This is a genomic window from Streptomyces sp. NPDC043853 (assembly GCF_056436025.1).
In genome coordinates, this window is record NZ_JBWKDJ010000005.1 from 115,343 (window position 1) to 173,013 (window position 57,671).

At 71.3% G+C, this 57,671-nt stretch carries 37 protein-coding genes and 1 pseudogene (2 of these 38 running past the window's edge); 23 read left to right on the top strand and 15 right to left on the bottom strand.

Features of this window, described 5'->3' with window-relative positions; translation table 11 throughout:
* The 3 genes from AC067U_RS15525 to AC067U_RS15535 all read left to right on the top strand — a co-directional run.
* Positions 1–7,915, top strand: the 3' portion of a protein-coding gene (locus AC067U_RS15525) for an amino acid adenylation domain-containing protein (RefSeq protein ID WP_478830206.1). 1,490 nt of this gene lie to the left of the window's left edge; 7,915 of the gene's 9,405 nt are visible here — the last part of the coding sequence; the start codon falls outside the window, past its left edge; the stop codon is at positions 7,913–7,915.
* Between the two features lie 45 nt (positions 7,916–7,960).
* On the top strand, positions 7,961–8,173 hold the full coding sequence (locus AC067U_RS15530) for an MbtH family protein (RefSeq protein ID WP_478830207.1): 213 nt from the start codon (positions 7,961–7,963) through the stop codon (positions 8,171–8,173).
* Positions 8,174–8,241: 68 nt separating this feature from the next.
* The gene (locus tag AC067U_RS15535; protein WP_478830208.1) at positions 8,242–8,865 is read left to right on the top strand and encodes a helix-turn-helix domain-containing protein; all 624 of its coding nucleotides are present in this window, start codon (positions 8,242–8,244) and stop codon (positions 8,863–8,865) included.
* A 219-nt stretch (positions 8,866–9,084) separates the two neighbouring features.
* Here AC067U_RS15535 and AC067U_RS15540 read toward each other — a convergent pair whose 3' ends face one another.
* The gene (locus AC067U_RS15540; protein ID WP_478830209.1) at positions 9,085–9,780 is read right to left on the bottom strand and encodes a tryptophan 2,3-dioxygenase family protein; all 696 of its coding nucleotides are present in this window, start codon (positions 9,778–9,780) and stop codon (positions 9,085–9,087) included.
* Positions 9,781–9,967: 187 nt separating this feature from the next.
* Between AC067U_RS15540 and AC067U_RS15545 the strand changes: the two genes are divergently transcribed.
* Positions 9,968–11,155, top strand: coding sequence for a cytochrome P450 (locus tag AC067U_RS15545; RefSeq protein ID WP_478830210.1), 1,188 nt, complete (start codon positions 9,968–9,970; stop codon positions 11,153–11,155).
* A 6-nt stretch (positions 11,156–11,161) separates the two neighbouring features.
* On the opposite strand, the gene AC067U_RS15550 is transcribed toward AC067U_RS15545, so the two are convergent.
* The 3 genes from AC067U_RS15550 to AC067U_RS15560 all read right to left on the bottom strand — a co-directional run bounded on the left by AC067U_RS15550 (position 11,162) and on the right by AC067U_RS15560 (position 15,083).
* On the bottom strand, positions 11,162–12,922 hold the full coding sequence (locus tag AC067U_RS15550) for a non-ribosomal peptide synthetase (RefSeq protein WP_478830211.1): 1,761 nt from the start codon (positions 12,920–12,922) through the stop codon (positions 11,162–11,164).
* A gap of 89 nt (positions 12,923–13,011) precedes the next feature.
* On the bottom strand, positions 13,012–14,202 hold the full coding sequence (locus AC067U_RS15555) for an erythromycin esterase family protein (protein ID WP_478830589.1): 1,191 nt from the start codon (positions 14,200–14,202) through the stop codon (positions 13,012–13,014).
* A gap of 86 nt (positions 14,203–14,288) precedes the next feature.
* Positions 14,289–15,083, bottom strand: coding sequence for a TioE family transcriptional regulator (locus tag AC067U_RS15560; protein ID WP_478830212.1), 795 nt, complete (start codon positions 15,081–15,083; stop codon positions 14,289–14,291).
* Between the two features lie 80 nt (positions 15,084–15,163).
* Between AC067U_RS15560 and AC067U_RS15565 the strand changes: the two genes are divergently transcribed.
* The 9 genes from AC067U_RS15565 (at position 15,164) to AC067U_RS15605 (ending at position 29,643) form a co-directional block, all read left to right on the top strand.
* Positions 15,164–17,620 carry an ATP-binding cassette domain-containing protein gene (locus tag AC067U_RS15565; protein ID WP_478830213.1) on the top strand — a complete coding sequence of 819 codons (2,457 nt, stop codon included), beginning with the start codon at positions 15,164–15,166 and terminating at the stop codon, positions 17,618–17,620.
* Between the two features lie 253 nt (positions 17,621–17,873).
* Positions 17,874–18,812, top strand: a complete 939-nt coding sequence (locus AC067U_RS15570; RefSeq protein ID WP_478830214.1) for an NAD(P)/FAD-dependent oxidoreductase — start codon at positions 17,874–17,876, stop codon at positions 18,810–18,812.
* Positions 18,813–18,874: 62 nt separating this feature from the next.
* Positions 18,875–19,858, top strand: coding sequence for an ATP-binding cassette domain-containing protein (locus AC067U_RS15575; protein WP_478830215.1), 984 nt, complete (start codon positions 18,875–18,877; stop codon positions 19,856–19,858).
* A complete protein-coding gene (locus AC067U_RS15580; protein WP_478830216.1) occupies positions 19,855–20,673 on the top strand; it encodes an ABC transporter permease in 819 nt (272 codons plus the stop codon). The genes AC067U_RS15575 and AC067U_RS15580 overlap by 4 nt, the downstream gene beginning before the upstream one ends.
* Positions 20,674–20,750: 77 nt before the next feature.
* On the top strand, positions 20,751–21,464 hold the full coding sequence (locus AC067U_RS15585) for a class I SAM-dependent methyltransferase (RefSeq protein WP_478830217.1): 714 nt from the start codon (positions 20,751–20,753) through the stop codon (positions 21,462–21,464).
* 40 nt (positions 21,465–21,504) lie between these two features.
* Positions 21,505–22,887, top strand: coding sequence for a hypothetical protein (locus tag AC067U_RS15590; protein WP_478830218.1), 1,383 nt, complete (start codon positions 21,505–21,507; stop codon positions 22,885–22,887).
* A 66-nt stretch (positions 22,888–22,953) separates the two neighbouring features.
* Entirely contained in the window at positions 22,954–24,336 is a 1,383-nt protein-coding gene (locus AC067U_RS15595; RefSeq protein WP_478830219.1) for an FAD-binding oxidoreductase, read from the top strand.
* A 95-nt stretch (positions 24,337–24,431) separates the two neighbouring features.
* On the top strand, positions 24,432–25,607 hold the full coding sequence (locus tag AC067U_RS15600; protein WP_478830220.1) for an AMP-binding protein: 1,176 nt from the start codon (positions 24,432–24,434) through the stop codon (positions 25,605–25,607).
* Entirely contained in the window at positions 25,576–29,643 is a 4,068-nt protein-coding gene (locus AC067U_RS15605; RefSeq protein ID WP_478830221.1) for a non-ribosomal peptide synthetase, read from the top strand. The genes AC067U_RS15600 and AC067U_RS15605 overlap by 32 nt, the downstream gene beginning before the upstream one ends.
* 102 nt (positions 29,644–29,745) lie before the next feature.
* Here the strand turns inward: AC067U_RS15605 and AC067U_RS15610 are convergent, their stop codons facing one another.
* The 4 genes from AC067U_RS15610 to kdpF (AC067U_RS15625) form a co-directional block, all read right to left on the bottom strand.
* The gene (locus AC067U_RS15610; protein ID WP_478830222.1) at positions 29,746–30,252 is read right to left on the bottom strand and encodes a hypothetical protein; all 507 of its coding nucleotides are present in this window, start codon (positions 30,250–30,252) and stop codon (positions 29,746–29,748) included.
* Positions 30,253–30,362: 110 nt separating this feature from the next.
* Complete coding sequence (locus AC067U_RS15615; protein WP_478830223.1) at positions 30,363–30,638, bottom strand: hypothetical protein; 276 nt, start codon at positions 30,636–30,638, stop codon at positions 30,363–30,365.
* A gap of 415 nt (positions 30,639–31,053) precedes the next feature.
* Positions 31,054–33,603: a sensor histidine kinase gene (locus tag AC067U_RS15620; protein ID WP_478830224.1), complete on the bottom strand. Its 2,550-nt coding sequence runs from the start codon at positions 33,601–33,603 to the stop codon at positions 31,054–31,056.
* Position 33,604: 1 nt separating this feature from the next.
* A complete protein-coding gene (gene kdpF / locus AC067U_RS15625; RefSeq protein WP_478830225.1) occupies positions 33,605–33,694 on the bottom strand; it encodes a K(+)-transporting ATPase subunit F in 90 nt (29 codons plus the stop codon).
* 212 nt (positions 33,695–33,906) lie between these two features.
* Between kdpF (AC067U_RS15625) and AC067U_RS15630 the strand changes: the two genes are divergently transcribed.
* On the top strand, positions 33,907–35,469 hold the full coding sequence (locus tag AC067U_RS15630; RefSeq protein ID WP_478830590.1) for a Na+/H+ antiporter: 1,563 nt from the start codon (positions 33,907–33,909) through the stop codon (positions 35,467–35,469).
* 471 nt (positions 35,470–35,940) lie between these two features.
* Here AC067U_RS15630 and AC067U_RS15635 read toward each other — a convergent pair whose 3' ends face one another.
* The 7 genes from AC067U_RS15635 to kdpF (AC067U_RS15665) form a co-directional block, all read right to left on the bottom strand.
* Positions 35,941–38,484, bottom strand: a complete 2,544-nt coding sequence (locus AC067U_RS15635; RefSeq protein ID WP_478830226.1) for a DUF4118 domain-containing protein — start codon at positions 38,482–38,484, stop codon at positions 35,941–35,943.
* 39 nt (positions 38,485–38,523) lie between these two features.
* Positions 38,524–39,213, bottom strand: a complete 690-nt coding sequence (locus AC067U_RS15640; RefSeq protein WP_478830227.1) for a response regulator — start codon at positions 39,211–39,213, stop codon at positions 38,524–38,526.
* Between the two features lie 122 nt (positions 39,214–39,335).
* Positions 39,336–40,052 (bottom strand): potassium-transporting ATPase subunit C, encoded by a 717-nt coding sequence (locus tag AC067U_RS15645; RefSeq protein WP_478830228.1) that lies wholly within the window; start codon positions 40,050–40,052, stop codon positions 39,336–39,338.
* Between the two features lie 4 nt (positions 40,053–40,056).
* Positions 40,057–42,162 carry a potassium-transporting ATPase subunit KdpB gene (kdpB, locus tag AC067U_RS15650; RefSeq protein ID WP_478830229.1) on the bottom strand — a complete coding sequence of 702 codons (2,106 nt, stop codon included), beginning with the start codon at positions 42,160–42,162 and terminating at the stop codon, positions 40,057–40,059.
* Positions 42,159–43,823 (bottom strand): potassium-transporting ATPase subunit KdpA, encoded by a 1,665-nt coding sequence (gene kdpA / locus AC067U_RS15655; protein ID WP_478830230.1) that lies wholly within the window; start codon positions 43,821–43,823, stop codon positions 42,159–42,161. The genes kdpB and kdpA overlap by 4 nt, the downstream gene beginning before the upstream one ends.
* 8 nt (positions 43,824–43,831) lie before the next feature.
* Positions 43,832–43,921, bottom strand: a complete 90-nt coding sequence (gene kdpF / locus AC067U_RS15660) for a K(+)-transporting ATPase subunit F (protein ID WP_125594429.1) — start codon at positions 43,919–43,921, stop codon at positions 43,832–43,834.
* A 296-nt stretch (positions 43,922–44,217) separates the two neighbouring features.
* A complete protein-coding gene (gene kdpF, locus AC067U_RS15665; RefSeq protein ID WP_478830231.1) occupies positions 44,218–44,307 on the bottom strand; it encodes a K(+)-transporting ATPase subunit F in 90 nt (29 codons plus the stop codon).
* Positions 44,308–44,555: 248 nt separating this feature from the next.
* Here kdpF (AC067U_RS15665) and AC067U_RS15670 point away from each other — a divergent pair, with 248 nt between their 5' ends.
* From AC067U_RS15670 to AC067U_RS15710, 9 genes and pseudogenes are all read left to right on the top strand, one after another.
* Positions 44,556–46,445, top strand: a complete 1,890-nt coding sequence (locus AC067U_RS15670) for an APC family permease (RefSeq protein ID WP_478830232.1) — start codon at positions 44,556–44,558, stop codon at positions 46,443–46,445.
* Between the two features lie 283 nt (positions 46,446–46,728).
* Positions 46,729–47,238 carry a universal stress protein gene (locus tag AC067U_RS15675; RefSeq protein WP_478830233.1) on the top strand — a complete coding sequence of 170 codons (510 nt, stop codon included), beginning with the start codon at positions 46,729–46,731 and terminating at the stop codon, positions 47,236–47,238.
* Positions 47,239–47,258: 20 nt separating this feature from the next.
* A pseudogene (locus AC067U_RS15680) lies at positions 47,259–47,390 on the top strand (3-hydroxyacyl-CoA dehydrogenase family protein); the annotation flags it as partial.
* Between the two features lie 811 nt (positions 47,391–48,201).
* Positions 48,202–50,097, top strand: coding sequence for an ATP-binding protein (locus tag AC067U_RS15685; protein ID WP_478830234.1), 1,896 nt, complete (start codon positions 48,202–48,204; stop codon positions 50,095–50,097).
* Positions 50,098–50,204: 107 nt separating this feature from the next.
* The gene (locus AC067U_RS15690) at positions 50,205–51,374 is read left to right on the top strand and encodes an exonuclease SbcCD subunit D (protein ID WP_478830235.1); all 1,170 of its coding nucleotides are present in this window, start codon (positions 50,205–50,207) and stop codon (positions 51,372–51,374) included.
* A gap of 107 nt (positions 51,375–51,481) precedes the next feature.
* Positions 51,482–54,934, top strand: coding sequence for an AAA family ATPase (locus tag AC067U_RS15695; RefSeq protein WP_478830236.1), 3,453 nt, complete (start codon positions 51,482–51,484; stop codon positions 54,932–54,934).
* Entirely contained in the window at positions 54,931–55,992 is a 1,062-nt protein-coding gene (locus AC067U_RS15700) for a hypothetical protein (protein ID WP_478830237.1), read from the top strand. Before AC067U_RS15695 ends, AC067U_RS15700 begins: the two co-directional genes overlap by 4 nt.
* Positions 55,993–56,305: 313 nt before the next feature.
* Complete coding sequence (locus AC067U_RS15705; RefSeq protein ID WP_478830238.1) at positions 56,306–56,968, top strand: deoxynucleoside kinase; 663 nt, start codon at positions 56,306–56,308, stop codon at positions 56,966–56,968.
* A gap of 548 nt (positions 56,969–57,516) precedes the next feature.
* Positions 57,517–57,671: the 5' end (the start) of a DUF1648 domain-containing protein gene (locus tag AC067U_RS15710; RefSeq protein WP_478830239.1), read on the top strand. 322 nt of this gene lie beyond the right edge of the window; 155 of the gene's 477 nt are visible here — the first part of the coding sequence; it begins with the start codon at positions 57,517–57,519; the stop codon falls past the right edge of the window.

Genomic DNA, 57,671 nt, shown 5'->3' on the forward strand with positions numbered 1-57,671 from the left:
CATGAGCTATGGCGTGCTGAACCGGTGGGCGAACCGCGTCGCCTGGGACCTCAAGCAACGCGGGGTCGGCCCGGAGACCGTCGTCGGCGTCGGAGTCCCCCGCGGCCCGGCCATGATCGCCGCCGTCCTGGGCGTGCTCAAGGCGGGCGGAGCCTATCTGCCGCTCGAACCGGCGCTGCCCACCGACCGGGTGGCCGGCATGCTCGCCGACGCCGGGTGCTCCCTCGTGCTGTCCACGCCGGACACCGAACGCTGGGCCCTGCCGGACGGCGCCCGACTCGTGGAACTCGCCGACGTCCACTCGTCCGGCCCCGACCACGATCCGGAACCCGCCGCGGGTCCGGACAACACCGCGTACATCATCTTCACCTCCGGCAGCACCGGGAAGCCGAAGGGCGTCGCGGTGACCCACCGCCCGGTGCACAACCTGCTCGACTGGTGCTACCGCACCTTCGCGTTCGGCCCGGACGACGTCGTCCTGTGTGTCACCTCGCTGGGCTTCGACCTCTCCGTCTTCGACGTCTTCGGCCTGCTCGGCTGCGGCGGCGGCGTCTACATCGCGGACGCCGTCCAGCAGCGCGACCCGCAGCTGCTCCTGGACGTCCTGCTGACGGAACCGATCACCTTCTGGGACTCGGTGCCCACCACCCTCAACCAGGTCGCCTCGCTGCTCACGGATGACGGCGGGTACGGGGGAACCGACGACCTGCGCCTGGTGTTCCTCTCCGGCGACTACACCCCGCTGTCGCTGCCCGACGAGGTCCGCCGGGTGTTCACCGGCGCGGAGATCGTCAGCCTCGGCGGTGCCACCGAGGCCACGGTGTGGTCCAACTACTTCCGGGTCCGGGAGATCGACCCGGCCTGGCGCAGCATCCCCTACGGCCGGCCCATCGACAACGCCCGCTACTACGTGCTCGACGAAGACATGGAGCCGTGCCCCGTCGGCGTCGAGGGCGATCTCTACATCGGCGGGGACTGCCTCTGCGTCGGCTACGTCAACCGGCCCGAGCTGACCGCGGAGCGATTCGTCCGCGACCCGTTCAGCGCGCGCGAGGGCGACAGGCTGTACCGCACCGGCGACCGTGCCAGTTTCTTCCCGGACGGCAACATCTGCTTCCTCGGCCGCGCCGACCATCAGCTCAAGCTGCGCGGGTTCCGCGTCGAGCCCGGCGAGATCGAGCACACCCTGGTCCGGCACCCGGCCGTCCGCCAGGCCATCGTCACCGCCCGCGAGGACCGGCCCGGCGACGTGCGGTTGGTCGCCTACGTCGTCCCGGACGCCGGCGCCCTGCGTCGCGCCGACGGCACCGACGAACGGGTGGGGGAGTGGCAGGAGGTCTACGACCAGGCCTACTCCCACGACGGCGGACACGGATTCGGTGAGGACTTCACCGGCTGGACCAGCTCCGCCACGGGTGAGCCGATCCCGCTCGACGAGATGCGGGCCTGGCGCGACGCCGCCGTGGAACGCGTCCTGTGCTGGTCGCCCGAACGCGTCCTCGAACTCGGCGTCGGCACCGGACTCCTGCTCGCGCACATCGCGGGCCGGGTGGAGGAGTACTGGGCCACCGACTTCTCCCAGGCGGTGATCGACCGGCTCACCGACCAGGTGACCCGGGCCGGCCTGGCCGACCGGGTCCGGTTGCACCGCCAGGCCGCCGACGATCCCGCCGGACTGCCCCGGGGCGGATTCGACACCGTGGTGCTCAACTCGGTCGTGCAGTACTTCCCCGACGAGCGCTACCTCGCCCGGGTCCTGGAGGGCGCCTGGGACCTGCTCGCGCCGGGCGGCCGCATCGTCCTCGGCGACATCCGGCGGGCCTCCTCCCTGCGCACGCTCCAGACGGGAGTGCAGCGGGTGAAGCACCCCGACGCGTCACCGGCCGTCCTGCGCACCACCATCGACCAGGCCGTCCTGCTGGAGAAGGAACTGGTGCTCGACCCCGAGTGGTTCCTGCACTGGGCACAGCAGGCCGGGGCGGCCGGCACCGACATCCGCGCCAAGGACGGCACCCACCACAACGAGCTGACCCGGCACCGCTACGAGGTCGTGCTGCACAAGCCGGGCACGGCACCGCAGGGCGCCCCGCGGCAGCTCGCCGGCGTCCCCGCCCTGACCTGGGAAGGCGATCTCGGCCGGCTCGCCGACCGCGTACGCGACCGGTCCGAACCGGCGGTGCGGATCACCGGAATCCCCAACGCCCGCCTCACCGAGGAGGCTGCGGCGGCCCGCGCCCTGGGCATCGACGGCTCGCCCGCCCCCGAGCTGCCGCCGCTCGACCCCGCCGAGATCCGCGTCTGGGCCGCCCGGCACGGCTGGGAAGCGGTGCCGACCTGGTCGGCCGACGCGGTCGACCTGCTCGACGTCGTCCTCCTCCGCGACGGCCCGGTCGCCGGCACCCCCCTCACCGGCACGTACCTGCCGGCCACCGACGAACGCACCCCGGCGAACGACCCCGCGGCCGCCGCCGCGGTCGCGGCGCTGCTGCCCGCCCTGCGCGGCGACCTGCGGGGCACTCTGCCCGAGTACATGATCCCGGCCGCCATCGTGCCGATCGCCGCCGTGCCGCTGACCGACAACGGCAAGCCCGACCGGCGCGCCCTGCCCGCCCCCGACTACACCGCCGGAGGCGGCCGGGCCCCCTCCACCCCGGAGGAGGAGTCGCTGTGCGCGCTGTTCGCCTCGGTGCTCGGACTCGACCGGGTCGGCGTGGACGACAACTTCTTCACCGTCGGCGGCCACTCGCTCATGGCCACCCGGCTGGTCAGCCGCATCCGGGCCGAGCACGGCGTGGAGATCCCCATCCGGGTCGTCTTCCAGTCGCCCACCGTCGCCGAACTGGCCGCCCACCTGACCACCCTGAACCACGTCCGTCCGCCGCTGCGGCCCCAGGACCGGCCCGAACGGCTGCCGCTCTCGTACGCCCAGCAGCGGCTGTGGTTCATCCACCGCTTCGAGGGACCCTCGGCGACCTACAACGTCGCACTCGCCCTGCGGATGCGCGGCACACTCGATGCGGCTGCCCTGCGCCGCGCCGTGCACGACGTCGTCGTGCGGCACGAATCGCTGCGCACCGTCTTCGGCGAGGCGGACGGACAGCCGTACCAGCGGATCCTGGAGCCGGCCGCGGTCGAGGTCCCCTGGGAGGAACGCGAGGTGACCGAGGCCGAACTGCCCGGCGTCCTGCGGGCGGCGGCACGGCTCCCGTTCGATCTGGCCGCCGAGATCCCGTTCCGCTCCCGGCTGCTGCGGACCGGCGAGCGCGAGGCGGTGTTCCTCATCAGCGCGCACCACATCGCCGCCGACGGCTGGTCCGCCCTCCCGCTCGCCCAGGACCTCACCACCGCCTACCAGGCCCGCCGGGCGGGCCGGGCGCCCACGTGGGAACCGCTTCCCGTGCAGTACGCCGACTACACGCTCTGGCAGCGGGAGCTGCTGGGCGACAGCGACGCCCCGGGCAGCCTCTACCGGAGGCAGCTGGACTACTGGACGACCCAGCTGGCCGGCCTGCCCGAGACCGTCACGCCCCCCGCCGACCGGCGCCGGCCCGCCGTCGCCTCGTACGAGGGCGATCTGGTGCCGCTCGCACTCGACCCCCAGCTGACCGAGGGGGTGCGCCGGATGGCCCGGGAGGCGGGCGCCACGGTGTCGATGGTGCTCCAGGCCGCCCTCGCCGCGCTGCTCACCCGGCTCGGCGCGGGCACGGACGTGCCGATCGGCTCGCCCATCGCCGGCCGCACCGACGAGGCGCTCAACCGCCTGGTCGGCTTCTTCGTCAACACGTGGGTGCTGCGTGCGGACACCTCCGGCGATCCTTCCTTCGCCGAACTCGTCGACCGGGTCCGCGAGAGCAGCCTTGCCGCCTACGACCACCAGGACGTCCCGTTCGAGCACCTGGTCGAGGTGCTCAACCCGGTACGCTCGCCCGCCCACCACCCGCTCTTCCAGGTGTGCCTGGCGCTCCAGAACAACACGAGGCCAGCGTTCCACCTGGCCGGCCTGACCGTGACCGAGGAGCCGTTCTCACTGGGCACCGCGCGCTTCGACCTGTTCATCAGCGTGACCGAACGGGACGAGGAAGACGCACCGGCCCATATCGAGGGCTTCGCGGAGTACGCCACCGAACTCTTCGACGCGGGGACGATCAGGACGCTGCTCGACCGCTGGCTGCACCTCCTGCGCCAGGCGGTGGCCGCGCCCGACATGCCCATCGGATCCGCAAGCGTCCTGGCGGAGCACGAGCGCGCGGCGCTGAGCACCTGGGGCGGCCGCGCCCGCGCCGGGTTCGAGGCCGGCACCCTTCCCGAGCGGTTCGCCGCCGCGGCCGCCGCGACCCCGGACGCGACCGCGCTGGTCTCCGCGGACGGCACCCTCACCTGGACGTACGCCGAACTGGACCGATGGGCCAACCGGCTCGCGCACCACTTCCGGGCCCGGGGCGCCCGCCCGAACACGCGCGTCGCGCTCGTGCTGGAACGCTCGCCGCTGCTGGTCGCCGCCGTCCTCGGTGTCCTCAAAGCCGGTGCCGCCTACGCGCCGGTCGACCCGACCCACCCGCCCGAGCGCATCGACTTCCTGCTCGCGGACCTCGATCCGGCGGTCACCGTGGACCAGGGGCTCGCCGAGGAGGATCTCGACGGGCTGCCCGACTCGCAGCCCGAGGTGGGGAGCGTCGGCGAACACGCCGTCGCCTACGTGATGTACACCTCGGGTTCCACCGGCCGCCCCAAGGGCGTGGAAGTGACCCACCGGAACGTCGTCGACCTCGCACTCGACGGCTGTTTCGGCACCGGCGCCCATCGCCGCGTCCTCGTCCACTCGCCGCACACCTTCGACGCGTCGACCTACGAGATGTGGGTGCCGTTGCTCGGCGGCGGCACGGCAGTGGTGGCCCGCGCCGGCCGGCCGGACACCGCGGAGCTCGCCCGGGTGATCACGGAGCGTGAGGTGACGGCGGTGTGGCTGACCGCCGGACTGTTCGCCGTGATGGCCGAACAGCACGCCGCGTGCTTCGGTGCCGTCGAGGAGGTGTGGGCCGGTGGGGACGTGCTGTCGCCGACCGCCGTTCGCGCGGTCCTCGACGCCTGTCCCGGCCTCACCGTGGTCAACGGCTACGGCCCGACCGAAAGCACCACCTTCGCCTCCCGGCACCGGATGGCCTCAGCGGCGGAGTGCACCGACCCCCTGCCCATCGGCACCCCGATGGACGGCAGCCGCCTCCTCGTCCTGGACGACCGGCTGCGGCCGGTGCCGGCCGGAGTGGTGGGCGAGCTGTACATCGGGGGCGACGGCGTGGCGCGCGGCTACGCGGGCCGTCCCGGCCTGACCGCCGCCCGGTTCGTGCCCGACCCGTCCGGACGGCCCGGAGCGCGCGTGTACCGTACCGGCGACCTGGTGCGCTGGGACACCGCCGGCCGCCTTCAGTACGTCAGCCGCAGCGACGACCAGATCAAGCTGCGCGGCTTCCGCGTCGAGCCGGGCGAGCTCGAGGCGGTGCTGCGCGAACAGGAAGGCGTGGCGAACGCGGTGGTCGCCGTGCGCCGGGACCGGCAGGGCGAACGCCGCATGGTCGCCTACGTGGTGCCGGACGGCTCCGCGTCCACCAGCCGTGACGCCGTCGAACAGGTCGGCGAGTGGCGCGAGATCTACGACAGCATGTACGGCGGGACGGAGGTCGGCACCGACACGGTCGGCGAGGACTTCACCGGCTGGAACAGCTCCTACACCGGTCGCCCCATTCCGCTGCCGGAGATGCGGTCCTGGCGCGAGGCGGTGTTGCGGCGGGTGCGGTCCCTGCGCCCGCGCCGGGTGCTGGAGATCGGCGTCGGCTCCGGCCTGCTGCTCGGCCCGCTCGCACCGGAGGCCGAGGAGTACTGGGGCACCGACTTCTCGGCGCCCGTCATCGAACGTCTGCGCGCCCAGGCCGGCGCCGACCGGCGGCTGTCGGACAAGGTGACCCTGCGCTGCCAGGCCGCCGACGACACCGACGGCCTGCCCACCGGGTACTTCGACACGGTGATCCTCAACTCGGTCGTGCAGTACTTCCCGGACGCCGACTACCTCACCCGGGTGCTCGATCTCGCGATGGACCGGCTGGCACCAGGCGGACGCGTCGTGCTCGGCGACGTCCGCAACCACCGCACCCTGCGCACGTTCGCCGCCGCGGTGCACCGCTGCCGACAGCCCGCCGACAGCCCGGCCGCCGTGCAGGCCGCCGTCGAGCGCGCGGTCCTCGCCGAGAAGGAACTCGTCGTCGACCCGGGCTTCTTCACCCGCTGGGCCGAGGCCAGGCCGGACGCCGTAGCCGTCGACATCCGCCTCAAGGAGGGCACCCACCACAACGAGTTGACCCGCCACCGGTACGAGGTCGTGCTGCACAAGGCGCCGGTGAAGCCGCTGGACCTCGGCGACCTTCCCGAGGTGGTCTGGGCGGCGGAGGTCCGCGAACCGGCCGACCTGGAGGCCGCTCTGGCCCGGCACGGCGGCCGCATCCGCCTGACCCGCGTTCCCAACGCCCGCCTGGCCGACGAGGCCGCCGAGTGGGGCGCCCCCGCCGAACTGGGCGGCACCCTCGACCCTGCCGAACTGGAGGCATGGGGCGCCCGGCGCGGGCTCGCGGTGTACTGCACCTGGTCGGCCCAGCTGGGTGACTGCTTCGAGGCGGCTGTCCTGCCCGACGTCGACGCCGTCTGCTGCGACGGCCTCTACCAGCCCGTCGGCGCCTCCTCGGCCCGGCTGTCGAACGTCCCCGCGGTCTCCCGCCGCGCCTCCCGGCTGCCCTCGCTGCTGCGCGAGCGGCTCGTCGGCCGGCTCCCGGAGTTCATGATGCCCGCCGAGATCGTCGTCCTGGACCGGCTGCCGCTCACCGAGAACGGCAAGGTGGACCGGGCCGCGCTCCCCGAGCCGGACCCGGTCGGCGGGGAACACCGGGCCCCGCGCACCCCGCGCGAGGAGGAACTCGCCCTGCTCTTCGCCGAGGTGCTGGGCCTGGACCGGATCGGCATCGACGACGACTTCTTCGCCTCCGGTGGCCACTCCCTGCGGCTGACCCGCCTCGTCTGGCGGATCCACGAAAAACTGGGAGTGGACGTTCCGATCCGCACGGTGTTCCAGTACCCGACCGTGGCCGAGCTGGCGGCACAGCTGTCCGCCGATACCGAGGCCGACTTCGAGGACCCGTTCGCCGTCCTGCTGCCGATCCGCACCGAGGGTCACCGGCCCCCGCTGTGGTGGCTGCACCCGGGCGGCGGCCTGAGCTGGCCCTACCTGGGATTCGCCCGCCACATCGACCCCTCCTGGCCGCTGTACGGCATCCAGGCACGCGGCTTCGACGGGACCACTCCGTCGGCCGGCTCCATCGAGGAGATGGTCGAGGACTATCTCGAGCAGGTGCTCCAGGCCCAGCCGAGCGGTCCCTACCACCTGCTGGGCTGGTCCTTCGGCGGCACCCTCGCGCACGCCATGGCGGCCGAACTCCAGCGCCGCGGAAAGGAGGTGGCCCTCCTGGCACTGCTGGACGCCGCGCCCTCCAGCCACTTCGCGGACATGGAAGCCCTGGACGAAGCCATGGTCCGCCGCTTCCTCGCCAACTACATGGGACACCTGGCCGGGATGGAGGAGTACCCGTCGCTGGTTGCCACCGCCTCCTCCATCTTCATCAAGCAGATGGACCAGATGCGGCGGTTCACCTCACCGCGGTACCGCGGTGACATCGTCTTCTTCAACGCACTCCTGGACCCGGAGACCCACGACAAGCGGGAACTGGACGAGGAGCTGGACGTGCTCTGGCAGGGGCACGTCGACGGCCGAGTACAGCGCATCGACATCGCCTGCGCTCACAACGAGATGTACTGGCCGCGGAACGCGGCGGAGATCAGCCGCGCGCTCAACCGGATTCTGCGGACAGCGCAGTGACCCCATTCGACCCCCCACTGCTGGAACGAGATCTGGAGGACACAGGTGAGCACCAATCCGTTCGACGACGACAACGGTCAATTCCACGTGCTGGTCAACGACGAGGAACAGCACTCCCTCTGGCCGGCCTTCGCCGAGGTGCCCGCCGGATGGCGCAGCGTTTTCGGACCTGCCGGAAGGGCGGAGGGCCTCGCCTACGTTGAGGAGCACTGGACCGACATGCGGCCGCGCAGTCTCCGCGAGGCGATGGACCGCTGAGGCCATGTCGTGAAGCGTGGTGCGCCGTGCTGACCTGAGGAAGTGCGGCGTCACCGCGGGCCGAGTCCGTGGCAGCCGACGCACACAGCGACGACCTGCGGACCTTCACGCGCTCGGCCGACGGGAGAACCCCGTCGGCCGGCGATGACAGTAACCATCTATGCGTCGACGGGGAGGCGCGTACTGTGGGAAGCACGACCAGTGATGTCATGTTCGTCCGATGGCCGGCCCAAATAGACCTTCGGAACCGATGCAAAAGAGACGGCGTACCCCGTCTCCTCGTGGTAGAGGCGGGTGTCCGTCCACCGGTCTGCAATGACCCCTTCGAGGACTGGGTCCGAGCGCCCATCTCCCGGGATGATCTCGACGCCCGGGTCAGGGCTCTCCAGAACCGACTCGACGACCGGCAGATACCAACCCTCGACTCAGCCGGAACACTCAGCTTCGGCCCGCATTCGATCACCATCTCGAATGTTCAAACGGAATTGATGGAGCTGCTCATCGAGCACTTCGGGGAGGTGGTGTACCGGCATGAACTCTCACAGAGGCTTGCGGAACATGTGCAGAGGCCGACGAGGAATTCGCTCGACCTCCACATCATGCGCCTTCGCCGTCGCCTGTCACCGACCGATCTGGTCATCCGCACCGCCTGGGGCCGTGGTTATGCGCTGGAGACCGAGGCCGGCCAGTGAGCCGGTCCTGAGATCTCGTTCCGCGACGTGAGCCGTCACGGCGGTGGCCGCGCGGCTGGACACCGACCGGGGGGCCGCGGCCCGGCGGCGGAGCAGTGTCCTGCGGCACCGGCTTGCGGGACTGCCCGACGAAAAGCGCACAGGGGTGCAGCGCACCATCACCGATGCCCGGGTGGAGGAGGTGATGGTGCGCACCCTTGAGAAGGCCCCGAAGGGAGGCTATGCGTGGTGCACTCTGCCGCGCAGCCGGCGAAGTTCGGGGAAGGGACGGGTGGTTCGGCGGGCAAGGAAGTCGACACCGCTCGACCCGCCGGTTCCGTCCTCCTGCCCGACCATCTTCGACACCAGCGCCAGGTGCGCCACTTTCCAGTGCCAGTACCCGTTCCCCAGGTCCACCAGCGCTTCGGCGAGACGGTGCAGCACGCCGGCCTCCACGCCACGCCGGCAGATGTCGTGCACGGACTGCCCGTGGTATTCGACCGCCGCCGCGAAGGCCTCGTAGAGACTGCCCTGGTGGTCGCTGTTGCCCAGCAGTGTGGTCAAACGACGGAACTGCGCCGACTGCGCGCCGCTCGCCGTGTCCAGATAGGTCCGGAACTCGGCGAAGTAACGCAGTGGCAGCCTCTCCAGTACCAGCATCTGCTGCTGCAGCACCCGTATCAACTCGACGGCCCGCAGCAGGAATTCCAGCCCGAGCTCCAGATCGAGCGTCTCACAGGGCGGTAGGAGCGCGTCGGCAGCGGCGTCCAGATCGGCCCCGAGCTGCTTCAGCCACAGCTCGCAGGACTGGTGGGTGATGATGAAGAACTGCTCGGCCAGGACGACCGCACGACCGGCCTCGCGTGGGGCCCGCGGCTCCTGGAGTGAAAGGAGAGTCTCCATGTGGAGATAGTCCGCATACTTCAAAGTGCTCAAGACGCCGCCTCCTCGTCATAAGTGATCCGCCGGCCGCAGCCGGACGATCCGGCACGTTCCACGACCCACGCGCCCGAGCGTGACACGGAATTGACCGGCTGATCAGCAATCTTTCGTCTCTCATTCAAGAAGAAAGAACTGCGCAAGAGATTCCCGGCGCAGGCGGAGCCGTTGACAGGCTGTTGGCATGACCACCCCGACCGAGCTGGACCTGACCGACGCGACCACCTTCGTACGGCACGACGCGTACGAGTTCTGGCGCGACGTGCGGAAGTCCCGGCCCGTGTACTGGCACCAGGGGGATCCCGGCTTCTGGGTCGTCGCCCGCCACGCCGATGTGCTGTCCTGCTACGCCGACGTGCGATCCCTGAGCTCCGCTCGCGGGACCGTGCTGGACGTCCTGCTGAGCGGCGGTGACTCGGCAGGTGGCAAGATGCTCGCGGTAACGGACCGGCCACGCCACCGCGAACTGCGCAACCTGATGCTGCGCGCCTTCTCCCCGCGCGTCCTCAGCGCGGTCGAAGAAAAGACCAGGCGACGGGCTTCACAGCTCATCAAGACCGTCACCCGGCAGGGCGAGTTCGACTTCGCCGCGGAGGTCGCCGAGCACATTCCGATGAACACGATCTGCGATCTGCTCTCCATTCCGGAGGCGGATCGCGAGAAACTGCTGCGCTGGAACAAGCAGGCCCTTTCCTCGGACGCCGCCGAGTTCGACCGGCTGGACTCCCTGGAGGCCCGGAACGAAATCATCGGCTACTTCATGGACCTCGCCCGGCACCGCCGCGGGTCCCCCGGAGACGATGTCATCAGCATGATCGCGACTGCGGAGGTGGGAGACCGCCCGCTGACGCTCGAGGAGGTCGCGCTCAACTGCTACAGCCTCGTGCTCGGCGGCGACGAGTCCTCCCGTGTGTCCGCGATCTGCGCGGTGAAGACCTTCGCCGAGCACCCCGAACAGTGGCGGGCGCTGCGCGAAGGGTCGGCCGCGATCCACACGGCGGTCGAGGAGGTGCTGCGCTGGGCCACGCCGGCCATGCATTTCGCCCGCACCGCGACCCGGGACATGGAGATAGGCGGCCGGCGGGTGCGCGCGGGCGACATCGTGACGCTGTGGAACACCTCCGCCAACAACGACGAGGCGGTGTTCGACCAGCCGCGCCGGTTCGACCCGGCCCGCTCGCCCAACAAGCACCTCTCCTTCGGCCACGGCCCGCATTTCTGCGTCGGCGCGTTCCTCGGCCGGGCGGAGCTGCTCGCGTTGCTGGGCGCGCTCACCGAGTCGGTCACCGAGATCGAGGTATGTGGCAAGCCCACACCGATCTACTCCAACTTCCTGAGCGGCTACGGCAGTCTGCCGGTCACCTTCCGCTGAGGGCCGTCAGCCGGACAGCCGGCTCTCGACGGCCGCTGCCAGCTCGCCGATCGTCGCCGCCTCGAGTACGGTCCGGATCGACAGCTCGACCTCGAACCGCGCCCGGATCCGGGCGGCCAGCCTGGTCGCCTGCACCGAGTGCCCGCCGAGCTGGAAGAAGTTGTCGGTGACGCCCGCCTCCGGGATCTCCAGGACGTCCCGCACGATCGCGCAGATCGCGGCCGCGCAGTCATCCGCCTCGGCGGCATCCGGTGCCCGCCCGCCGCCCGTGGATCCCGCTGCCCCCGCGTCCGGCTGCGGCAGGGCCGCACGGTCGAGCTTGCCGTTGGCCAGTGTCGGGAACCGCTCCAGCACCGTGACCCGAGCGGGCACCATGTGCGGGGGCAGCGACTCGGCGACATGGGCGCGCAGGTCGCTCGGCTCGACCGGCGCCGTCGTGGTGACATAGCCGACGACATGCGCATCGGCCAGCTCACCCCGGACCACGGCGACCGCGACGTCCACCGCCGGATGGGCGGCGAGCCGCGTTTCGATCTCCCCGAGTTCGACGCGGAAACCGCGCAGCTTCACCTGGCCGTCCGCGCGGCCCGCGAAGAACAGCTCGCCGTCCGGCCCCCTGCGACCCAGGTCGCCCGTGCGGTACATCCGGCTGCCGGGCGGCCCGAACGGGTCGGCGACGAACTTCGCCGCGGTCGCCGGGAAGCGGTTGAGGTAGCCGCGCGCCAGCCCGCTGCCCGCGATGTACAGCTCACCCTCCGTGCCGGGTGACACCGGGCGCAGGCGCTCGTCGAGCACGTGTACCTGGTTGCCGATCCACGGAGTGCCGATCCCGACGTCACCGGCGTCGCGCACCGGGCCGCCGACGGTCGCCCCGACGGTCACCTCGGTAGGGCCGTAGCCGTTGAACATACGCCGTTCCCGCGACCACTTGCGCACCAGCGTCGGGGTACAGCTGTCCCCCGTGGACATGACCGTCCCGCCGAGCAGGACGTCCTCGGAATCGGTCTCGCTGAGCGCGACCGGTGGCAGTACCGCGTGCGTGATGCCGTACTTGAGCAGGGTGTTCCACAACGGATGGCCCGGCAGCAGGTCGTCGGCGGGCACCATCACGAGGGCCGCCCCGGAGAGCAGCGCGAGGGACACGTCCCAGAATGCGGCGTCGAAACTGATGGACGCCCACTGGAGCACGCGGTCGCCCGGACCCGCCTCCAGGACCGCCGCCTGGGTGGCGGCCATGTCGCGCACACCGCTGTGCGGGACGGCGACGCCCTTGGGCGTCCCGGTCGACCCGGAGGTGTAGATGACGTACATCAGGTGCTCGGGGCGCAGTGCGGCGCGGCGCTCGTGCGGTGCGACGTCGTGCCCCGGCAGCGCCGCGCACGCGGCGCGGAACGCCGGGTCGTCCAGGACGAGTTCCTCCGGACCCGCGTCGAGGGGAGCCACCGAGGAGGACCTCAGCAGCAGCACCGGCCGGGCGTCGGACAGCATGAACGACAGGCGTTCTGCCGGATAGCCCGGGTCGAGCGGGAGGTAGGCGCCGCCGGCCTTGAGTACCGCCAGGATCGTCACGATCAGTTCGCTCGACTTCGGCACGGCGACGGCGACGAGCGAGTCGGGACCGACACCGTGCGCGATGAGCCTGCGGGCGAGCCGGTTGATCCGGGTGTTCAGCTCCGCGTACCCGAGGGTGCTCTCCCCGTCGATGAGGGCGGGCTCTCCGCCATGTGCGGCGACGGTTGATTCGAACAGTGCAGGAACCGTGTTCAAGCGCAGTCAGCTCCTTCGGGAGGCTCCCTGATCGACGGCGAATCTAATCTCCGGCGTCCGGGGAGCCCGGCGAATCCTTCCCGTCTCTGTCAGTGCACGCTCCCGGCATCGGCGGGTACGCGCAGGCCCTCGGCCGACCGGGTGACGGCGGCGCCGTCGCTGACGTGCAGGACCGCGTCGGCGGTGTCCAGGGTGGCCCGGTCGAGCGGAAAGTATCCCTGCTGCGGGGTGGTGTCCGTCCGGATCGGGGCGTCGGCGACCGTGCCGGTGGGGGGCAGGGCCCAGTCGGTGACGCGGTCCTGCAGGCGGCTCTCGTGGGTGCCGGGCTCGGGGTCGCCCAGCGAGAGGGCCTCGCTGCGGCCGAGGCTGCCGACGACGAAGAGGTACTGCTCGCCCAGCAGCGGTGCCACGATGGTGCCCGCCCCGGGCCAGTCGACGCACAGGTGTCCCAGGCGCCAGCTGCTCGGGGTCCGCTGGAGGTGCACGTTGTGGGCGGAGACCAGCGTGGGGCCCCGGCGGCCCTCGATGCTGCGGATGTCGAGGAGGTTCTGCGCCATGAGCGCGTCCCGGGTGGCGAACAGCCGGGACAGCCGCGCGTTGTCCTCCAGGCGCTGGGCGGCCTGCCAGTGGTAGCGCAGCAGACCGAGGCCGGCGGTGAGGTGCGTCCTGGCCCGGAGCCACTCCGCGCGCGAGGTCTGAGCGATCCGTTCGGCGGCGTCGGCGTGGAGCCGGGTGAGCATGTCCTCGGCGAGGGACCGAAGCCGTTCGGCCTCGGGCGTGGCGCCGACCGACATGGACGGGTCCAGCACCGCCTCCGTACGGCTCCACTGCTCGTCCGGGCCCAGCAGCCCGGTGAGGTCGAGGTCGAGCCCCAGGTAGTCCCGGGCGTGTTCGAGACAGCGCCGTGGACTGGGGGCGCTGGTCGTCTCCGTCGGGGCGTCGAAGCCGTGGAAGGTCAGCTGCTCCTCCGGCGGCAGGCCCGCGTTGTGGTCCCGCATCCAGGCCACGAGGCGCCGGTTGGGCTCCATGGTGCCGAAGTCGTGGGAGAAGCCCGCCCGCACCACCTCGTCGAGATCCCCGTCGTCGCCCCTGACGAAGTCGTCGACCCGCAGCGCGGCCACGCGGTCGACCTCCAGGGCGATCGAACGGAAGCCGAGGTGGGCCAGCTGGACGAACAGCTCGTTGCGCACCCACCCGAAGGCGGGTTCCCGGTGGGTGGGTTCGCCGAGAGCCAGCACAGAGCACGAGGCCACGGGAAGGTCGTGGAAGTCCTTTCTCATGTCTGTCAATCGAATCATTGAAAGACCGGTTGAGGCTGGTGGCGATGCCATCGGCCCCGCGGGGCGACTCGCCGGCCGGCGAGGTCTCAAACCGTCGGCAGGGACCCCGGCGCGGAGGCCGGTTCCGACGTGGCCGCTGCGCCGGCCGGCGGTCCGGCCGGGGCACCGCCCAGGAGGGCCACGTACCCGCCGAGCTGGGCCGCCGCGTCGAGCATGGACACACCACGGGCGGTGAGCCGTCGCCGCCAGTCGTCGAGGGCGGCGGACAGCGCCTCGGTGCCGCCGGCCGTGCGGATCTGCCGGACCACCGTGCGGATGTGTTCCAGCGGGTAACCCCCGCGCCGGAGCAGATGGGCCAGCTCGGCGTCGCGCACGTCCGTGGCGCCGTACGAGCGGTGGCCGGTGACCGGCTCCCGGACGGGGGCGAGGATGCCCACCGCTTCCCAGTTCCGCAGGGTCGCCGCGGTCACCCCCAGACGGCGCGCGAGTTCGCCGATGCTCAGTGGCCCGCTGTGGGCGGACATGTGCTCGGCGAGGTCGGGAACGGGGCCGGAGGTGAGGTGCTCCACTGCCCGCCCCACCGCGTCCAGCGTGCTCCGGTCGCGCAGCAGCTGGGCGTGGCCGCGGTCGACGGCCGTCAGCGCGGCGTCGAGATCGCCGGTGTTGAGCGACCGCATGATCTCCCCGCCCGTGGCGTAGCCGTATGCCTGGACGAGCGCCAGATAGGCGCGCAGGGCCGCCGCGTGGGTCCTGGTGTAGGTGCGGTAGCCGGACGGGGTGCGCTGGGCGAGCGGGATGAACCCGTCCCGCTCGTAGTTGCGGACCGCCTGGGTGGAAATGCCGTGCTCACGGGCCAGGTCGAACGGGCGCAGGTACTTCACGGTTTGAGACTTTATCCCACGGTCCCCTTATGTCTGCTGCAAAACCCTCAACCGGATATGCAGGTATACGCTTGAGTCCCATGAATAGGGACGTTCAGGAACTCGTCACCCCGTCGAACGACGAAGGCGCGCCGCGTCCGACCCGCGGGAGGGACGTCGGGGCGGCCGGCACGGAGACGGACACCCGGCCCCCTGCGCTCCGTGCGGCCGGCGGGCATGATCTGATCCGGGTGCACGGGGCCCGTGAGAACAACCTCAAGAACGTGCACGTGGAGATCCCCAAACGGCAGCTGACCGTGTTCACCGGAGTCTCCGGCTCGGGCAAGAGCTCCCTGGTCTTCGACACGATCGCCGCGGAGTCGCAGCGGCTCATCAACGAGACGTACAGCGCCTTCATCCAGGGCTTCATGCCCACCCTGGCCCGGCCCGAGGTCGAAGTCCTCGACGGGCTGACCACGGCGATCCTGGTCGACCAGCAGCCGATGGGCACCAGTCCGCGCTCCACGGTCGGCACCGCCACCGACGCAGGCACCCTGCTGCGCATCCTCTTCAGCAGGCTGGCCAAACCGTACATCGGGTCGCAGAAGGCGTTCGCCTTCAACGTTGCCTCGGCCGACGCGTCGGGCGTCCTCGTGGTGAACGGCAAGAGGATCGAGAAGGGCTTCAGCGTCGTCGGCGGCATGTGCCTGCGGTGCGAGGGCATGGGCACCGTCTCGGACGTCGATCCCGCCCAGCTCTTCGACGGCTCCAAGTCGCTCGCGGACGGCGCGATCACGGTCCCCGGCTGGAAGCCCGACGGCTGGGTGGTGCAGTCGTTCATCGAGTCGGGCTTCTTCGACCCGCTCAAGCCGGTCCGCGACTACACCGAGGAGGAAAGGCACGACCTCCTGCACCGGGACCCGGTCAAGGTGAAGGTGAAGGGCGTCAACACCACCTACGAGGGCTTGCTCGCGCGGGTGCGCAAGTCCTTCCTGTCCAAGGACAAGGAGACGCTCCAGCCACACATCCGCGCCTTCGTGGAGCGGGCGGTGGCGTTCTCCGTCTGCCCCGAGTGCCACGGGACCCGGCTCAGCGAGACCGCCCGGTCCGCGAAGATCGACGGGCTCAGCATCGCCGACGCCTGTGCCATGCAGATCAGCGACCTCGCGGCCTGGGTGCGCGGTCTGACCGACCCGTCGGTCAGGACACTGTGCACGGTGCTCGGCCAGACCCTCGACTCTTTCGTCCGGATCGGCTTGGGCTACCTCTCCCTCGACCGGTCCTCGAGCACGCTCTCGGGTGGTGAGGCGCAGCGCGTGAAGATGGTGCGCCACCTGGGCTCCGCGCTCACCGACGTCACCTACGTCTTCGACGAGCCCACCACGGGGCTGCACCCGCACGACATCCAGCGGATGAACGAGTTGCTGCTGCGGCTGCGCGACAAGGGGAACACGGTGCTCGTCGTGGAGCACAAGCCGGAGACGATCGTGATCGCCGACCACGTCGTCGACCTGGGACCCTACGCCGGAACCAAGGGCGGCGAGGTGGTCTTCGAAGGCACCGTCGAGGGCCTGCGGGCCAGCGGCACCGTCACCGGTCGGCACCTCGACGACCGGGCCTCGCTGAAGCCGTCGGTACGCGAGCGGTCCGGTGTGCTGGAGGTGCGCGGCGCGAACGCCCACAACCTGCGCGACGTCGACGTGGACATCCCGCTCGGCGTGCTCACCGTGCTCACCGGGGTCGCGGGCTCCGGCAAGAGCTCCCTGATCCACGGATCGGTGGCCGGCCGGGACGGCGTCGTCACGGTGGACCAGTCGCCGATCAAGGGTTCCCGGCGCAGCAACCCGGCCACATACACCGGCATGCTGGAACCGATCCGCAAGACGTTCGCCAAGGCCAACGGGGTCAAGCCCGCGCTGTTCAGCCCCAACTCCGAGGGCGCCTGCCCCACCTGCAAGGGCGCCGGCGTCATCTACACCGACCTGGCGATCATGGCCGGTGTCGCCACCACCTGCGACGACTGCGAGGGCAAGCGGTTCCAGGCCTCGGTGCTCCAGTACCGGCTCGGCGGTCGGGACATCAGCGAGGTGTTCGCGATGCCGGTGGCCGAGGCCGCCGAGTTCTTCCGCGGTGGTCAGGCACGGACGCCGGCCGCCTGTGCCGTCCTCGACCGGCTCGCCGAGGTCGGCCTGGGCTACCTCAGCCTCGGCCAGCCGCTCACCACCCTCTCCGGAGGCGAGCGGCAACGGCTGAAGCTCGCCGGCCACATGGCCGGAACGGGCAAGGTCTACATCCTCGACGAGCCGACCAGTGGCCTGCACCTGGCCGACGTCGAGCAACTACTGGCCCTGCTCGACCGGTTGGTCGACGCCGGTAAGACGGTCATCGTCGTGGAGCACCACCAGGCGGTCATGGCCCACGCCGACTGGATCATCGACCTCGGCCCCGGTGCCGGCCGCGACGGCGGCCGGATCGTCTTCGAGGGCACGCCCGCCGATCTCGTCGCCGCCCGTCCCACACTCACGGGCGAGCACCTCGCACAGTACGTCGGCGCCTGACACGACGCGGCACGTCGGCCCCCGCCCGGTGACGGGAGGGCGGGGGCGCTGACCGGGGCCCTGCCTGCGCCGCACGACTGTCTGGCGCACCTCTTTCGCCCGCACGTCTCCGGTACCGCGGCGGCGACCACAATGCGGCCGACGGCCTCCGTCCGCCGACCGCCCGTTCCGGCGTGCGCCACCGCGCACCCGCCGGACCGTTCCTGCGGTGGAGGGACCCCGCTCGCACCGCCCGACGGAAGGGATCAGACCGATGTCCTCACACGCGGACCACACCACCGTGATCGTGGGAGCCGGCCCGGCCGGACTCACCGCGGCGCTCGGCCTGGCCAGATACCGGCACCCGGTGACCGTCGTGGACAGTCCTCGGGCACCGCGCAACAGTGCGTCCGCGGGCGTTCACGGCCACATCGGAATGGACGGCGCCGCTCCTGCCGAATTCCGGGCCCGTGCCTGGCGGGAACTCTCCCGGTACCCGACGGTCGAGCGGCTGGAGGCCGACGCCGAGAGCGTGACCCTCGTTCCGGGCGGAGGCTTCCGGGTCGCCGTCGGAGGCGGTGAGACCGTGGAGGCCACGACCGTGCTGCTCGCCACCGGTGTCGTCGACGTCCACCCCGCCGACGTGGACGGCTTCGCGGAGTGCTGGGGGCGCAGCGTGATCCACTGTCCGTTCTGCCTCGGCGAGGAGAACGCCGGCGGGCGTTGGGCGACCGTCGCCGACAACGCGGAACTCGCGGGACTGTCGGCCACGGCCTTCCTCGCGTGGAGCGAGGACACCGTCGCGATCTGCCAGGAGTCCATGCCCGGCCTGGAGACCGCCCGTGCGACGGCACGGAGCAAGGGGGGCGACGTCGTCACGGGAACGGTCCGCCGTCTGCACCACCGCGAAGGCCGCCTGTACGCCGTCGAGTTGGACGACGGCCGGGTTCTGGAACGGGAAACGCTGGTCTGGACGCCGCGACAGCGGCAGTACCCCGTCGTGCAGCGGGCGACGAACGAGCTGAAGCTGGAGGTCGACGACGCGGGCTTCGTCGGCGTCGACGCGTCCCAGTGCACGAACGTGCCGGGCCTGTATGCAGCCGGGGACCTGACCAGTCGCTGGAAGCAGTCGGTCACCGCGGCGGCCGCCGCGGGAGCCGTGGCCGCCGACGCGCTCCACATGTCGGCGTTGCTCAGTGCCGTGCACCACTGAGCCGGCCGTCGCCCCGCCGCCCACCCCCGTGGCGCGTCGGACCAGGAAAGGAATCAAGGCACATGCCAGCAGCGATCAGAACGGCCGGACTGTGCAAGCGTTTCGGCTCGCTCACCGCACTCGACCACCTCGACCTCACGGTGTCCGAGGGCACGGTGCACGGCCTGCTCGGCCCCAACGGCGCCGGCAAGACCACCGCCGTCCGGGTCCTGGCCACCCTCATCAGGCCGGACGACGGAGTGGCCGAGGTGTTCGGCGTCGACGTGCGTGACGACCCCGGCCGGATCCGGTCGGTCGTCGGCCTCACGGGCCAGTACGCCGCCGTCGACGAACTCCTCACCGGGCGGGAGAACCTGCACATGATCGGCAGGCTGTTCCGGCTGTCGAAGTCCGACTGCCGGGCCCGCACGAGCGAGCTGCTGGAACGCTTCGACCTGGACGGCGCGGCCGACCGGCACCTCAAGACGTACTCCGGCGGCATGCGGCGCAGGCTCGACGTCGCCGCCAGCCTCATGGCACGGCCCAGGCTCGTCTTCCTCGACGAGCCGACCACGGGCCTCGATCCGCGCAGCCGTATCGAGGTGTGGCGGCTCGTGCGCGAACTGGTCGCGGAGGGTACGACCGTACTGCTCACCACGCAGTACCTGGAGGAGGCGGACCAACTCGCCGACTCCCTGTCGGTGATCGACCGGGGCAGGGCCATCGCCGGAGGCACCCCGGACGAGCTGAAGGCCCAGGTGGGCCAGGACCGGGTCGCCATCACGCTGTTGGACGGCGAAGGCATGGAGCAGACGGTGCGGCTCCTGCGAGAGCGGCTGGGCGCCACCCCGGTCGCAGACCCGCAGAAGCTGGCGGTCCAAGCGGCGCTGCCCGATGGCGGCGTACTGCCGGACCTGCTTCACCTGCTCAGGGAGTCGCGGATCGCGATCGCTGACGTGGCGCTCCGTCGACCCACGCTCGACGACGTCTTCCTCGCCCTGACCGGCCGATCCGCCGATCACGGCCCCGACCAGCGCAACAGCGGGAAGGAAACCGGCCGGACATGACCTCCACCACCCTGACGCGGGAAGGCGGCACGTCGTACGCACAGCCGCGGAACACCCTCGGGTGGTGGCTCTCCGACGTGTGGCAGATGACCCTGCGAAACGTACGGCACGTGCTGCGCAGCCCCGAGCTGGTGATGTTCTCGCTGGTCCAGCCGGTGATGTTCATCCTCTTGTTCACGTACGTCTTCGGCGGTGCCATCGACGTCGGCGGCGAACGCTACGCACAGTTCCTGCTGCCCGGCGTTCTCGTCCAGATGGCGCTCTACGGTTCCGCCGCCGGCACCACCATCGGGATCGCGGCCGAAATGCGCGAGGGCCTCATGGACCGCTTCCGCTCGATGCCGATGAGCCGCAGCGCCGTGCTCATCGGACGCACGCTGTCGGAGATCTTCCGCAACGTCGGCGTGGCCGTCGTGACCGTGGGGGTCGGCCTGCTGGTCGGCTTCCGGTTCCGCAACGGCCTCCTACCCGCGCTGGCCGGCCTGCTGCTGTTGCTGCTGTTCGGCTACGCGGTGTCCTGGTTCGCCGCCTACCTCGGGCTGTCGGTGCGCAACGCGGAAGCCGCCCAGGCGGTCGGCGGCGTGTGGATCTTCCCGTTCACCCTGATTTCCTCGGCGTTCGTACCGACCGGCTCGATGCCGGGCTGGCTGCAGGCGTACGCCGCCCACAGCCCCATGACGGCGGCCGTGAACGCCCTGCGCGCACTGTTCACCGGCGGCCCGGCGACCGGCTACGTCCTCCAGACCGTGGCCTGGTCGGTCGCCCTGATCGCGGTGTTCGCCCCGCTCGCGGTCCGCAAGTACGGCTCGCGCTGACCGGCGGGCGCAGCTGAAGTGACAGAAGTCCGCAAGAGACCGAGGACGTACCGGAGGGCGACGCAATCATGGCACCCATGACTGAACCTGTCGGTGCACCCGACGGACCCGCCCGGATGACCGAGGTGTTCGACGCCGTCTACCGCGGGGAGAGCCCGTTCGGCAACCGCCCGCCGTGGGACATCGGGGCGCCCCAGCCCACCTACGTCGCCCTGGAGCACGCAGGGCTCATCGGCGGCGCGGTGCTCGACGCGGGCTGCGGCACCGGTGAAGACGCCCTCCACCTGGCGGGCAAGGGATACCTGGTGACGGGTCTGGACCTGTCGCCGACGGCGATCTCCATCGCCCGGGACAAGGCCAGGGCACGTGGACTCGACGCCGTCTTCGAAGTCGCCGACGCCCTCGACCTCAAAGGCTGGGAAGGGTGCTTCGACACCGTGATCGACTCCGGCCTCGCCCACACCTTCGAGGGCGACGTCCTGCGCTCCTACGCGGCGGCCCTGCACCGGGCCTGCCGCCCGGGGGCGGTGGCACACATCCTCTCGATCAGCGATCGGGGGTCTGCGGAGATGCAGGCGCGGCTCGCCGAGGCCATCGAGCAGATACCGGCGCCGCTCCCGGACGACGACGAACCGCCCCACCTCAAGCGCTCCGCCGACCACTTGCGCAACGGCTTCGCCGACGCCTGGACGGTGGAGTCGATCCACGAGACCCGCATGCGCGGAGTCATCCCGACCACGTCGGAACTCCTCGACGTGCACGCCTGGCTCGGACGCTTTCGCCGTAGCTGACCGCGCCCATCGAATACGGCCCCTGCGAAGGTGATGAACGATGAAGATGCGAGTAGGCAAGTGGCTGCGGACCGTCGCGTCTTCACCGGCCAACCGGGCGGTCAGGCGAGCGCTTTCGCAGACCGGCACATCCCCGGCCCCGCCGCGCCGGACCGGGGCCGCCCGTACGGCCTACCGGTTCGGCTGCGTCTACGCCGGCCTCTACTGCCTGACCACTCCGCAGGTCTACCTGGCCCTGCGCGGCGGTGGAATGGGACGCCTCCAGGAAAAGGCCGACTCCTGGGCGAAGCTCTGGACGATACGCCCCGTGCGGAACTGGATGTCCGTCCGGGTCCTCGGCAGGGAGCTGGGCGACCGTTTCGACGGCGGCGACGACCCGTACACCTGGGCGGGCCAGCTCTGCTGGCTCGCGGGGGCTGCCGCGGTCACCCCGGTCTGGTCCGTGCTGGACCGGCATCGAACGGACGGCGCGGCGCTGGACCAGTGGTTCCGCCTCGCCGCCCGTTTCTGCCTCGCCGCGCAGATGTTCTCCTACGGAGCGGCCAAGGCCGTCCCGCTCCAGTTCCGGCTGCCGCCGTCCAAGCTCGTCGAGCCGCTCGGAGACCTCAGCCCGATGGGCCTGCTGTGGGCGCAGACTGGATTCTCGACGCCGTATCAGATGCTGCTCGGCGGTGCGGAGATCGCGGCTGGACTGCTGCTCGTCGCGCCGCGCACGACCTCGTTGGGCGCGCTGGTGTCGGCGGCCGAGATGGCCCAGGTGCTTCTCCTCAACATGACCTTCGATGTCCCCGTCAAGGTCCACTCCTTCCACCTGCTCCTGCTCAGCCTGCTCCTGCTGGCCCCGCAGACACCTCGCCTGGCCGAGGCCCTGCTCACGGGGCGCCCGGTCCCCGCGGCCGTCCCCGCGGAGCTCTTCCGCTCCCGCCGGGCGAACCGGATCGCCACCGCCCTGCAGGCCGGGGCGGGGCTCTGGCTGCTCGGCGCACAACTGCGCAACGACTGGTCGTTCTGGAAGAACCACGGGGGCGGACGGGCGAAGCCGGAGTTGTACGGCGTCTGGGACGTCACCGACTTCTCCGTCGACGGGGAGCGCCGCCCGCCCGTGACGACGGACGGGCTGCGCTGGCGCCGGGTCGTCGTGGACTCCGTCGACGCCGTGGCCATCCAGCACATGGACGACTCGCTCGACCCCTGCATGGCGGCGATCGACATGAACGCCCGCTCGGTCGCGCTGACCAGGATGGCCGACCCGAAGTGGCACGTGACGTTCGCCTTCGAGCGCCCGGCCGACGATTGCCTGGTGCTGGAGGGCGAAGCCGACGGCCGGCACCTCCGCGTGCACCTCCGCCGCCGCCATCTCGGCACCTTCCCGCTGGTCAGCCGTGGCTTCCACTGGGTGCAGGACAACTCGTACCTGCGGTAGCGGACCAGTCGGACCGAGCGGCACACGCGGAACGGCGGCCTGCCGCCCACGGGAGGAGGACAACGGATGAGTGCGGATGTCGAGACGCTGGCCGCGGAGGTGCGAGGACCCGTCCTGCTGCCCGGCAGCCGCGGGTACGACGAGGAACGGGCCGGATTCCAGGCCGGCTTCCAACACCACCCCGCGGTCGTCGTCGGTGCCACCAGCCCCGAGGACGTGCGGGCTGCGGTCCGCTTCGCCGCCGAGCGGAGGCTTCCTGTCGCCGTGCAGTCCACCGGGCACGGCATCGTCACGGCCCTGCACGGTGAGGGCGTTCTCATCACCACCCGCCGGATGAAGGCCTTGGCGGTGGACGCGGAGGCCGGAACGGTCAGAGCCCAGGCCGGCGTCCTGTGGGGAGAGATCATCGAGCGAAGTGCCCCGCACGGTCTGGCCCCCGTCAACGGCTCGGCTCCGCACATCGGCGTCGTCGGCTACCTCCTCGGCGGCGGTGTCGGCCTGCTCGGTCGCCGGACCGGCTACGCCAGCGACTACGTCCGCGCCATCGACATCGTCACCGCCGACGGCTCGCTGCGGCACGTCACGGCCGCCTCCGACCCCGACCTGTTCTGGGCACTGCGCGGTGGCGGCGGCAACTTCGGCGCCGTCACCGCCATCGAGACCGCCCTCGTGCCGGTGACCCGACTCTACGGCGGCGGCCTCCACTTCGCAGCGGACCGCCCCGTCGACCTGCTGCACGCCTACCGGGCCTGGACCCTGACGCTGCCCGAGGAACTCACCTCCTCGATCGCCCTCATGAGCTGCCCGCCGTCGCCGTCCGTCCCCGAGCCACTGCGCGGACGCTACGTCGCACACGTCCGGATCGCCTTCACCGGCTCCGCCGAGGAGGGCGAACGGCTCGTGGCACCCCTGCGCGCGCTCGGCCCGCCCCTGATCGACACCGTCCGGGAGATGCCGTACACGGAAGTCGGCACCATCTACCAGGACCCGCACGTCCCGCACGCCTACTTCGGCGGGAACGTCCTGCTGCGCGAACTCGATCCCACGGCCCTGCGGACCGTCGTCGACGTGGCCGGTCCCGGTTCGACCGTGCCCTGCGTCCTCGACATCCGTCACCTCGGCGGGGCCTTCGCGCGGCGGTCCGCCGACCCGGGTGCGGTCGGGGGCCGTGACGCCGCCTACATGCTGAGAGTGATGACCAGCGGTGCGGCCGCGCCGTCCACGGCAGCCCGGCCGGTGCACCAGCGCGTCTACGACGCGCTCGAACAGTGGACCGTCGGCCGCAGCCTCAACTCCGTCTACAACGACGGCGCCCCGGTCCTCCAGGAGCAGGTGCGGGAACTCTTCGCGGCCGAGGACTTCGAGCGGCTGCGACGTGTGAAGGCCTTGCACGATCCGCACAATCTGTTCCGGTTCACCCACAACATCCGACCGGCTGACCGCCCGTGAAGCGACCACCCGTGGAACCCGTCATGACCGACTCCGCGCAACCGCAGGCGCCGAGTCCACCTGGCACCGACCAGCCGACGAGGAAGGGATCCCGGATGTACGGCACAGCGGCGTCCGTCGTCGAAGTCTTCGAGGCGCAGGCGGCGAAACGTCCGGAGGCGATCGCGGTCCGCGGCGCCGACGGTGAGCTGACCTACGCCGAGTTGGACCGAGGGGCGAATCGGCTGGCTCACGAACTGCGCGCCCGAGGGGTGGACATCGAGGTCCCGGTGGCGCTGCTGATGCGCCGCTCGGCCGATCTGATCGTCACCCTGGTGGCCGTCCTCAAAGCGGGCGGTGTCTATGTGGCACTGGACCGCAGCATGCCGGCCGAGCGCCGGGCCTCGGTCCTGCGCGATGCCCGTCCTGCGCTGGTCATCACCGACGACGAGATGCCGTCCGCCACGGACGGGGACAGGCCGTGGTGTCCGCTGTCGGAGCTGACGGCGTGCGCCGCGCGACGGCCCGCGACGCGACCGGTGACCCGCACTTCGCCGGTGAACACGGCCTACATCGCGTACACCTCCGGATCAGCCGGGAAGCCCAAGGGCGTCATGGTGCCGCACCGTGCGATCGAACGTCTGGTCGTCGGAGCGGGCTATCTGCCGATCCGGCCCGACGACGTCTTCCTGCACCTGGCCCCCATCGCCTTCGACGCCTCGACCCTGGAGATCTGGGGGCCTCTTCTCAACGGTGCCAGGCTGGTGGTGGCGCCGGAACAGCAGCTCACTCTGGGAGCACTCGCCGACCTGGTGCGCGGCGAGGGCGTCACGATCCTGTGGCTGACCGCCGGGTTGCTCCACCACCTGGTCGCCTCCGGCCTCGCGGCGCGGCTGCGCGGCCTCAGGTTCCTGCTCGCCGGCGGTGACGTGCTGTCGGTGGAATCGGTGAACGCCGCCATGGCGGATCTCCCCGGCACGACACTGATCAACGGCTACGGCCCCACGGAGAACACCACGTTCACGTGCTGCGGATCCCTGGCCGAACCGGTGACGGCGCCGCGGGTGCCGATCGGACCAGCGATCGACGGCACCTCGGTATACGTGCTCGACGACGCCGTCGCGCTGGTGCCGGACGGACAGCCGGGCCGTATTCACGTCGCCGGCGCCGGTCCTCGCCGGTATCGCGGTCCACGGAGAACGCCGCCGCCGGCGCTCCGCGCAGCGCTGGGTGCGCACGCTCACCGGCCGACTCGATGTCGTGGGGGTAGAGGTTGCGCCCCCGCACGATGATCTGGGCCACCAGCTCGACGGTCGGCACCCGTCGGCGACGGCCGAGACGTTCCGAGCCGACCCGGACCATCGGCTGGAGCCCTTTCGGCTGACCGGTCTGCAACAGGCCTACCTCGTCGGAAGGGGCGCCGGCGACGAACGGGGCGATGTCGCCACCCACCTGTACCTGGAGATCGAGGCGGATGACCTGGAGCTGCCCCGGCTGGAGACGGCGCTGACCGCGCTGGTCCGCCGGCATGACATGCTGCGCGCGGTGGTGATGGGGGACGGCACCCAGCGGGTGCTCCCGGAATCGGACGCCACCCCGGCCCCGTTCTCGGTCACCGACTGCTCCGCGGAGTCCGGCCCGTGGACCGCCGACGCCGTACGCGAGGAACTGTCCCACGAGATCAGGCCGCTCGGTCAGTGGCCGATGTGGGAAGTGCGGGCGCTGATCCTGCCCGGCGACCGGATCCGTCTGCACATCAGTGTCGACCTGCTGATCGCCGACGTGGCCAGCATCAGGTTGTTCTTCGACGACTGGCGGCGGCTCTACGCCGGCGAGCGGCTGCCACCGCTGCGGACCACCTTTCGCGACTATGTCAACGCCCACGCCGTCGACCCGGAGGATCCGCAGTACACCACCGCCCGCGACTACTGGCTGCGACGGGTGCCCGACCTCCCCGAGGGGCCGCAGCTGCCGTGGCGGCGCGCTGCGACCGCCCCCGCACGGTGGAGCAGAAGGGCTCACCGGCTGCCGGCCCGGTCCTGGTCACGCATCAGACAACTGGCGCTCCGGCACGAGCTCACCCCCACGTCGGTGTTGCTCGCCGCTTTCGCCACCGTGCTCGGGCGCTGGTCCACGAACGACCGGTTCCTGCTGAACCTGCCGCTGTTCGGCCGGCGCCGGGTGCACCCCGACGTCGATGCCCTGATCGGCGACTTCACCAGCGTGGTCCTGCTCGAGGTGGACCTCCGTGGCCGCCCCGGCATCGCCGAACTGGCCGAGCGGCTGCACCGGCAGCTGTGGCGCGACCTGGAACACACCGCGTTCGACGGGGTGGCGGTGCAGCGTGAGCTGGCCAGGGTGCGCCCGGGCACGGGCGTCGCACACTGCCCGGTGGTCTTCGCCAGCGCCCGCGACCAGGGCTGGGACCAGCACGATCAGGACACCGGAGCGCTGGGCCAGAACTGGCTCGGCCGGACCACGTCGGGCATCTCGCAGACCCCGCAGGTCCTGCTGGACCACCAGGTGTACGAAAACGCCGGGGCGCTGGAGTTCAACTGGGACTCGCCGGCCGACGCGCTCCTGCCCGGCGTGCGGGACGAGATGTTCGACGCCTACTGCCGCTTGCTCGACGGCCTGGTCGACGCTGAGGCGTGGTCGGGCGGGGCGGAGGTTCGCGGTGCTGACCTCGACGAGTTCGTGGCCCGGGTGAACGCGACGGACGGTGCGGTGCCGTCGGCGTCGTTGGCCGACGGCGTGATGGGCTGGGCCGCGCGCGAGCCGGACCGGATGGCGGTGCTGGCGGCCGACGGCGGTGTGCTGCGCTACGGGGAACTGGGGTGGTGGGCGTCCGGGGTCGCGGAAGCCCTCCTGGGCACGGACGACGCCCCGGGCGACGTGATCGCGGTGGGGATGTCGAAGTCGGCGGAGCAAGTGGTGGCCGTGCTGGGCGTCCATCTGGCAGGTCGGGCCTACCTGCCCGTGGACGTGGACCTGCCTCCGCGGCGGCGTGCCGAACTGCTTGCGGCCGCGGGCTGTTCGGTGGTCCTCGTCCGGGACGGCGACGACCACCGGCAGTGGCCTGACACGGTTCGGGTCGTGGCCGTGGAGGACTGCCGGGACCGGGCCCGACGGCTGGCCGAATCGCCGGCGAAGGCCACGGACGTGGCCTACGTGCTCTTCACCTCCGGCTCCACCGGTGCGCCCAAGGGCGTGGCGGTCTCGCACCAGGCGGCGCTGAACACCTGTAAGGACGTCTGTGACCGGTTTGGGATCGGGCCCGACGACGCGGTGCTGGGCCTCTCCTCGCTGAGCTTCGACCTGAGCGTGTTCGACGTGTTCGGGGTGTTGGGGACGGGCGGTCGTCTGGTGCTGCCACGTCCCGGTTCGCAGCGGGATCCGGAACACTGGCTGGAGCTGGTGGCCGAGCACGGGGTGACGGTGTGGAACAGCGTGCCCGCGGTCGCGGAAATGGCCGCCTCGCATCTAGGTGCCGGTGCCGGTGCCGGTGCCGGTGGGCGGCAGGGGGCCGCGTTGGCCGGTATCCGGGTTGCGTTGTGGTCCGGCGACTGGATCCCCGTCAGCCTGCCCGACCGCTGGCGCGCGTGGTCCCCCGGGTGCCGGCTGATCTCGCTCGGCGGGGCCACCGAGGCCGCCATCTGGTCCATCTCCCACGAAATCGGCGAGGTCGACCCCGAATGGGACTCCATCCCGTACGGCCGGCCGCTGACGAATCAGCGCTTCCACGTCCTCGACGACCGGTTGGAGTACTGCCCGATCTGGGTGGTGGGGGAGCTGTACATCGGTGGCCTGGGGCTGGCCGAGGGGTACTGGGGTGACCCGGCGCGCACCGCGGAGCGGTTCATCACCCACCCCGTGTCCGGAGAGCGGCTCTACCGCACCGGGGATCTGGGCCGATGGCGGCCGGACGGCACGATCGAGTTCCTGGGACGGACGGACAGCCAGGTCAAGATCGGCGGTTTCCGGATCGAGCTCGGCGAGATCGACGCCACGCTCGCCCAGCACCCGGAGATCGCGAGGGCGGTCACCACCGCCACCGGGACCCGCTACCACCCGTACCTCACCACGTTCGTCGTCCCGGACCGTGTGCAACGGCCGGCCCCGGCGCAGGAAGCCGGTGGCGGCGACGGTGCCGAGTACGAGAGCCTGCTCGGCGCCGTGATCACCGATGCCGCCCACCGCGCGGCCGTCACCGTGGCCCAGCGCGGCCGGCGTGCCGACCTGACCTCGCCGGCGGTCGGACTGCCCGACTTCCTCGACCCGGAGCGGACCGACCGCCGGTGGAACCGGCGGCGCAGCCACCGGCGGTTCGCGGCGACCGAGGTTCCGTTGGCCGAACTCGCCCGGCTGCTCAACTGCCTGCGGGCCGTGGGCGCCGAACACCGCCCGGTGCCGAAGTACCGGTACGGTTCGGCAGGATCGCTCTATCCCGTGCGGACCTACGTCTACGTCCGCCCCGGGCGAGTCGGCGGGCTGCCCGGCGGCTCCTACTACTACGACCCACTGGCACACCGGTTGTGCACCGTACGGACGGGTGTCGAGTTGCCGGCGACCGTGCACCTCTCGATGAACCAGGACGCGTTCTCCTCGGCTGCGTTCCTCCTGCTCCTCGTGGGCCCGATGGCCGAGGTCGAGCCGATGTACGGGCAGCGCGGCCATGACTTCTGCCTCCTCGAGGCGGGCGCGATGAGTCAGCTGCTGGCCGAGTCGGCCACCGAGGGCCCGCTCGGTCTGTGCCAGATCGGACTGCTGCGGGACGAGGAGCCGTTACGGACGCTCTTCGCCCTCGGCGAGGACGAAGTGCTGCTGCACAGCCTGATCGGCGGGCTCGGGCTTCCGGAACCGGACGAGGCCATGGACGCCGGCGTTCCGGCGTCTTCAGCGGCCGGGTCGGCCGGGCTGGTCGGCCAGGTACGCGAGCTCGCGAGGAACGCGCTGCCCGCGCACATGGTGCCGAGCAGGATCCGGGTGATCGACGAGCTACCGCTGACCGACCAGGGCAAGGTGGACCGTGGCCGGCTGGAGGAATGGGCGGGCGAACCCGAGACGGGCGTCGAGGCGGTCGAGCCGGGATCCGATACGGAGGCGCTGGTCGCGGCGATCGTCGCCGAGGCGCTCGGGCGTGACCGCGTCGGAGTCACGGAGAACCTTTTCGGGCTCGGGGCCGACTCTGTGCAGCTCATCGCCATCCGGCAGCGGCTGTCGCAGGAGTTCGGCCGCGAGGTGCCCCTGGCCCGAATGTTCGAGGACGCCTCGGTCCGTACGGTGGCCGCCGCTCTCGCGGCCGCGCCCCGGGTCCCCCCGCGGTAGGGCGGGAGGGCCGCGGGCGTCGCGGCCCTCCCCGAACCCGTACTCGTCACCGGCAACGGCCGCCGGTGGGCCGGCCGTGCCGCCCGTGGGACCCCGAGTCGGTCACTCCAGGCCGGAGGCTTTGAAGACCGACTGGGCCGTCTCGCGGTCGATGTGCTCCGACAGCTCGCGCAGGGCGGCCGTGCCGCTCAGCAGGGTGCCGCGCCGGATCGAGGTTCGGGCGTCCACGTCGAGCCGGTGCCACATCGCGGGGTTCCGGACCAGGACGGTCGGGTCGATCTCGACCTGGTTGCCCTCGGTGTCCCGGAGGACCATGCGCCGGGCCACCGCGTCGTGCCACCGGACCGAGACGAGGGCGTCGGTGCGGACGGTGTCCCTCACCAGCAGGCCGCGGGAGCTGAGCCGGCCGGGCCGTACCGAGACCAGGGGCGGCAGCAGGACCGTGAAGAGCAGGCCGGCCAGGCCGGTCCAGAGCGCGCCCCGGGTCACGTCGAGCCGGCCGAGCCCGGCGTCCATACCGAACAGGGCTGTGAACAGGAGGAACGCGACACCGATCGCCGAGCGCCGTTCGTCGGCCCAGTGGGTGTCCTGTGTGCAACCTCGTTCCATGAGGATGACGTTAGGACGGCGCGAGGTCTCGGAATCGGACCCTGACGCGCTGCTGATGCGGCTGCTACACGATTCTGACGGGGGATCCCATCCCAGGGTGGGAGATGTGTTCAACGGGTGCAGCCTGCCGCCTTCAGGGCTGACGGAAGGTACTCCGTGAGGAAGCGGACGAGGGCCTCGCGCCGACGGTCGGCGTCGGTCGGACTCCTGTTCACCCATATCTCCACCACGTAGCGGCGTCGCTCACCCCCGTACGTGCACACGTCATATGCCATCGCTCCGTTGTCGGCGACCCGTGCGTCGCTGCCCACGGCGGCCCTCTGCGGATGGCCGGCGCGCAGCAGGTTGCTGCGCTTGACTTCGAGCGGGTCGAGATCGGCAGGCACCAGACTCGCCTGGAAGGTGAGTTCGCGACGGTTGTCGACTCCATCGCGCAGCCGGTGATGTCCCCGCCGCCCGCGTCGGTCTTGCTCTGCTCGAACGATTCACCGGGCGGCAGCAGCGGCTTCAGGAGGGTCGCCGACACCTCGACTCCGCAGACATCGCCGGGCACCGCGTAGTCCCGTGAACGCCGCGTCGCCGACGGCCGCCAGATCCTTCCGGGTGACCACCAGATCCCCTGCGGCCCCGGTCCGCCGCCCCTCCGGGATCGAGCTGGTTGAGCCGCATTGCGGTCTGCTTCTCGGCCGCGGCAGACCTGAGCTCCGCCCATTCCTCGTCGAATGACATGAGACCCCCATGGTGAAAGTGGTTGTGCAGGTACGAGCTCAGTCGTCCGGATGAAGGCCGGCGCCCCGCCGGTCAGCGCCGCCCTGCAGGCACGTCGGTGGTGGCGACGGGCAGCGACAGGACCATGGTCAGGCCCCCGCCGGGCGTGTCCTCGGGGGTGAGCGTGCCGTCCATCGCCTCGGTGAGGCCCCGGGCCAGGGCGAGCCCGAGGCCGAGTCCGGCGGTGTTGTCGCGGTCGCCCAGGCGCTGGAAGGGTTCGAAGACACGCTCGCGGTCGTCGGCGTCGATCCCGGGTCCCCGGTCGGCGATCCTGATCTCGACCCGCCCGGCCAGCGCACTGGCCGTGACCAGCACGGGGCGGTCGGCGGGCGCGTGGCGGACCGCGTTGCCGACGAGGTTCGCCAGTACGCGTTCGAGCAGGGGCGGATCGGCCAGCAGCGCAGGTACGGCTTCCAGGGTCTGTACGTCGACGGCCGGCCGGTCCTCCGGTATCAGGTCCAGGGAGTCCAGTGCGGCCGGCAGGACTTCCTCCAGGGTGGTGGGCCGCAGGGCGAGGGTGAGGGCGCCGGCCTGCAGGCGGCTGAGGTCGAGCAGGTTCTCGACGAGCCGGTTCAGCCGGTTCAGGGACACTTCGGCAGAGCTCAGGAGCTCCGCGCGGTCCTCGGCGGAGAAATCGACGTCGGGGGCCCGCAAGGAGGTGACGGCGGCCAGTGCCCCGGCCAGTGGTGTCCGCAGGTCGTGGCCGACGGCCCGGAGCAGGGCGGTGCGCAGCCGGTCAGCGGCCTTGATCGGCTCGACCTCGGCGGCGGCCTCGGCCAGACGGGCTCGTTCGACGGCAGCGCCGACGTGCGCGGCGAAGGCCGCCAGGACCCGGCGCTCGGAGGAGGGCAGCGTACGGCCGCGCAGGACGAGGAAGGCACCGGGCCCGGCGGCGACCACCAGGGCGGGATCCGACGAGCCGTCGGTGCCGGGGGCCCGCGGGGCCAGTTCGACGGTGTCCACGCCGAACGTCTCCCGAGTACGTTCTAGCAGCGCGGGAATGGTCTGGTCGCCGCGGACGATGCTGCCGGCGAGGGAGGACATGGTCTCCGCCTCGGCAGTGGCGCGCGCGGAGCGGCGGGACAGCCGCAGGGACCTGTCGGCTGCGGCGGCCACGGTGGCGGCCACACCGGCGAAGACCACGAGCGCCAGCACGCTGTCGGGGTCGCTCATGGTGAACTCGCCCATGGGCGGCATGAACCAGTAGTTGAGGAGCAGGGCCGCGGTCAGCGCCGCGAGCAGGGCGGAGGTCACTCCGCCGATGCATGCCACGGCCACCACGGTCACCAGGAACAGCAGGGCCTCGCTGGTGAGGTTCAGGGTGCCGCGCATCCGGTCGAGGCCGAGCGTGAGCAGTAAGGGGAGCACCAGCGCGGCCACGGGTCCGGCGACGAGCCGGGAGGTGGGGAGCGTGCGGCGACGGGACGGCAGGAGCCGGCCGTGGCCGGCGCGCTCGTGCGTGACCATGTGGACGTCGATGTCCTCGGACAGCGCGACCACCGTCTCACCGATCCCCCGACCGGTGAGGAATCGTTCCAGCCTGCGGCGGCGGCTCGTGCCGAGGACGAGCTGGGTGGCGTTCTCCGCCTTCGCGAAGTCCACCAGCGCGGTGGGTACTTCGTCCCCCACGACCGAGTGGTAGCTGCCGCCCAGGCTCTCGACGAGGGTCCGTTGTCCGGCCAGTGCCGCGTGGGAGACGCCGGCGGCGAGTCCGTCGCTCCGTGCGACGTGCACGGCGAGGAGTTCGCCCCCCGCCGCCCGGCCTGCGATGCGCGCCGCGCGGCGGATCAGGGTGTCGCCCTCGGGACCGCCGGTGAGGGCGACCACGACGCGTTCACGGGTCTCCCAGACGGCCCCTATGTCGTGCTCGGTACGGTACTTGTGGAGGGCCTCGTCCACGCGGCCGGCCAACCACAGCAGGGCCAGCTCCCGCAGCGCGATGAGGTTGCCGGGACGGAAGTAGTGGGCGAGGGAGGCGTCGATCCGTTCCGGGGGGTAGATGTTCCCGTGTGCCAGCCGACGCCTGAGCCCCTCCGGAGGTATGTCGACCAACTCGATCTCGTCGGCGCGACGCACGAACCCGTCGGGGACGGTCTCCCGCTGCGGCACCCCGGTGATCTTCTCGACGACGTCGCTCAGCGACTCGAGGTGCTGGATGTTGAGCGTGGTGAGGACGTCGATACCGGCTGCGAGGATCTCCTCGACGTCCTGCCAGCGCTTCGCGTGCCGGTTGCCCCCGGGCACGTTGGAGTGGGCGAGTTCGTCGATCAGCACCACCTGCGGCCGCCTGGAAAGCAGTGCCTCCCGGTCCAGCTCCGGGTACCGGCCGCCCCGGTACTCGCAGTCGGCGTGCGGGAGGTGTTCCAGGCCGCGGAGCTTCGCCTCCGTGTGCCGGCGCCGGTGGCACTCCACGAAACCGGCCACCACGTCCGCGCCGCGGGCCACCCGGCGATGTGCTTCGTCAAGCATCGAAAAGGTCTTGCCGACTCCGGGCGCCGCGCCGAGGAAGACCTTGAGCCTTCCGCGCGGTACGACCGACTGCTCCGGTCCGGTCGCCGGGACCGTCTCGTTCGCGGCCGTCATGTCAGAACTTCTCGGGGAAGAACAACGCGAGGACCAGATATCCGACGATGCTGACCGCGATGATGATACCCACGACATTTTCCGTGCTCAACCGAACCCGACTCCTCGATGCGCCCTCGACCTCATCAGCGAACAGCAGCGAGAACGTGAACGAAACGGCCCTTACGCACTCCTGACGCCACTCGGCCGTGACCTTGACGGTGCATTGACGCCCGCTCCGTCGATAGGGTGAAGGTGGTGTGCCGGGAAGCCTGGTCGGCGTCGTGAGGCCGCATGGTCCACGTCGACACGGGCGGGGGCGGAATGCACAGCGTCGGTACGGTCTTGATCCTTGTGGTGCTGGCCACCGCGGTGGCCACGGGGGCACGCCGCTGGCGCATTCCCGCGCCCTCGCTCCTCGTCGTGGCGGGCATCGTCGTCGCCTTGGTGCCCGGAACTCCCGAGATCCGGGTCAGCCCCGAGGTCATCGGCCTCGTCGTCCTGCCGCCCTTGCTGTACGCCGGCGCCGAGGAACTGCCCTGGCGGGAACTGCGCCTGGTGTGGAAGCCGGTGAGCGTGCTCGCCGTGGGACTCGTGCTGGCCTCGGCAGCCGCGGTCGGCGCGGTCGCCTCCCTGCTCACGCCACTGTCCTGGCAGATGGCGCTGGTCCTGGGCGCCGTCCTCGCGAGTACGGACCCGGTGGCCGTCACGGCCCTGGGCCGGCGCCTGTCCCTGCCTCCCCGGGTCCAGGTCCTCGTGCAGGCCGAGAGCCTCTTCAACGACGCCACCTCGCTCGTCCTCTTCCGGGTCGCGGTCGTCGTCGCCACTGCCTCCGCCGGCTTCTCCTGGCAGTCGGCGGGCACCGAGTTCGCCGTGCTCGCCGGCGGCGGCGTCCTGATCGGAGGAGCCGTCGCCGGGGCAGTGGCCCTGATCCGCCACAGGACCCAGGACCCCGTACTGGAGACCGTCATCACCCTGGTGACGCCGTACGCCGCTTACGTCCTGGCCGAGGCGGTGCACGCCTCGGGCGTGACCTCCGTCGTCGTGGCGGGCGTCGTGCTCGGGGGCCGGGCGGACCGGTTGACCAACGCCCGGATAAGGCTCCAGCTGCACGCCGTCAACGGGACCGTGGTCTTCGTACTGGAGAGCGTCGTCTTCAGCCTGATCGGCCTCACCCTGCCGGCCCAGGTCGCCGCGCTGACGGCAGCCGACCGGGCCTGGCCCCTGTACGCGCTGGCCGTCGCCGTGACGCTCATCGCCGTACGCCTGCTGTGGGTGCTGCCGCTCTCCGTCGCCGTCCAGCGCAACGCCGGGGCACGCCCGTCCTGGCGGGTCCCCGCCGTACTGACCTGGGCGGGCACGCGCGGCGTCGTCCCGCTGGCCGCGGCGCTCTCCATCCCGGTCGCGGCGGGCGACACCGGGCAGCTGGACCAGCGCCCGCTCGTCCTCGTACTGACCACGTCGGTCGTGGTGTTCACCCTGGTCGCCCAGGGCTTCACCCTGGGCGGCGTGGTCCGCCGCTCCGGCATCGCCCTCGAACCCGACCACACCGAACGCGAGGAGGCCGCCGCCCGGTGCGGGCTCGCCGCCGCCGGCATCCGGAGACTGGACGAGATGACCGACATCCAGGCCGTCCCCGACGTCGTGGCGGACCGGCTGCGGCGAAGCCTCCAGGCCCGCCTCGAGCATGCCCGCGACCGTCTGGAGGAGGCGGACCTGGCCGAATCGGCCGACCACGTCTACCGGCTGCTGCGCCGGGATCTCATCCGGGTGGAGTCGGCCGAACTCCAGCGGCTCTACGACGAACAACAGATCAGCGACACCACCCGCCGCCGGCTGCAGCGTTCCCTGGACCTGGAGGAGGCTCGTCTCGACCTGGCCGGCTGAAGCGGGCAGGCAGGATGAGAGGCGGGGGCGGGCTTCATGGCGGAAACCCACCGTACGGGAAGAGCCGGAGGCACGTTCTCCCGTGCTCCTCGAAGGTCTTCCGAAGTCCGCCGTCAGGGCAACGTCAAAGATCGACTTGGGTGCGGAAGGAACACGTCAAGGAGTGCTGTTCGGGCCCTCGGCCTGGAGCAGACTGATGGGGCGACGGGCCGGCGGCACGCGCCTGGTGGGCGGTGACCTGAACACCGCCCGAAGGAGCACGCGGTCCCACCGTGGGGGGTACGGACCGGGGCGACCGCGTGCCGGTCACCGGTCGCACAACACATGAGCCGTCCGGCTCTCCGGTGTGGGGATACCGGCGCCGGGCGGCTCACGTGTTGCGGGGGCTTGCCGGCCGCTGCCCACCGGCGCCGTGCCCACGGCGATCGCGGGACCGCTGCGCGAGCACGGCTCGGCCGCTCGTCGTACGGGTCAGGTCAGCGCCGACCTCGGCAGATCGACGGCGACGGCCGGAGCGTCGCCCGCTATGGGGAGGGTGAGGACCATGGTGAGGCCGCCGCCGGGGGTGTCCTCGGCGGTGAGGGTGCCGCCGATGGCCTCGGTGAAGCCGCGGGCGACGGCGAGGCCGAGGCCGACGCCGGCTCCGCGCGGGGCGTCCCCGTGGCGCTGGAAGGGTTCGAAGATGCGGTCCTTGGCCTCGTCCGGGACCCCGGGGCCCTGGTCCACCACACGGAGTTCGACCCGGTCGCGCAGGGCGCTCGCCGTGACGAGGACGGGCTGTCCGTCGGGGCTGTACTTGACGGCGTTCTCGACGATGTTGGCCACGGCGCGTTCCAGCAGGCCGCGGTCGACGGCGATCATGGGGAGGGTTTCGGGTATGTCGAGTTCGACGCCGTCCTCCGGTACGCCGCCCAAGGCCATCGGGACCACTTCGTCGAGGTCGGTCTCGCGGATGAGGGGGACGACGGTGCCGGTGTTGAGGCGGGACATGTCGAGGAGGTTCCCGATGAGCGCGGCGAGGCGGTCGGCGCCGTCCTCGATGCCTTCGAGGAGGTCGGCCCGGTCGTCTTCGGACCATTCGACGTCATCGGAGCGCAGGGAGGTGACGGATGCCTTGATACCGGCGAGCGGGGTGCGGAGGTCGTGGCTGACGGCGGCGAGGAGGGCGGTGCGGATGCGGTTGGCCTCGGCGAGTTCGCGGGCCTTCTCGGCTTCGTCGACGAGGCGCTGGCGGTCGAGTACGACGGCCGCCTGGGCGGCGAACGCGCCGAGGACGCGGCGGTCCTCGGCCGGGAGCACGCGGCCGGTGAGGGCGAGTGCCATGGTGTCGCCGATGGGCAGGTCGACGTCGGCGTCCTCGGGGCGGCTCACGGGCGTGGTGCCGACGGCGGCGGCCGTGGTCCACGGGTCGACCTCGCTGGTGCGTTCGAGGAGGACGACCGACTGCATGGCGAAGGTCTCGCGGAGGCGTTCCAGCAGCGCGTCGAGGGAGTCCTCGCCCCGCAGCACGCTGCCGGCGAGGAAGGAGAGGATCTCGGACTCGGCGCGGAGGCGGGCGGCCTGATGGGTGCGCCGGGCGGCCAGGTCCACCACCGAGGCCACTGACACCGCCACGCCCACGAATATCGCGATGGCGACGATGTTCTTGGGATCGGAGATGGTGAATTCGTGGAGCGGCGGGGTGAAGTAGTAGTTCAGGAGCAGGGATCCGAAGGCCGCGGAGGCGAGGGCGGGGAGCAGTCCGCCGAGCAGTGCTGCCGCCACCGTGCAGGTGAGGAAGAGCAGCATGTCGTTGGCGAGCCCGAGGTCGGGCAGGAGCTGGTTCAGCAGGACGGTCAGGAGTGCGGGGCCGGCGATGCCGGTCAGCCAGCCCCAGACGATGCGGGCGCGGCCGAGCCGGGCGCCGCGGGCGACGGGCAGGCCGCGGCCCTTGGCGGCCTCGTCGTGGGTGACGATGTGGACGTCGAGGTCGGGTCCGGATTCGCGGGCGACCGTGGCGCTGACGCCGGCGCGGAAGACGGACTGCCAGGTGCGGCGGCGGCTGACGCCGAGGACGATCTGGGTGGCGTTGACACCGCGGGCGAACTCCAGCAGTGCGTCGGGGATGCTCTCGCCTATGACGTGGTGGAAGGTGCCGCCGAGGTCCTCGACCAGGGTGCGCTGGACGGCGAGTTCCTTGGGGGAGGCGGAGGTGAGTCCGTCGCTGGCGGCGATGTAGACGGCCAGGACCTCGCCGCCGGCGCCCTTCTCGGCGAGGCGGGCGGCGCGGCGGATCAGCGTGCGGCCCTCCGGGCCGCCGGTCAGGCCGACCACGATCCGTTCACGGGCCTGCCAGGTGGAGCGGATGTTGTGCTCGCCCCGGTACTCCTGGAGGTACTCGTCGACCCGGTCGGCCACCCACAGCAGGGCCAGCTCGCGCAGCGCGGTCAGGTTCCCCGGGCGGAAGTAGTTGGACAGGGCGGCGTCGACCTTGTCGGGCTTGTAGACGTTGCCGTGCGCCATCCGGCGCCGCAGCGCCTGCGGGGACATGTCGACCAGCTCGATCTGGTCCGCGCGCCGGGCTACCTCGTCCGGGACGGTCTCCCGCTGGCGTACCCCGGTGATGGTTTCGACGACATCACCCAGGGATTCGAGGTGCTGGATGTTGACGGTGGAGATCACGTCGATGCCGGCCTGGAGGAGTTCCTCCACGTCCTGCCACCGCTTGGCGTTGCGAGAGCCCGGGACGTTGGTGTGGGCCAGCTCGTCCACCAGCGCCACGGCCGGGCGCCGGGCGAGGATGGCGTCCACGTCCATCTCCGTGAAGGTGGAGCCGCGGTATTCGATCTCGCGCCGCTCGATGAGTTCGAGACCGTGCAGCATCACCTCCGTGCGCGGACGGTGGTGATGCTCGACGAAGCCGACGACGCAGTCGGTGCCCCGTTCGATCCGGCGGTGCGCTTCGGAGAGCATCGAGTAGGTCTTGCCGACGCCCGGCGCTGCGCCGAGGTAGATACGGAGCTTTCCGCGTCCCATGTTTTTCCGACTCTTCTTCGCTGGTGATCGGGCGGATGATCAGGGTTCGAAGCGGTAGCCCATGCCCGGTTCGGTGATCAGGTACCGGGGGTGCGAGGGGTCCGCTTCCAGCTTGCGTCGCAGCTGGGCCATGTAGACCCGCAGGTAGTTGGTGTTCTCCCGGTAGGTGGGCCCCCACACCTCCAGCAGCAGCTGGCTCTGTGTGATCAGGTGGCCCGGGTGGGTGAGGAGGATCTCCAGCAGGTGCCACTCGGTCGGGGTCAGCCGTACGGTCCGGTCTCCACGGCGGACCTTCTTCGCGACCAGGTCGACGGTGAACTCGTCGGTCTTGACCACGGTGACCTTGTCGGGCCGGGCGTTCGCCGGCGCCTCCTGCCTGCGGGTGGCGGCGCGTAGTCGTGCCAGGAGCTCGTCCATGCTGAACGGTTTCGTCACGTAGTCGTCGGCCCCGGCGTCCAGAGCCCGGATCTTGTCCTCCGAGGTGTGCCGGGCGGACAGGACCAGGATGGGAACCAGGCTCCAGCCCCGGACGCTCTTGATGACGTCGATGCCGTCCATGTCGGGCAGCCCGAGGTCGAGGACGATGACGTCCGGTTTGTGGGTGGCCGCGAGCCGGAGGGCCGAGCTGCCGTCGCCGGCCTCTGCGACCTCGAACTTGCGCGCCTGGAGGTTGATCTTGAGCGCGCGGACGAGCTGGGGATCGTCCTCCACCACCAGCACCCGGGTCATGGGTGTGCAGCCTTTCCTTCGTTGCGGGCGCGGTGCGGAACCGGCGGGGCGCTGGGGGTACCTCCCAGCGGTGACGGGGGAGTTCGCGCCCCGCCGGCTCTCGGGTCGTGCGATGGGGAGCATCAGTTCTTGGTGAGTGCCTTGAGGGCGGTGTTGAGTTCGAGGACGTTGACGCGGGGTTCGCCCATGAAGCCGAGGATCCGGCCGTCGGTGTGGTCGTTGACGAGCTTCTCGACCTGCTTGACGTCGAGCCCGTTCTTCTCTGCGACGCGGTGGATCTGGAGCTTGGCGTAGGCCGGGGAGATGTGCGGGTCGAGGCCGGAGCCGGAGGAGGTGACGGCGTCGGCCGGTACGTCCTCGGGCTTGACCCGGTAGCCGGCCGTGGAGTTGTCGGTGACGACGGCGTCCTTGGCGGCGATGACCTGGGCGCAGAGGGTGCCTTCCGCGGCGTCCTTGGTGCACTTGCCGTCGATGGCGCCGTTGTCGCCGGAGCGGTTGGTGGCGCCGGAGAGGATCAGCGAGTACTGGGTGTTGACGCTGTTGGAGCCGAGGCCGTTGGAGGGGCGCGGCTGGAACCACTTCAGGTCCGGCTTCGCGGCCTCTTCGGCGTCGTCGGGGTTCTGCTTGGGCAGGTTGTAGGTCTGTCCGATGAGGGAAGAGCCGACGACGTTGCCGCTCTTGTCCTTGATCTCGGAGCCGTTGGCCTTGTCGTTGAACAGGGCCTGGGCGATCCCGGTGACGGCGAGCGGGTAGAGCACGCCGCACACGACCGTCAGGACCAGCAGGGCCCGCAGGCCCGCGCCGATCAGGCGCGCGGTGTTTGCTACGGAAGTGTTCATGGACTCAGCCGATTCCGGGGATGAGGGTGATGAGGAGGTCGATGATCTTGATGCCGATGAACGGGGCGATCAGGCCGCCGAGTCCGTAGAGGCCGAGGTTCCGGCGGAGCATCCTGTCGGCGCTGGTCGGCTTGTATCGGACGCCCTTGAGGGCGAGCGGCACGAGCGCGATGATGATCAGCGCGTTGAAGATGACGGCGGAGAGGATCGCGGACTCGGGGGAGGCCAGGCCCATGATGTTGAGCTTGTCCAGGCCCGGGTAGACCACGGCGAACATGGCCGGGATGATCGCGAAGTACTTCGCGACGTCGTTGGCGATGGAGAAGGTGGTGAGCGCGCCGCGGGTGATCAGGAGCTGTTTGCCGATCTCGACGATCTCGATGAGCTTGGTGGGGTTGGAGTCCAGGTCCACCATGTTCCCGGCCTCCTTGGCGGCCGAGGTGCCCGTGTTCATCGCCACGCCGACGTCGGCCTGGGCGAGCGCCGGGGCGTCGTTGGTGCCGTCACCGGTCATCGCGACCAGCTTGCCGCCGGCCTGCTCCCGCTTGATGAGGGCCATCTTGTCCTCGGGGGTGGCCTCGGCGAGGAAGTCGTCGACACCCGCCTCCTCGGCGATGGCCTTGGCCGTCAGCGGGTTGTCGCCGGTGATCATGACCGTCTTGATGCCCATGCGGCGCAGTTCGTCGAACCGCTCCCGCATGCCTTCCTTGACCACGTCCTTGAGGTGGATGACACCCAGGACCCGGGCGCCGTTCTCGTCCTCGACGGCCACCAGCAGGGGGGTGCCACCGGCCTGCGAGATGGTGTCGGCGAGTGAGCCCGCCTCGTCGGTGACCTGTCCGCCCTGCTCCTTCACCCAGGCGATGACCGACCCGGCCGCGCCCTTGCGGGTCTTCCTGCCGTCGACGTCCACGCCCGACATACGGGTCTGGGCGGTGAAGGCGATCCACTCGGCGTGGGCGAGTTCGCCCTGGTGGCGCTCGCGCAGGCCGTACTTCTCCTTGGCCAGGACCACGATCGAGCGGCCTTCGGGGGTCTCGTCCGCGAGGGACGAGAGCTGTGCGGCGTCGGCGAGCTCGGCCGCGGTGGTGCCCTTGACCGGCACGAACTCGGAAGCCTGCCGGTTACCCAGGGTGATGGTGCCGGTCTTGTCCAGGAGCAGCGTGGAGACGTCGCCCGCGGCTTCCACCGCGCGGCCGGACATGGCCAGGACGTTGCGCTGCACGAGGCGGTCCATGCCGGCGATGCCGATGGCGGAGAGCAGGGCGCCGATGGTGGTCGGGATCAGGCAGACCAGCAGCGCGGTCAGCACGATCATCGACTGCTTGGCGCCGGCGTAGATCGCGAAGGGCTGAAGGGTGACGACCGCCAGCAGGAAGACGATCGTGAGCGACGCGAGAAGGATGTTCAGCGCGATCTCGTTCGGGGTCTTCTGCCGGGCCGCGCCCTCGACGAGGGCGATCATGCGGTCGATGAAGGTCTCGCCGGGCTTCGTCGTGATCTTGATGACGATCCGGTCGGAGAGGACCTTGGTACCGCCGGTGACCGCGCTGCGGTCGCCGCCGGACTCGCGGATGACGGGTGCGGACTCGCCGGTGATGGCCGACTCGTCGACCGAGGCGACACCTTCGACGACATCGCCGTCGCCGGGAATGACGTCGCCGGCCTCGCAGACGACGAGGTCGCCGATACGGAGCTCGGTGCCCGGTACGGACTCCTCGCCCTTGCCGTCCTTGGTCAGGCGGCGGGCGACGGAGTCGGTCTTGGCCTTGCGCAGGGTGTCGGCCTGGGCCTTGCCGCGGCCCTCGGCCACGGCCTCGGCGAGGTTGGCGAAGATCGTGGTCAGCCACAGCCAGGCGGTGATGGCCCAGCCGAACCAGTCCGTCGGGTCCTTCAGCGCCAGGACCGTCGTGACGACCGAGCCGATCAGGACCACGAACATCACCGGGGACTTGATCATGACGCGCGGGTCGAGCTTGCGGATCGCGTCCGGGAAGGACTTGACCAGCTGCTTGGGGTCGAAGAGACCGCCGCCCACGCGTCCGGCCGGGGGCTTGTGCCCGGTGGGCACGTCTTCGTGCGGAGCCCTGGTGGGAGTGATGGTGCTCATGCTGCGAGCCCTTCGGCGAGCGGACCCAGCGCCAGGGCCGGGAAGTAGGTCAGACCGGTGACGATGAGGATGGTGCCGACGAGCAGGCCCGTGTAGAGCGGCTTGTCGGTGCGCAGGGTTCCCGCCGTCTCCGGGACGGGCTTCTGCTCGGCGAGCGAGCCGGCCAGCGCCAGGACGAAGACCATGGGCAGGAAGCGGCCCAGCAGCATCGCGATGCCGATGGTCGAGTTGAACCACTGCGTGTCGGCGTTCAGGCCGGCGAAGGCCGAGCCGTTGTTGTTGGCGCCCGAGGTGTAGGCGTAGAGGATCTCGGAGAAGCCGTGCGCACCGGAGTTCGTCATCGAGTTCGCCGGGGTGTCCAGCGCCATCGCGGCGGCGGTGAAGCCGAGGACCAGGGCGGGGGTGATGAGGATGTAGCAGGCCGCGAACTTGATCTCGCGGGTGCCGATCTTCTTGCCCAGGTATTCGGGGGTGCGGCCGACCATCAGGCCGGCGATGAACACGGCGATGATCGCCATGATGAGCATGCCGTAGAGGCCGGAGCCGACGCCGCCGGGCGCGATCTCACCGAGCTGCATGCCCAGCAGCTGGATACCGCCGCCGAAGCCGGTGAAGGAGGAGTGGAAGGAGTTGACCGCTCCGGTCGAGGTCAGCGTGGTGGCGACCGAGAAGATCGACGAGGCGCCGATCCCGAAGCGGGTCTCCTTGCCCTCCATCGCCCCGCCGGCGGTCTCGAAGGCCGGGCCGTTGCCGGCGAACTCGGTCCCCATCATCAGGGCGGTGAAGCCGATCCAGATGACCGCCATCGTGGCGAGGATCGCGTAGCCCTGCTTCACGCTGCCGACCATCTTGCCGAAGGTGCGGGTCAGCGCGAAGGGGATGACGAGGATCAGGAAGACCTCGAAGAGGTTGGAGAACGGGTTGGGGTTCTCGAAGGGGTGGGCGGAGTTGGCGTTGAAGTAACCGCCACCGTTGGTGCCCAGCTCCTTGATGACCTCCTGCGAGGCCACCGCGCCGCCGTTCCACTCCTGGGTGCCGCCCATGAACTGGCCGACCTCGTGGATCCCGGCGAAGTTCTGGATCGCACCGCAGGCGACCAGGACGATCGCCCCGATCACGGAGATCGGCAGCAGGATCCGGACCACCCCTCGGACCAGGTCGGCCCAGAAGTTGCCGAGCTCACCGGTGCGGGAGCGGGCGAAGCCCCGTACGAGGGCGACCGCGACGGCCATGCCCACGGCGGCGGAGACGAAGTTCTGCACGGCCAGGCCGCCGGTCTGTACGACGTGGCCCATGGCCTGCTCGCCGTAGTACGACTGCCAGTTCGTGTTGGCCACGAACGAGGCGGCGGTGTTGAAGGCCTGGTCCGGGTCGATCGCGGAGAAGCCGAGCGAGCCGGGCAGGACGCCCTGCAGACGCTGCAGGGCGTAGAGGAACAGGACGCTGACCGCGGAGAAGGCCAGGACGCCGCGCAGGTAGGCGGGCCAGCGCATCTCGGCCGAGGGGTTGGCGCCGATGGCCTTGTAGATCCACTTCTCCGGGCGGTAGTGCTTCTCGGAGGAGTAGACCTTGGCCATGTAGTCGCCGAGCGGACGGTAGGCCAGGGCCAGCGCGGCGATCAGAGCGAGCAGCTGGAGCACACCAGCCATCTGGGAACTCATGACGGTACTCAGAACCTCTCCGGCTTGACGAGGGCGAGGACGAGGTATCCGAGCAGGGCGACGGCTACGAGCAGGCCGACGATGTTTTCGGCGTTCACAGCTTGGTCACCCCTCGGGCGATGAGAGCCACCAGCGCGAAGACCGCGATCGTGGTGACGACGAAGGCCAGATCGGCCACCGTGAGCTCCTGAATGAAGTGGAAGATGTCTATCGGCCATGTGGCCGAAGACGAGACAACCGTGTCCTGAGCCCGGCGTTAAGACGCCTTGACGGGGTCCATACGGGCCGGGCGGAACTCTTAACGGGGCCCTGACGCGTCAGCCGGATGAGGGATGTGTCAGGCCTGGTGGGGGCGGCCTGCGGGGTCCTCCCGTCCGGACACGGCGATCCCGGGTCAGAACTTCTCGGGCTTGATCAGGGCGGTCACCAGATAGCCGAGCAGGGCGAGGGCGATGATGAGCCCGACCACGTTCTCCGCGTTCATCGGCACGTCTCCTTGGAAGTCGTCCGGGTCGTCGGGCGTGTGCCGCCCGGATCCAGCGTGCCCCCGGGCACCCGGGGAGCCACCCACCCCGGCGGGGTCTTGACGCGCCCCATACGACTTCGGGCACCCGGCGTCAGAAGCGCGTGAAGAGTCCCGCACCCGGCGTATGGATCTCGCCAAGGGCACTGGTCATCCTGTCGTGCCGTCTCGACGCTGACCTCACTTTGTCCAACGGAGGAACAGCGAAGATGTCCATACACATGGGAAGGCCGACGGCGGCGGGACAGGCTCCCGGCACGGAGGAGCCCCCTGATACCGGCACGGCGACGCCCACGACCACCGCGGGAGACCGGCACAGGCTGACCGCGCTGCAGGGACTGGCCGCGCTGTCCCTCGACGCCATGGCGTCCGTGGCGTACGGGCCGGAGTCGATCGTGCTGGTGCTGGCGGCCGCCGGCGCGTACGGGCTGGGATTCACCCTCCCCGTCACGCTCGCGATCGCGGCGCTCCTGGCCGTGCTGGTGGCCTCGTACCGCCAGGTCATCGCCGCGTTCCCGGACGGCGGCGGCTCGTACGCCGTCGCCAGGAAGCACCTCGGCCGACGTACCGGCCTGGTGGCCGCGGCCTCGCTGATCCTCGACTACGTCCTGAACGTCGCAGTCTCCGTGACCGCCGGTGTGGCCGCCCTGACCTCGGCCTTCCCGGGGCTGCACGGGGAGCGGGTGTGGATCTGCCTCGGCGTCCTCGTCCTGGTCACCGCCGTGAACCTGCGGGGCGTGGTCGACTCGGCCAAGGCCTTCCTGGTCCCGACCGCCCTGTTCGTCGGGTCGATCCTCGCCATGATCGTCGTGGGGCTGTTGCGTGACGGGCCCGTCAGCACCGCTTCCGCCGCCGGGCACGCCTCCGTACTCGGCGAGGGCGCCACCACGGTCGGCGCGCTGCTCCTGCTGAAGGCCTTCGCGGCCGGCTGTTCCGCCCTGACCGGCGTCGAGGCCGTCGCCAACGCCGTGCCTTCCTTCCGTGTGCCGGCCGTCCGCCGCGCCCAGCGCACCGAGGTCGCGCTCGGCGCCCTGCTCGGCGTCATGCTGATCGGCCTGTCGGTGCTGATCGGCCGCTTCCACCTGCAGCCCGTCGAGGGCGTCACCGTCCTCGCCCAGCTCGCCGACGCCTCCTTCGGCCACAACGCCGCCTTCTACGTGGTCCAGTTCGCCACGATGGTGCTGCTGGCCCTGGCCGCGAACACCTCCTTCGGCGGACTACCGGTCCTGATGAGCCTGCTCGCCCGGGACAACCACCTGCCACACGTCTTCGCGCTGAAGGCCGACCGTCAGGTCCACCGCCACGGCGTGGTCTGGCTGGGACTCGTGTCCGCCGCCCTGCTGGTGTTCTCCGGCGGTGACACCAACACCCTCGTCCCGCTCTTCGCCATCGGCGTCTTCGTCGGCTTCACCATCTGCCAGGTGGGCATGGTCCGGCACTGGTACGCCGAACACCCACCCCGCTGGCAGGGCAAGGCGGCTCTCAACGGCTTCGGCGCACTGCTCACCGGAGTCTCGGCGGTCGTCGTCACCGCGACCAAGTTCACCGAAGGCGCCTGGCTCATCGTGCTCGCGCTGCCGCTGCTCGTCCTCGGCTTCGAGAAGATCCACCGCACGTACGCCGAGATCGGCGAGCGCCTCGAACTCGGCCGGATCCCGCAGGCCCCGCACCGCTCCCGATCCCTGGTGGTGGTGCCCGTCTCGGGACTGTCGCGGCTGACCTGCCAGGCGTTGACCGCCGCACGCTCCCTCGGCGACGAGGTCCTGGCCGTCACCGTCACCCACCCCGCCCCCGAGGACCGGCAGGCCACCGAAGCGCTGCGCCGCGACTGGGAGTTGTGGAAGCCCGGCGTGGAGCTGATCGAGCTCTCCGCGCAGACCCGGTCCCTCGGGCGGCCGGTGTCCGGCTACGTGCGCGAGCTGACGCGGACCCACCCGGACGCCCAGGTCACCGTCCTCATCCCGGAGACCGAACCGGCCCGCCTGTGGCAGCGGCTCCTCCAGAACCAGCGCGGCTCCGTCGTCGCCCACGCGGTCCGCCGCGACACCGACGCGGTGATCTGCCGGCTCCGTTTCCGCGTCACGCCCGACGCCCGCTGACGCACCCTTGACGGCGGTCCGACGCGACCCCCGAAGGCCGCTCCGCCCGGCGGCCGGCCATGGTCACGGCGGCCGCCGCCGGTGCCCTCGCGGCCGGCCCCTGACGGCATCTCGACGACGACCGGCCCCGTTCGTACGTCTTGCCGACGACCGGTGACGGACGGTGCCAACAACGCGTCAGAATCGGTGCGTACCACGTCAGAAGACCGTCAGTGAACCGGCCTCACGGTACATCCCTGCGGTTGGATGGGTCGCCCGGACGAAGGAGCGTTGGGAGGACCGTGTGCCGAAGGTAGTGGTGGGTGTCAGCGACAGCCTGGGCAGCTTGTCGGCACTGCACCGGGCTGCAGCCGAGGCCCGCCTGCGGCGGGTGGAACTACGCGTCGTACTGGCGTGGCAGGCTCCGGGCGGCGAACCGGGAGGCCGCAGCTCCTGCGGAATCCCGTCCCTGGCACAGTGCCGGTCGGCCGCCGTGGAGCGGCTGCGCGAGGTTCTCGACACCGCGTTCGGCGGCGAGAACCCGGGTGTCACCCTCGCGTGCTTCACGGTGCGCGGCACGGCGGGCGCGGTGCTCGTCGACGCCGCGCGGGACCCGGACGACCTGCTCGTCGTGGGCACGGGCCCGCGCGGGCCGCTGCGCCGCCATTTCCGCCCCTCGGTCGCACGCCACGTCCTCGCGCACGCCGCCTGCCCCGTCCTGACCGTGCCCCCGTCCCCACTCCAGGCCGACTACGACGCGGCCCACCGCCGAAACGCCTGGCGGCTGCCCCTCGACCTGCGCGAACTCGCCTGACGCAGCGACCACGTCGCTTCGGCCCCGGCACCCTCTCCGCCATCGCGGAATCCCTCTACGCCCCGCCCCCGCTTCTGATGCGGATGGTGCAGGCAGGGCTGCTGGGCCGGAAGACCGGCCGCGGGTTCCACGCCTACGACCGGGACTGCTGAGGGGCCCGGCAGCGTGGTGGAAAGGGGTGCGGTGGAGTGGTGTCCACCGCACCCTGCCGCGTCGTCCAAGCCGAGCGCTGTCGCCCGGAGGCCGGTGAGATGCCCTACCGGGCGCTCGACGCGGCCGGCCGGGGAACGGAGGCGTGGGCGCCGGCGTATTCCACTTCGGAAGAGCAGGGGTGACGGATTGTGAGACACGCACGCAGGGTCGGGTGAAGATGCGTAAGCTGCGTTCAGTCCCACGGGGGTGACGGGCTTGAGGCGCGGTCGACACCGCGGCTCCCGTCCGGTGCGTGGGACCAGGGAGGGAACAGGGGGTGCGGAACGTGCTTCTGCAGGTGGGATCCGGCCGACTCGACCGTGTGGTCATCGGCGACGGCGGCAGCGACGGCGGCGGACGTCGAGCCGGCACCGCCGGCCGGCCGGGCCGTTCGTCAGGGCCCTCCGGCGGGTACGGGCACGCCGCGACACCGGTGCCACCACCCGCCGCCGGAAGCCGGCCCAGCTCCGGCTGACGACATAGGCGCGGAAGGCAACACCAGGCCGGCTGGGCCGACTCCCGCATGGGGAGCAGTTCCGACCGGTGCCGATCGGCGCGCACCCCTCCGCCCCACCCGGCCCTGCCCTGCGACGACGTCGGCGGCGTGACCACCCTGCCCCGGCATCCGCCGACCACCGGTGACTCCGGGGCACTTCCGGGGCCGGTACCCCTACCGCGCCCGCCCGGGTGTCGCCCACCGACCGTCCACCGCAGGGTGCTGGTCACCACCACGGCACACGTCCCGAACCGCACGCACAGGAGAGCCCGCCGATGACAGACACCGATCCCGGGCCCTCCCGCGCCGGCCTGACCTCGGCCGACCACCTCGCCGCCACCCCGGCCGGTCGCGCAGGCGGAACCGAACAGCAGGTCGGGAAGGTGGCGGGCACCGAGGACTCCACCCCGCTGAAGTTCCACGTCGCCGTGTCACCCGACGCCTACCTCCAGCTCGATGACGTGGTCAGCACCCGTCGGCAGGTCCCCGGGCACGGAACCGTCACGACCTCGGGTGTGGTCACCGAGGTCGTCGCGCGCCACGAGGGGGCCGCGTTCGACTCGGACGTGTTCCTCATCGCCGACGGAATCCTGCCGGCACAGGTGCAGGAGATCGCCGAGGTCACCACCACCCGTGTCGAGCCCGAATGCTACGTGCCGCCCCGTCCCGGCGAAACGGCCATCCGGGCCGCGGGTGCCGATCGGGACGCCGCGCTGTACTTCGACCGGATGCAGGCGCGGATCCCCGCCGGCATCGGCCGCGACGGCGAACCGATCTACCTCAACCTCGAGTTCCTGGACGGCACCCGTGGTGCCCACGTGTCCATCTCCGGCATCTCGGGGGTGGCGACCAAGACCAGTTTCGCGCTGTTCCTGCTGCACTCCCTCTTCACCTCGGGCGCGCTGGGCGGCCGAGCCGTCAACGCCAAGGCCCTGATCTTTTCCGTCAAGGGCGAGGACCTGCTGTTCGTGGACCAGCCCAACGCCCGCCTCGACGACCGGCTGCGCGCCGCCTACGACCGCCTCGGTCTGCCCGCACGCCCCTTCGCCTCCGTCGGCTTCCACGCCCCGCCGCTCCCCGGCGACCTCACCGGACGTCCCCACGTCACAGGCCGGACCAGCGGGGTCGACGCGTTCTGGTGGACCCTCGCGGAGTTCTGCGCACGCGAATTGCTCCCGTACGTATTCGCCGACGTCGCGGATGACAAGAACCAGTACACGATGGTCGTGCACCAGGTCACCGGTCGGCTGCGGCGCGACGCCCAGCCGTTCGGGAACGACGGCGCGGTCACCGTCGAGGGCACGCCCATCCGCACCTGGGCGGAGATGGTCGAGTTCATCTCGGGGCGGGTCACCGACGACGGCACCCGTGCGAGCTGGGCGGGTCAGGCCGTGGGGACCGGCACCGTGAACGCGTTCGTCCGGCGGCTGCGGTCCTCGCTGCGGCCGCTGGCCCCGCTCCTCCGCGGAGATCTGAGCACGGTCACCGACCGGCCGGTCGACCACTCCATCGACACCTCGCGTCACCAGGTCACCGTCGTGGACCTGCACAACCTGCCGGAGCGCGCGCAACGCTTCGTCGTCGGAGTCGTCCTCGCCACGGAAACCGAACGCAAGGAGCAGTCGGGACCCGGCGGTCTGCTGTTCACCATGATCGACGAGCTCAACAAGTACGCCCCCCGCGACGGTTCCTCCCCGATCAAGGACGTGCTGCTGGACATCGCCGAGCGTGGCCGTTCACTCGGAATCATTCTCATCGGAGCCCAGCAGACCGCCTCCGAGGTCGAACGGCGTATCGTCTCGAACTCATCGATCAAGATCGTCGGGCGGCTGGACCCGGCCGAGGCCGGTCGTCCCGAGTACGGGTTCCTGCCCACAGGGCAGCGGCAGCGGGCCACGCTCGCGAGGCCCGGAACCATGTTCGTCGCCCAGCCGGAGATCCCGGTGCCGCTGGCCGTCGAGTTTCCGTTCCCGGCCTGGGCCACACGGCTCACCGAGGTCGCCGGACCCGGCTTCGCCGATCCCGCCTCCGCCGCCGACGCGGGCCCCGCCACGTGGGGGGCCGCCGGGGCGGTACGGCCGGACCCGTTCGGAAAGCTGCCGCCGACCGACGACGACGGGTGGCTCGACGACTTCGACGACGGCGCGGTGGAAGAGACCCCGCCCTTCTGACGGGTGGTACGGCCTCCGTCGCGGCCCCCCGGCATTCCCGGGCCGGCCTGCCCGCATACCCCCACCGTTTCGCACCACTTGCTCCGTCCCCCGGAAGGACAGTCCCGGTGAAGTTCCTCCACACCTCCGACTGGCACGTCGGCAAGATCCTCAAGGGCCGCAACCGGCTCGACGAACAGGCTGCCGTGCTGCGGGAGATCACCCGGATAGCGCTCGACAGCCAGGTGGATGCCGTGCTCATCGCAGGCGACGTCTACGAGCACTCCGCGCCGAGCGCCGAGGCCCAGAAACTCGTGGTGCGCACCCTGATGCAGTTGGCCAGGCGAAACATCGAGGTCGTCCTCATCGCCGGCAACCACGACCACGGTGCCACGTTCGAGGCGTACAAGCCGCTGATGGGCGTCGCCGGAATCCACGTCTACGGTCAGGCCCGGCCGGCGGACAAGGGCGGTGTGCACACCTTCCGCGCCAAGTCCACGAACGAGCCCGTCAACATCGCGGTCCTGCCCTTCCTCTCCCGCCGCTACGCCGTCCGCGCCGCGGAGATCATCGCGAACACCCCGTCGCAGAACGTCGGCGCGTACGACCAGTTGGTCCGAGACGTGTTGGGCGGGCTGACGGGGGCGTTCACCCCCGACGCCGTCAACATCGTCATGGCGCACCTGACGTGCACCGGCGGTACCTTCGGAGGCGGCGAGCGAGCCGCCCAATCGATCATGGAATATCACGTTCCCGCCGCGATCTTCCCCGTCGATGCCCACTACGTGGCCCTCGGCCACCTCCATCGCCGGCAGCGGATCCCGGCCGCCTGCCCGGTGCACTACAGCGGCTCCCCGTACGCGGTCGACTTCGGCGAGCAGGACAACACGCACGTGGTCTGCCTCGTCGAAGCGTCCCCCGGTACCCCGGCGAAGGTCACCGACGTCCCGATCACCGCCGGCCGCAGGCTGCGCACCGTCGAGGGGACCGTCGCCGAACTCATCGCCGACCGGGCCGCCCACGGCGAGGACTTCCTCCGGCTCGTCGTCACCCAGCCCGGGTACGCCGGCCTGCGCGAGGACCTGGCCGAGGCCCTCCCCAACGCCCTGGAGATCCGCATCCACCCCGATCACGCGAGCACCGGGGCCAGGGCCGGCATCGCGGTCGACCGGCCGGCCAGGACGCCCGCGGAGCTGTTCACCGACTACTGCCACAGCGTCGGCGTCGGCGACGAGCGCGTCGTGCGGCTGTTCAACGAACTGCACGACGACCTCACGCACCCGACCGCCCGACCGTGACCAGCGGCATTCCTCACCCGCCCCCGCCCCTCGCCCCCGCCCCTGCTCCCGCGCCCGCGCCCGAACTGCGGATCTCCTCGCACACCCGGTAAGGATCAACACCTCAGATGCGTCCCGTTCGCCTGGAGCTCAACGGCTTCGCCGGATTCCGAGCCGCCACCGTGGTCGACTTCACCGGCGCCGACTACTTCGCCCTCGTCGGTGCCACCGGGTCGGGGAAGTCCACCGTCCTCGATGCGCTGACGTTCGCCCTGTACGGTTCGGCCTACCGGTGGGGCCGGAGCAACGCCATCTCCTACGCACTCGCCCCCACCGGCAACCGCTGCACCGTCGCGCTCACCTTCGACGTCGCCTCCCAGCGCTACCAGGTGGCCCGTGAGGTCCGCCGGGTCGGGCAGCAGATCCAGCAGAAGAACGTGAGCCTGGTCAGGTTCGCGGACCCCACGGTGGTCGTCGTCGACCCGTACGGCCCGCAACCCGAGGTCCTGGCCGGAGAGATCAAGGAACTCAACGCCGCCGTCGAGCAGCTGCTGGGCCTCTCCTTCGACGACTTCTGCCAGTGCGTCGTCCTGCCCCAGGGACAGTTCGCCCGGTTCCTCTCGGCGAACACCGGCGACCGGCAGCGGATCCTGCTGAAGCTCCTCGGCGCGGACCACTACGAGGGCATCGGCAAGCGTGCCGGGGTTCAGCGCGATGCCGCCGCCAAGGAGGTCGACGTCCTCACCGAGCAGCTCGGCCGGTACGCCGACGCCACCCCCGAAGCCGAGGCCGACGCACGGGCACGGGTATCCGCCCTGGACGCCCTGGCAGGCGTCGTCGACGGGCTCGTGGCCGGTGCCGACGCGGCCGGTGCCCGTGCCGCCGATGCCGCCCACCGGGCGGACGGGCTGCGTGCCGAGGCCGAACTGCTCGGCTCCGTCCGGGTCCCCGACGGGGTCGCGGAACTCCAGCGCGCCGCCGACGACGCACATGCCGCGGCCCTGAAGGCGCGCGAGGCCGATGACGAGGGCGCCCGGGTCCTTGCCGACGCCCGCGCGGCGGCCCGGGTCGCCCCGGACCGCGCCGCACTCGAACAGGCCCGCGACCGTCACGCGGAGCGGACCGATCTCGCCGGGCGCCACGACCAGGTGGGGGCGGCCGTCGACAGCGCTGCCGGGGAACTGGCCCGGTGCCAGGAGCAGTTGCGTGTTCATACGGCCGCCGTCGATGCGGCCCGCACCCAGGTGGCGGCGGCCCGCCGGCACCTCGACCGTGCCCACCAGACGCACCACGAGGTCGGGCGCCGCCGGGAGCGGCTGGCCGGTGTCCGCACCCCCGAGGGGCTGCCCGTGCTGGCCCGCCGGGCGGCGGAGCTCGCCCGGCAGGCCGAGGATGCGGGAGGGCGGCTCGGCGAGGCCCGTGACCGCCACCAGCGGGCGGCTGCCGCGCTCGCCGCCGCCGGCGACGCGAGCCGCCTCACCGAAGCACGTGACGCGCTCGACCAGCTCGGCGAGGTCACCGCCGACCTCGCCGAGGCCACCGGCCGACTGGACGCCTCGACAAGGGAAGCCACGTCCAGGGACGCCGAGGTCGGAGCCGCACAGGCCCGCCTCGACGCCGCCACCGCCGCCCTGGCGGAGGCCCGTACGCTGGCCGGCGCCGGTCGGCTGCGCCCCGCGCTCCGGACCGGGCACGCCTGCCCGGTCTGCGAGCAGACCGTCACCACCCTCCCGCCGCCGCTGCCCGATCCGGCGCTCGACGCGGCCGGGAACGCGGTGGACGACGCGACCCTCGAACTCCGTGCGGCGCAGTCCCGGCACCTGGAGGCCCAGGCCACGGTCACCGGTCGGCAGCGCAAGGTCGACAGCCTCACCGAGCGGCGCACGCTGACGGAGCAGCGCGTGTCCGCCCTGCTGCCGGCCCTCCCCGCGGCAGCCGCCGCCGAGGCCGGATCCGGCGCCGCCGGCGACTTTGCAACCGACGCCGCAGCCGACTCCGCAGCCGACTTCGCGGCCGACCGCGCCCGGCTCCACGCACTGGTCACGGAACGCATCGAGACCCGCGACCGGCTCGCCTCCGCCGAGGAGCAGGCCCGCGCCGCGGTGGCGGCGGCCGAATCGGCACACGGGACCGTGCTGGCCGCAGCCGGAGCGCTCCGGAGGGAACTCGACCGGGCACGCACCGTGTTCGACACCCGACTGGGCGGCCTGGCCGACCTCGAACCCCCCACCGCCCACCAGGAGCACCCTGCGGACCCGGCCGACGCCGCAGACCTGATGGGGGCCTGGGCCCGCCTGGAGGCATGGGCCCGCACCGGCACTGCCGAGGCGGAGGCCGACCTCGCCGAGGCCGCGGCCGCGGTCGCGACCGCCGAGCAGGCCCAGGAGCAGGCCGACGCCTCCCTCGCGGCAGCCGACCGGGCGCACGGCGACGCGACGGCCGCGCACACCAGCGCGGTACGGGCCGAAGCCGAGGCCGAAGCAGACCAGGCCGCCCTCACCACCCGGCTGCGCGAGCTCGACGAGCTGCTGTCCGGAGCGCCGCCGGCGGAAGCCGTTCCGGGCCTTCTCTCCGAACGCACCCGCCTCGACGACGCCGTGACGGCCGCCGAAGCCAGGGCCGACCGCACCCGCGAGGAACTCCGGAAGGCGGAGGCGGAGCAGCAGCGCTGCCGGACCGGAACCGATGCGGCCCTCTCCCGTCTGACGGCCGACCGGGACACCGTGGCGGCGTTCGACCCGCCCCGCCTCGACCCCGCAGACCTCGCCGCCGCCTGGGCCGCCCTCGCGGACTGGGCCTCCCGCAGGGCCGCCGACCGCCGGGCCGAAGCCGAGCGCACGCAGGCCGAAGCCCGGGCCGCGACCGGTGAGGCCGACGCACTGCTGGACCGGCTGGAGCGCCTTCTGAGCGAGCACGGCCTGGACCCCGACGCCCCGGGCGAGGGGTCCGGCCGCGCGGCGCACGCACCGCGGGTGGTCACGATCGCAGTCGAACGGGCGCGCGCCGAGACGGCGCGGATCGTCCACGAGCTCACCGAAGCCGCCTCGGTACGGAGCAGGATCGCCGCCGCCCGTACCCGGCAGCAGGTGGCCACCGAACTGGCCAGGCTGATGAGGTCCGAACGGTTCCCGCGGTGGCTCGCCGAGTCCGCCCTCGACACCCTCGTCGGGGGCGCCTCCGAGTCGCTGCGCCGCCTCTCGGGCGACCGCTTCGACCTGAGCCACCGCAACGGCGAGTTCTACGTCGTCGACCACGCCGACGCCGATTCGGAACGCTCCGTCCGCACCCTGTCCGGCGGCGAGACGTTCCAGGCCAGCCTCGCCCTCGCATTGGCCCTGTCCGAACAGCTCGCGGGCATCGGCGGCGCGAAGAAGCTGGAGTCCATCTTCCTCGACGAGGGCTTCGGAACACTCGACCCCGAATCCCTCGACACGGTCGCCGACACCCTCGAAACCCTCGCCCAGGGCGACCGGATGGTCGGACTGATCACCCATGTTCCCGCGCTCGCCGATCGCGTACCGGTCCGCTTCCGGGTCCACCGCGACACCCACAGCTCCGTCGTCACCCGGGAGGGCACGTGACGAACGCCTCGCGCCCGGTTCCGATGCGGTTCCACGTCGATGGCTGGGACCCCACGTACGGGTCCAGCGTCGAGAACGCCGAAACGGCCGGCGACGCGGCGGGGGACTCCACCGCCAGGGTCGTCCCCGACGTCGAGTCCGCCCCGGCCGACTGGAAGCCGGTCTCCCCCTCGTACGGGGCCGCCCCCGGTGCCGTCCTGTTCGTCGACGGCGTGCGCCGCGTCGAGGCCCGTGTCTGGATCGAAGACCCCCCGCCGGCCGGTCCGACCCCGTCCGTCGGTGACGGGTACGGCCACTCCGCCGGCGCCGCGGATGCCACGATGGCCCTGTGCGCCTCGTACGCCGCCGGCACGGTGTGCTGCTGCCCCGGACGCGGCGCGCACCTGCTCACGGTCGAGTCCCGGCGCGGCCTGTTCACCACCGCCCGCAATGCCGTCGACGTGTCCACGACGGCCGGCGCCTACCGGGCCCATGTCACCGCCGACGACGCCGAGGAGAACCTGGCGCTGCTGCTCTCGTCGGCGCTCCAGCGCCACCTCCGTGACCTGGAGGTCCTCGTGGCCTCCCAGGCCCGCGCCGCCCTCGACGGCCACGGCGTCGCCGAGGGCTCGGACCTGCTGGTCGTCGACGGCCCGCTGCGCGGCCGTACCCACCTGCCGCGCGCCCTGGGCTTCATCAAGTCCCACCGCACCACCTATCTGCCGCCGGACCTCCACGCGGTGGTCGCCCGACTCGCCCCCGGCGAACGCACCCCCGTGTTCCTCATGGGCACCTCCTGGGACCGCCACGCCTGGTACCTGCGCCTGCCGTGCAGGCCCGGGCCCCCGTGGGCCGGGGTGGTCCGTCTGGAATGCGCCGCCGACGTCGCCGGGGAAGAGGCGATCGCCCTGGCCGATCTTTCGCAACGACTGCTGCCGCGATACGCGGGCTGCGAGTACAAGGACCCCCGAGCCCCGCAGAACCTCGTCCCGGTCGCCGGCCTGGAACGGGAACTGCGGCGCCGCTTGGGCGACCCGGCCCTCCTGACCCGAGCCCTCCGCACGGCAGCGGCCCGGTGACCCGCACCCCGCCGGAGGTTGCGGGCCGGAGCAACGGGCCGTGGTGAGCCGGGTGCAGGCGCCCCGGCCGACGTGGGGTTGACCGTCATTTATGCTTCAGGACGGCCGCCGGGCGGTGGCTCGCCGTATGCGCGCATACGGAATGGCCGGTCGGGGAGGGCGGCCCGCTTCGGAGCCTCGGCCCGGACGGGTACCGCACGAAGGTGATCGTGAAGATCCTGGGGATCGACTGACCGCCGACATGCCCTCTCGGTGGTGTGGGGCGCCCAGTCAGCCCGCCCGCGAACAGAAGACCCCCAGGGAGAAGTGAGGTATGCCGGTGATCTGCGTCGGAGGCATGATCGGGCTCGGTAAGACGAGCGTGGCCGAACTGCTGGCCAAGGAGCTCGGGAGCGAGGTCTTCTACGAGAGCGTCGAGGACAACCCGATCCTTCCGCTCTTCTACACGGCGAGCCCCGAGGAGATCCAGGCCAAGCGCTACCCCTTCCTGCTCCAGCTCTACTTCCTGCAGACGCGGTTCGCCTCGATCAAGGAGGCGTACAAGCAGGGCGACAACGTCCTCGACCGGTCCATATACGAGGACTGGTACTTCGCCAAGGTCAATCACGATCTGGGCCGGATCAGCTCCCTCGAGATGCGGGTGTACGAGGGACTGCTGGACGAGATGATGCGCGAGATCGACGGCCTGCCGTACCGCAAGGCACCCGATCTCATGGTCTACCTCAAGGCGGACTTCGCGACGGTGCTGCACCGCATCGGTCTGCGGGGCCGTGATTTCGAGCAGGACGAGAGCCTCGTCGAGTACTACCGGACGCTGTGGTCCGGCTACGACGACTGGGTGCACCAGCACTACTCGGCCAGCGACGTCCTCGTCATCGACATGAACCGCACGGATGTGGTGAACGACGCCGAGGACGCGGACCGTGTGGTGCGCGAGGTCAAGGACGCCCTGGCAGTGGCCCGCCTGCGGCCCTGATGCCGTTCCACGCGAGTACCTCCCGGCGCGGCTCCCGGCGCGGCTCCCGGCCGCGCCGCCGCCCGTCACGGACGGGAAGGACGACTTCGGCGTCCTGAGTCCGCAGACACGGCCGGGATCACGTACATCGACTGACGGTCCGGCAGCAGCGGGCCCTCGGCACCGCCGTCGACAACGCCCGCGAGACGGCCCTGCTGCCGTACGCAGGCCGCTGAACCGATAGGGTGAAGTCGGTGTGCCGGGAAGCCTGGTCGGCGGGGAGTGGTCCATGGGGGACCGCGCCGAACCAGGGGGAACACGTGTGCAGCGCCGGTCCGGTCGTGCCTCTCGTACGCCTGGCCGGGTCGGCTGCCGCCGGCCCCCGCTGCCGGCGGATCCCCGCATTCTCCCTGCCCGTTGTGGCCGGCCTCGGCTCGCACTCATACCCGGAGTCACCGAGGCCCGGGTCAGCCCCGAGGGCATCGGCCCGGTCGCCTCCCCCCTCGCTCCACTGCCACGAGGACGAGAAGAACCGACGGAAGCGGGGATGAGGGGTTGTGGGGGAAGGCATGCACGATCAACCGACGCGGGGGACGCGGGCACGCCGGGGTATCGCGGCGTGGGGGACGGCAGTCCTCGCGGTACTCATCGGTCTGCCCCTGGCGTTGAAGGGCCGGCTGCCGGAGCGGCTGGCGACGCATTGGGACGGTGACGGAGGAGGCCC

Excerpts from the sequence above, each read along its gene's own strand:
- AC067U_RS15545 (WP_478830210.1), top strand. The coding sequence starts at position 9,968 with ATGACCACCCCGACCGAGCTGGACCTGACCGACGCGACCACCTTCGTA.
- AC067U_RS15555 (WP_478830589.1), bottom strand. The coding sequence starts at position 14,202 with ATGAGAAAGGACTTCCACGACCTTCCCGTGGCCTCGTGCTCTGTGCTG.
- AC067U_RS15565 (WP_478830213.1), top strand. The coding sequence starts at position 15,164 with ATGAATAGGGACGTTCAGGAACTCGTCACCCCGTCGAACGACGAAGGC.
- AC067U_RS15570 (WP_478830214.1), top strand. The coding sequence starts at position 17,874 with ATGTCCTCACACGCGGACCACACCACCGTGATCGTGGGAGCCGGCCCG.
- AC067U_RS15575 (WP_478830215.1), top strand. The coding sequence starts at position 18,875 with ATGCCAGCAGCGATCAGAACGGCCGGACTGTGCAAGCGTTTCGGCTCG.
- AC067U_RS15580 (WP_478830216.1), top strand. The coding sequence starts at position 19,855 with ATGACCTCCACCACCCTGACGCGGGAAGGCGGCACGTCGTACGCACAG.
- AC067U_RS15585 (WP_478830217.1), top strand. The coding sequence starts at position 20,751 with ATGACTGAACCTGTCGGTGCACCCGACGGACCCGCCCGGATGACCGAG.
- AC067U_RS15590 (WP_478830218.1), top strand. The coding sequence starts at position 21,505 with ATGAAGATGCGAGTAGGCAAGTGGCTGCGGACCGTCGCGTCTTCACCG.
- AC067U_RS15595 (WP_478830219.1), top strand. The coding sequence starts at position 22,954 with ATGAGTGCGGATGTCGAGACGCTGGCCGCGGAGGTGCGAGGACCCGTC.
- AC067U_RS15600 (WP_478830220.1), top strand. The coding sequence starts at position 24,432 with ATGTACGGCACAGCGGCGTCCGTCGTCGAAGTCTTCGAGGCGCAGGCG.
- AC067U_RS15610 (WP_478830222.1), bottom strand. The coding sequence starts at position 30,252 with ATGGAACGAGGTTGCACACAGGACACCCACTGGGCCGACGAACGGCGC.
- AC067U_RS15620 (WP_478830224.1), bottom strand. The coding sequence starts at position 33,603 with ATGACGGCCGCGAACGAGACGGTCCCGGCGACCGGACCGGAGCAGTCG.
- AC067U_RS15630 (WP_478830590.1), top strand. The coding sequence starts at position 33,907 with ATGCACAGCGTCGGTACGGTCTTGATCCTTGTGGTGCTGGCCACCGCG.
- AC067U_RS15635 (WP_478830226.1), bottom strand. The coding sequence starts at position 38,484 with ATGGGACGCGGAAAGCTCCGTATCTACCTCGGCGCAGCGCCGGGCGTC.
- AC067U_RS15640 (WP_478830227.1), bottom strand. The coding sequence starts at position 39,213 with ATGACCCGGGTGCTGGTGGTGGAGGACGATCCCCAGCTCGTCCGCGCG.
- AC067U_RS15645 (WP_478830228.1), bottom strand. The coding sequence starts at position 40,052 with ATGAACACTTCCGTAGCAAACACCGCGCGCCTGATCGGCGCGGGCCTG.
- kdpB (WP_478830229.1), bottom strand. The coding sequence starts at position 42,162 with ATGAGCACCATCACTCCCACCAGGGCTCCGCACGAAGACGTGCCCACC.
- kdpA (WP_478830230.1), bottom strand. The coding sequence starts at position 43,823 with ATGAGTTCCCAGATGGCTGGTGTGCTCCAGCTGCTCGCTCTGATCGCC.
- kdpF (WP_478830231.1), bottom strand. The coding sequence starts at position 44,307 with ATGAACGCGGAGAACGTGGTCGGGCTCATCATCGCCCTCGCCCTGCTC.
- AC067U_RS15670 (WP_478830232.1), top strand. The coding sequence starts at position 44,556 with ATGTCCATACACATGGGAAGGCCGACGGCGGCGGGACAGGCTCCCGGC.
- AC067U_RS15685 (WP_478830234.1), top strand. The coding sequence starts at position 48,202 with ATGACAGACACCGATCCCGGGCCCTCCCGCGCCGGCCTGACCTCGGCC.
- AC067U_RS15695 (WP_478830236.1), top strand. The coding sequence starts at position 51,482 with ATGCGTCCCGTTCGCCTGGAGCTCAACGGCTTCGCCGGATTCCGAGCC.
- AC067U_RS15705 (WP_478830238.1), top strand. The coding sequence starts at position 56,306 with ATGCCGGTGATCTGCGTCGGAGGCATGATCGGGCTCGGTAAGACGAGC.